This is a genomic window from Amycolatopsis coloradensis (assembly GCF_001953865.1).
Classification (GTDB): Bacteria; Actinomycetota; Actinomycetes; order Mycobacteriales; family Pseudonocardiaceae; genus Amycolatopsis; species Amycolatopsis coloradensis.
In genome coordinates this window covers 1-55232 of record NZ_MQUQ01000037.1, presented here as the reverse complement: position 1 = coordinate 55232, position 55232 = coordinate 1, and the positions used below count along the sequence as shown (strand labels likewise).

Genomic DNA, 55232 nt, shown 5'->3' with positions numbered 1-55232 from the left:
GCGGACCGCGAAGCAGACGAAGGTCGTCATCGAGCCCTTCGCCGCGCTTACGCGGACCGCCATCACCGGTCTTGAGTCCGAAGTGGACGATTACGGCCGATTCCTCGGTGAACCGGCCGTCCTCGTCAGTTGAGGGACCGGAAGAATTCCCGCACGTCCGCGACCAGGATCTCGGGCTCCTCCAACGCCGCGAAGTGGCCGCCGCGATCCACGTCGGTCCACCGCACGATCGTGTGCGCGTCCTCCGAGTACCGCCGGATCCCGACATCGTGCGCGAAGATCAGCGCCGCCGTCGGCACCCCGGAGTTCTTCTCCACCTCACCCCAGGTTTCCGCCTGCGCGTAGCCGACGTATGCCGACGATGCCGCCGTCCCGGTGAGCCAGGTGAACATGACGTTGGTGAGCAGCGTGTCGCGGTCGATGATCTCGTCCGGGAGCGTCGGGCGCGGATGCGTCCACTCACGGAACTTGTCCATGATCCACGCCAGCTGGGCGACCGGCGAGTCCACCAGCCCGTAGCCGAGCGTCTGCGGCCGGGTCGACTGGATCGAGATGTATCCGAACTCCTCCCGCATGAAGGCGCCGATCCGCTCGATGCGATCGCGCTCGATGTCGGTGAGCGAAGCCAGTTCCTCCTCCGACACCTCCATCGGGGGCATCGGCGTCAGCCCGCCGTTGACGTGCACTCCGATCACCTTGTCCGGCGCGACCCGGCCGATCTCCGGCGACACCGAAGCACCGAGGTCACCGCCCTGCACGCCGTAGCGTTCGTAGCCGAGACGGCGCATCAACTCCGCCCACGCACGGCCGATCCTCGGCATGGTCCAGCCGGAATCCGAAACCGGGCCCGAGAAACCGAAGCCGGGCAGCGACGGGATCACGACGTGGAACGCGTCCGCCGGGTCGCCACCGTGCGCTCGCGGATCGGTGAGCGGACCGATGACGTCCAGGAACTCCACCACCGATCCCGGCCAGCCGTGCGTGAGGACCAGCGGGGTCGCGTCGGCCTCGGCCGAGCGGACGTGCAGGAAGTGAATCCGCTGTCCATCGATGACCGTGGTGAATTGCGGGAAGCAGTTGATCCTGGCTTCGACGGCACGCCAGTTGTAGCCCTGACGCCAGTAGTCGGCGAGCCCGCGCAGCCACGTCACCGGCACTCCGGTGTCCCAACCGTCGCCAGGAAGCGGAGCAGGCCAGCGGGCGCTGTCGAGCTTCGCGTGCAGTTCGTCGAGCTGCTCCTGGGGGACGTCGAGGCGGAAGGGGCGGATCTCGGTGTTTTCCATAATGCGTACGCTACGAGCAATCGAGGACAGGATCGGTCCTCGATCGGAAAGCTTCGCCGGATACGGGAAGATGCGCTGGTGACGGACAAGTACTTGGCCTACGGCAGGCTCATCCGCGACGGGAAGATCCTGTTCATCCGGCGGCGGCCGGGCTCTTTCCTCGGCGGTCACTGGGAACTTCCTGGCGGGACAGTCGAGCCGGGCGAGGCGACCGCGGAAACCGTGGTCCGCGAGTTCGCCGAGGAGACCGGGCTGACCGTGCGGGTCACCGGCGAACGCGGAGCGCACAGCTGGGACGACGTCGAGGGCAGGCCGATGCGGATCCACGCCACGGTGTACGCGCTCGCCGAAGACGAACCGGGTGAAGTCGTGCTCGATCCCGAGGAACACGACGCCTTCACCTGGTGCACCCGGGAAGAAGCCGCCGGACTCGACGTCGCCGAGCATTTCCGCCAGGCACTCGACGGCTGATCGCGGGTGACCGGTCACTCCACATGCGACGGTCACTGTGGACGACGATGAAAGGGGCTTTCAAGACACTTTTCGTCTTGAAAGACCCTTTCACGACAAAAACCTGCTCTGACCTGCGCGAAGCCACCTCAGGCGCCCTTCGCGGTACGCGCTGGGTACGAGCGGGCGCGTCCAGCGAACGCGCGGTCGAGGACTCCGGTGGCCTGTTCGTGTGCCCGCTCGAACAGGCCTCCGTACACGTCCATGGTGGTGCTCATGTGCTTGTGGCCGACGTACTGCTGAATGGCCTTCGGGTTGGTGTGGGCGTCGATCAGGAGAGACACGTAGTAGTGCCGTAGCAGGTGCTGACCGGTCTCGTCGTCGGCGGCCGGGTCCAGCCCGGCCGCCTTGATCGCGGGGTGCCAGAGCGTCCGGTTGAACTTGGTGAAGTTGAGCAGTTCGCCGGACTCGGTGACGAACAGCAGGTGGTTGACCCGGTTGCAGCACTCGCACCGGACAGCCGTGGTGCCGTAGCGCTCGATGTGCGCGGCCAGGGCGTCCCCTGTGGGCGTCGGGAGCGGCACCGTGCGCACAGATCCCCGCTTCGGGGCGACTAGCTTCAACTCCCCGTCGATCACCTGCACCTGATGCCGGATCTCGATCTTGCGCCGGAGGAAGTCCAGGTCCTCGACGGCGACGGCGAACGATTCGCCCTGTCGGTGCCCGCAGGTGGCCGACACGAGCGGAATCCCGTGGTAGCGGTCCGGGAACGCCTCCAGGATGCCGTCCACGGTGTCGTCCTCCAGCAACCGCATATGACCCCGGCGCGGTTCGTCCACCCGCTCCACCCCCTCGAACGGGTGGACCGCGATCACGCCGTCGATCTTCGCGGACCGGAAGATCCCGCCGAGATGGATCCAGCACGCGAGGATCGTCGCGTCCGAGAGTTTCCCGCCGCCGCGCTTGGCGGTCTTGGTGCGCATGGTCGTCTTCCAGCCGTTCACCGTGGACGGGCGGCAGTCGTACATGCGCTTGTCGCCGAAGTGCGGGTAGATGTGGTTCTCCAGCCTCGACTTGATCGTCCGGAGCGAATTGGGAGTACCGGGGTGGTTGGGGAGCCAGTGCTCTTCGCAGTACTCCCGGAACGGGATGCGCCCCTTGGTGACGTCGAACGGCATCATGCCCTTCAGCAGGTCCGACTTGACGGACGTGTCGTAGTCCTCCGCGTCCGATTTCTTCTCGAACGAACGCACCGGGGTTCCGGGGTTCCGGACGCGCCAGCGTTTACCGCGTCCGTAGTCCTTGGTGCGCTTGCGCGTTCCCTTGTGATGCCAACGGTCTTCAACAGTCATCGTTACGCCTTTCGTTTGCCGGGGGTGGTTGCGGGGAGATAGCCCTTGGCGCGTGCCCGTTCCACCCACCGGGCAGCGGTTCGGTACTCGACGCCGTACTTCTCCTCGACGGCCTTGGTGGGACTGCCGTCGACATTGGCGCGGTAGGTCTCGGCCACCTCCCGCAGGAAGTCATCCGTGATGCGCGCCCGCGTGCCCTTCCGGGCCGCGCGGATCGTCGCGAGGGCGGCGTCAAAGTTCTCCGTCGTCGCGCCCTGGTTGTCGCCAAGGACCAGGCCCTCCGGCCCCGCCGAAATGATCTTGCTGGAGACGGCGGTCACGATCAGCTCTAGGAGGTCCTGGAGCTGAACCGCGCGAAGATCCGTCGTGCGCACCTCGCGCCCGTCCTCTTTCGCCCGGATCGTGATCTCGGTGCACACCGGCACCTCTTTGCGCATCTCGATCTTCATCGTGAGCGAGGGAAGGTCGGGCGCGCTGGGCATCTCGACCATGACTTCCGGGGGGATGAGCTGATCGCGCACGCGCACCCACCTGGGGTTCACGTCATCGAACTCGGCCCACCCCTGGGGGAACGTGATTCGTCGTCGTGCTGGTTTCTCCACCTTGTCACCAATCTGCCGGGTTCGACCAAAGACACCATGACACAACCATGTACATAGTGGCAACCGTCAGCAGTTGATCACCAGGAAGGGCAAGGACTGATGACGGTCAGCAAGCACTTGACGATCAAGGAATTCGCCGAACGGGTGGGGGTGCCCCCGGCGACCGTCTACCAGTGGAACTCACGCGGCGACGGCCCGCGCTACCTCAAGATCGGAAAGCATGTCCGGTACCGGCTGGTCGACGTCGAGAAGTGGGAGAAGGCTCACGAGGCCACAGGGGGACGCCTCTCGTGATCGGCCAGCCCCCGGCGGAAGACCTCCGCACTGTGACGTTGAGCCGCGCCGAGTTTCAGGCGCTTGCCCACGATGCCGAATCGTGGCGGACGCTGAACAGTTCGCCGCACGTCGCCGAACTGCTCGCCGAATGGGGCGAGTGGTCCAGGCGCACCGCGATGCGGCAGGCGTCCGGCGCGGTCTGTGCTGCACTGGATTGGCGTGCGTTCGCCCGCGTCCCCACCTACGCCGAGCTGGAACGGCGCCGTGCCGAGCCGGTCACCCCTCGGCGGTGCGGCGCGCGTGATTGCCGGATGGTGCTGTCCGTGCCCTGGCCCGCTCCGCGACACGACGTGTTCTGTTCGCGTCACGAGGACGATCGGTCGGCGGCGGCCTGATGATCCCCGAACTCAGCTCGCAAGGACGCGCGTTACTCCAGAGTGGACAGACGACGTCCACCGAGGACCCGCATCCGGACGCCCTCCACATCGATGAACCACCGTCCGACGATCGCGAGTCCGCAGTAGACGCACGATGCGCGCAACTACGGGCGGAACTGCTTACCGCCCGGCAACTCCGCAGTATTCAACCGTCCGAACCGCTGGTCGAGGGTTACCTGTACAGGAACACTCTCGCCTGGTTGCACGGGAAGCCGGGCACGTTGAAGTCCTTCACAGCGGTTGATATCGCCTGCTGCGTCGACACCGGCACCGGATGGCACGGTCACCCCGTCAAGCGGGGCACTGTGCTGTACCTGATCGCGGAAGGCGCGGCCGGACTGTCCACACGGGTCGACGCGTGGGAACTCGCGCACGGCACCGCCGTGGAGAACGCGGTGTTCCTGCCCGTTCCCGTGCAAATGCTGCACAGCCTGGATGTGGAGGCATTTATTCGGCTGCTGGCCGAGTTGCGGCCCGTGCTGGTCATCATCGACACCCAATCGAAAGTCACACTCGGCGGTGACGAGAACAGCACGAAGGACATGGCGCGGTTCGTCGACGCGCTCGATCGGCTACGACGTGCCAGCGGAGCCAGCATTCTCGTGGTGCACCACGAACCCCGTGCGGGCGAGAACATGCGCGGGTCGACGGCGCTGGAAGGTGGAGCGGACACCATCCTGCGTATCACGCGGGACGGGAACGTGGTGGAGATCAGCAACACCAAGCAGAAGGACGCGCCCGAACAGCCGCCGCTCGTGCTCGCCGCCGAGCCTGTCGGAGGCAGTCTGATTCTGTCCCAAAGTGCCGTGGGAATCGCCGCCCTCACAAGATCATCCGAACACGCGCTGTTGACAGTGCTTCGGGACTCGTTTGGGACTCGCGGCGCGACCAAGACCGAACTCCGCGACGCCAGCGACCTGCCCAAGACCACCTACTACCGGGCGGTAAACGAGCTGGTCGGGAAGGGTTTGGTGGTCGAACGCAAGGAGGGTCGGAGCACGATCTACACCCTGTCTGTCCACAATAGGCAAACGGAGATTCCCACGAGTCCCACGGATTCCCACGAGTAGCGGGAGTCCATTCCCAATTCCCACACCCCTTTAGGGGTGGGAATGGACGGGACTGGGACTGCCTGAGGGGGTAGGGCGTCGGCAGGATGAGCCGGGACGAGCCTCAAGACCGTGCTGGTGGTGCCGTGCGTGGCGTCCCGGAAAACCAGACTGTGAAAGGTGGAGAAATGAGCAAGTGCCGCAAGTGCGGCCGGACGCTCCCCGAGCGTGCAGGGCCGGGCCGTAAGCCCGCGTACTGCTCGCCGGGGTGCCGACGAGCCGCAGAGTACGAGTTACGGCGCATTCAGCGAGCCTTGGAGGCGCTGGAGGACGAGCACCGTGATATCCGGTTGAACTGGTCGCAGGTGTTCGCGGATCGCCTGCCGCTGCTCGAAGCCGAGCGTGACCGGCTGGAGACCCGGTTGCGGGAGCTGCTGGACGATGACACGGAGACACACGCGTGAAGACCCTGAATTGCAGCCCTGAGACGGCCGAAGACGGCCTTGTGGCCTTGTCCCGACATCTTCCCCTGACTGTCGAGATTGGACGGCCCACGGTGGCTTGCCTGGACAACGACGGCGTCATTCAAGTGCTGACCACCGACGGCGCGACCTGGTGGGCATATCCGGACAGGGCGGTTCGGCTGGTGCCGCTCCGCGACGGTCTGGCCGAGGCGACCGAGTGGTGCGCGGGGTTCGAGATCTCGCGCTACATCGGGCGCGTCGGGTAAGGTGATCTTGTCGGGGGTGACGGTCCGCCGTGGTGCGCCACGGCCAGCCCGGACACCCGCCGAATCGGCCAGCCCGCCACTGCGACCGTGCCCGCGCGATCTCCGCGCCCCGCACGCGTTCCGCGAAGTCCGCCGTTCACTGATCACACCTGATCTCAAGGACCGATTTCGATGATGACAAAAGCTGATCGTCTCCGCGCGCAGATGCGCGAAAACTTGCTGGCAGCGAAGGATATCGCGGCGAAGGCAGAGAACGCGCGCCGTGACTTTACAGGTGAGGAACGGGACGCCGTCGAGCACTTCATGGCTGAGGCGAAGCGAATTCAGCCGCTGCTCGCCGAAGTCAAGGCCGAGGAGCAGAAGGCGAACGATCGCAAAGTGTCGAGCTGGATCAAGGAGTTTGCCGACGCGACGGGCGGACCAGCGGACACCGGCGGAGCCACCCCGGAGAACCCCCGATTGAAGTCTCTGGGTGGAAGTACCTGGGGCACCGAGATCACCCGGCAGAACAGCGACCATTTTGGACGGTTCAAGTCGCTGACGCCGTCCGGCACCGTGATGGTGTCCGTGCCGCTCGCCACGCAGCCCGTGCGCGAGTCCGAACCCGTGCTCGCTCTGCGACAGCTCATTCCGACCGAAAAGGACACTGTCGGAGTCTGGGCGTACATGCGTCAAACACTCCGGGAGAACAAGGCGAAGGTCGTTCCGCGGGGAGCCAAGAAGCCGACCAGCCGGTACACAATGGAGCGTCGGGAAGGTCGGTCCGCAACGATCGCGCACTTGACTGAACCCGTTGCACGGCAGGACCTCGCGGACGCACCGATGCTAGCGGCCTTTGTGGACACAGAGCTTCGGCTCGGCCTTGAAGAGGCGCTGGAGAACGAGATCGTCAACGGGGACGGCGCCGGCGACCGCCCGACCGGATTGAACTTCACCTCCGGCACGCAGAGCCAGGCATGGGCGACCGACTTGCTGACCACTACCCGGCAGGCTGTGACCAAACTGGAAGTGCTGTCCCTCAACGGTTCCGGGTGGCTGCTACACCCGGTTGACTGGCAGAACATCGAGCTTGCCGCCAACGCCAACGGCTACCTGCTCACCCAGGCAGGGCAAGCGCTTCCGGTGGACCGCGCGGCCCGTCGCTTGTGGTCGGCACCGGTTGTCCTGTCCACTTCGGTTACAGCGGGCACGGGATGGTTGGCGGACTTCGCCGGTTCCACCGTGCTCAAGGCACGCGAGGACGCGTCGATCACGTGGTCGGAGAACACCTACGAGAAGGACCTCTTCGGCGAAGGCGAGGACGGAAACCTGTTCGAGGCCAACATGATCCGCTTCCGCTGCGAAGGGCGGTTCGGCTTCGCGGTCACGCGCCCCGCTGGAGTCGTCAAGCTGGACTTGACCGCCTAGCCCGTAGTTACAAGGGCTTCGCCGGAACCCACGTCAGGCCCCGGACATCTCCGCAGTCCTTGCACGTCGTCTTGTCCCAATGCCCGCCAGCTCGGGCAAGCCACTCAGTTTCCGTATTGCTGTGCGCGCACCGCTTCGGAAGCGGCTTCGCACCATCGCGCGCCGCATCCTGTTGCGCACGCCGTGAGTTCCAGGCCACGTCGATCTACTATCCCTATCCCTATCGCTAAACGGCAAACATCTACAGTGGACACGGCCCCCGCGCCCACCCGGCTGGCAACCGGGCGGGCGCGAGAACCGCGCCTTCCACCATCCGGCCATCCCTCGGGAGACACGAGGGACGTCAAGCCCGGCAGGGGCAGTCGAGGGGCACATATTGCGTCGAGACGACCCCTGCCGGACACCTTTAGTCGACGGCTCTGCGGTTGGCCGCTTCCGACTCCAGCTGGGCCGCCACCCCCGTAGCGCACGCTCCGAATATCAGGCAGTACGCCAGCTCGGCCGTCGCCGTCGCGGTCGCCCGCTCCTCGATCGTCTCCACAAGCCTGGCGACTGAGGAGACCTTGCGCATCTCGACTCTGAACGAGGCACTGTCATGTTTCCGGCAACCGCCGGGTGCGCCGGAAGTGATGATCCTGATCCGGAGCCCGCGACGGGTCCGCGTGAAGTGACATTCCGCCGCCTGCAACAGAATCGCCGCCAGAGTCAACGTCCCTGCATGATCCAGCGCACCGTGCAGACTCTCCGGGAACACGTACCTCACGGTGTTGTCGTGCGAGGCTTCGCACAGCCTCCAGCCCCGATGCTTCACCATGTAGAAGTTGTTGACCTGTAGGAATTCATCCCATGGCATGAATTCGACACCCTGTGTCATGCCATGTCCTTCACTGCACCCATGGTGTGCACCAGGTTCTTGTATTCCAGCTCCAAGCTGGACATGAGCCGTTCCCGTCCACTCGGGGTGGAGAAATGCAGCACAACAGCAATCCCATGCCTCTTCATGAACGTGTGTTTTGCCGTGAACCGCTTGCGATGCAGGGAAGAAAGAATCCCGTACACGTCGCGATCCTCCAGTTGGACAAGACTTGCGATCTCTCGGAAGGTCATCCCGAAGGTCGTCTTGCGGGCGAGGACTTGCAGTACGACCCGTTCGCCACCTGAGATCGTCGGGCGACGGTTCGTGCTCGATGCGATTCCGTTCATAATCCTTGTGCTACTCGGATCCATGGGGCCATCCGCCCGTGTCCACGTTGCGCTTCTCCATATCGTCCACAAGGGACATACGTTCCGAGACGCGCGCCAAGTGTTCGATCATCCGTCCATAGAGCGCGGACAGGTGGGGCGGCGGAATACTCTCCGGCCCCCACAGGTCAAGCCATCCGGTAAGCCACACGTCCGCGTCTCGCAACAGAAGGCCAGCGGCAGATGAACGCCGCACGTGGCCGCGCGCAGTCTTGACAGTCGCCCGTATGTCCAAGATGCCCCGATGTGCGTCTTCGGTGTACTCACGCGGGAACCACGTGACAACAGGAAGACTGATCAGCGCAGTCCGTGCATTGTGGACAGATGCAGCACGACGCGCCCGGCGACGGCTGAAATAGCTCATCGCGGAGTCCAGAGCTTCGGCGCCGTACCTCGCACCAAACGAGGCGCCAGCGGATCACTCGGCGCGGGCAACGCGAGAAGCGCGCCCACCACGTCGGCCACAGTCCCATCACGCTGCCAGAGCAAACCGCCCGTGTGATCCATCCGAAGCGCGCCTGCGTCCGTCTGCGACCCGACGTGCAGCGCGTCCGCGACACCTTCCGGCCACGGGCGCAACCCAGTCACCTTGATCACGTCACCGTTGGCGTCACACGTCGGCATGAACAGCCAGCCCGCGTCACGCAGATCCGCCAGACGCCGCAACTCCGGGTACTGGTTGAACGCGTCCACGCCACTCGTCGTCACACGTCGGACACTAAAAGCAATCGCGCGTTACGCGTTCACAATCTGTTAACTAACCTGAAGGCGTGACTTGAGACTGTCCAGCTCCCATGCCCGCCGATGCGCCCGCGCGTCCAACTCAGCAACCACTTCGCGGGCGATCGGGTCATGCCGGATTCGCAGCGGTGCCACTCGATCGGCGATATCGAGGTGACGGATTGCCTCACCGTCGCGCGCACCTTCGGCCTGCACGAAGGCCCGAGCAAGGTCAAAGTGCAGCGCGGCGCGGCGTTCAGCCGAGGTCAGACCGGCGTCGTAGTCGGTGTGCCGCGTGATCTGCTCGGCGCGTTCGGGACCAGTGCCTAGCTCAACCGCAAGGGACAGGCTCCACGCCTGGACGTTCGCCGGGCCGAAGTCGTAGTGCAGCGTGCTGCATTCCCCAGTACGCGCGGCTAGCTCGGCGGCAGCACCTAGGTGGGTCTCGGCGGTGTCCGCGTCGCGGTCTTTCGCGGCGAGTTGAGCCGACGCCAAATGCAGCATTCCGGCGGCTTCGGCTGGCGCGGTGTCGGTTGCTTGGGGGTCTGCGGCCTTCACTGCGTCGAGAGCCATGCTCGTGACCTGTTGAGCACGATGGCGGGCACCCATGCGGCCGAGAACCACAGAGGCGGACATCGCTGCGAAGCCACCTAGGGCGGCGTCCTCAAGGCGTGCAGCGGCGTCCTGGGCGCGGCGCGCTGCCATAGCGGCTAGGTCGTTGTTCCCGAGGGTTCGCGCGGCGCCGATGGCGACGATGCACGCTTCGGTCAGTGCGCGCAGTGCGGTCCGTCGAGTGTCTGTGTCCCCCGTGACGGCGTGAACATGCAACTCTGTGAGCAACGCGCCAAGGTCGTTTCCGGCGAGTGCGTACCGGGAGTCTGCGGACGCTGCGTTCGCCCGAGTGGCCAGGCGCGCAAGTTCGCCGACGGGCCGCACTCGAATGTCGCTGGGCACGTCGTCAAGCGTCGAGTCGAACAGGGCTAGAGATATCGGCGGCAGGGACGCGAGAGCTTCGGCGCTTACGCGGTCACCCGGCAAGTACGGCTGTCCAGTCAGATCCGACACGGCGCAGCCGACCGCCGCAGCAAGATCTTCGAGCAGGCCACGCCGCTCAAACCGGCGCTTGCCATTCTCCAGCATCGACCAGTACGCCTTGCTGATGCCAGCGAGGCCAGCGGCCGTATCGATGCTCATACCCCGGCGACGGCGAATCCTCGCAAGCCGTTCACCGATCTCGGCATGATCCATCTAGACCCACCCTCTCGCGGAGTCAACCCCTCCGCGTGCTCCGGGCCCGTCGACCAGGGGCGTTCCTCCGCGAAGAGGCACCTTCCAGGGTAGCCGCTGCCCGATGGGGTGACCTAGTACGAGCCCCGGCGAGGCCGGACAGGCAGCGACCCCGTACCCGGCGAACGGGTACGGGGTCGCTGGTCTTCTCTGGGCGGTTACCGGTACGCGCCGGGTACGCGCGAGGACAACTAGGGACGGAAACCGACCACAACCGATGACAGCTATTTCGCCTGGTCCACCGGGGTACGCCACGATCTTGTGCAGGTCAGAGAGCTATCTGTTGCGAAGGCCCCCTTCACGACATCCGAGCGCCACGGACCGGCCGAAACTGTCGTACCCCGGTGGTCTCCTCTTCCCAGGCGACAGCGGGCCCGATCGGGGCCCGCGCGCTGAAACGAGAGGAAAGTCCCATGGCCGGAGAAACGGTGCTCACGGTGATCGGCAATCTGACGACCGATCCGGAACTGCGGTTCACCCCGTCGGGTGCGGCGGTCGCGAACTTCACGGTCGCGTCGACGCCGCGCGTGCTGGACCGCGCGAGCGGGGAATGGCGCGACGGAGACCCGTTGTTCCTGCGTTGCGCACTTTGGAAGCAGGCGGCGGAGAACCTGACCGAATCACTCACCCGCGGCACCAGGGTGATCGTGCAGGGCAGGTTGAAACAGCGCTCGTTCGAAACGAAGGAAGGCGAGAAACGGACGGTGGTGGAACTCGACGTCGACGAGATCGGCCCGTCTCTGCGGTATGCCACGGCGAAGGTGAACAAGGCGGGCCGCAGTTCGGGCGGCACCCCGTCCGACGGCGCCTGGGAGCGAACGCCGGTGGCCGCCGGCAGCCCGGAGCCGCCCTTCTGACCCGGCGGTTCCCTCCTGGGAGGGACCGATCTCCCCCGCCCGCGCCATGCGGTCCCGGACCTCCGGCTCGGATGCTGGAGGGCGTGAACACGACCACGATCGTCACGGAACTCGGACTGGACCCGGCCGACGAACGGCATGCGGAGTTCGCCGCCGAACTCCGCACCGGGCTGGCCCTGGTCGAAAACAGACTTCAGGAGGTGTTGCGCAACCCCGGATATCCGGATCTCACCGAGGCCGCCACCCATCTCGTCCGCGCGGGCGGGAAACGGCTCCGGCCGTTGATGGCGTTGACCGGAGCGGCATTCGGCGGTGGACAGGACGAGGCGATCTCGGCGGCCGTGCTCGTCGAACTCGTCCACGTCGCGACGCTCTACCACGACGACGTCATGGACGAGGCGCCGATGCGGCATGGGGTGACGAGTGCGAATTCCTTGTGGGGTAACAAGAAAGCCGTCTTGATCGGCGACTACGTGCTCGCCTGCGCGGCGCGGGTCGGCGCCGGACTCGGCGACTACGCGTTACGGCTGCAAGCGAAGACGTTCGGCAGGCTAGTCCGCGGCCAGTTCCTCGAAGCGACCGGGCCGTTCGAAGACTGTGGGCGTCACGCGCCCTACGAGCACCACATCCAGGTGATGGCCGACAAGTCCGCGTCGCTGATCGCGATGGCGGGGCGGCTCGGTGCCCAGGTCTCGGGGGTGGATGAGCGGACCATCGAAACGTTGGGCCAGTACGGCGAATTGATCGGGGTCGCGTTCCAGATCTCCGACGACGTCCTCGACATCTCCGCGTCCACCACCGAGCTGGGCAAATCCGCGGGCACCGATCTCCGCGAAGGCGTCGTCACCCTGCCGATGCTCCACGCGCTCGACGACGAAGGGCCCGGTGCCGCGCGCCTGCGCGAGATCATCGGCCACGGACCGGTGACCGACCCGGCGCTGCGCGATGAAGCGCTCGGGCTCCTGCGTGACTCCGCCGGGGTGGATCGAGCCCTTGCCGAAGCCCACGGATACGCCGCCAAGGCCCGGGATCTCGCGCTCGGCCTCCCCGACAATCCGGCCAGAGCGCTGCTGACCGGCCTTTCGGCGTTCGTGGTGGACCGCGGCGAATAGGCCCACGGCGGGTGTGATGCGGCCTAAAGTGGCGAAATGACCACCGAAGCCTTGGAAAACGTCGAAGGCCGCGACATCGGGTCCGGGATCTCGATCATCCGTGAACGGACCGGTATCGACGGTTCCGGACCTAGGCTGCATCAGCACCCGTACCGCGAAACGTTCGTCATCGTCAGCGGCAGGGCCCGGTTCACCATCGGGGCGGCCGAACGCGAAGGCGGGACGGGAGACGTCCTGGTCGTACCCGCGGACACACCGCACAAGTTCGCCGTGATCGGCCCGGAAACCTACGAAGCCGTCCACATCCACGAAAGCGATCACTTCATCACCGAGTGGCTCGAATAGATTCTGTCGGAGGCAAGAAATTCCTTTCCCGGGCTAGAATCCGACGACGTGCTCGTGGTCGGCGGGCACCCGAAGCGACGGGAACCGGGAACTGTGACCGACGTAGCGGACCGCAGCGGTGACGAAACCCGCCAGGTGGACAAATTCGATCAACGACGTGCGCAGCTGGCGAGATCGGCGCTGCTCACCTTGTCCGAACTGGGCTATGCCCGTACGAGCCTGCGGGAGATCGCGCAGAACTCCGAGTTCTCCCACGGGGTCCTGCACTATTACTTCCGGAACAAGGCCGAGCTGATCACCTACTGCGTCAAGCAGTACAAGACCGAATGCGTCACCCGGTACGACAAGCTGGTCGAGATCGCGGAAACGGCCGACGAACTGAAGCAGGCCTTCGGTGTCGCGATGGCGACCACCCTGCGCGAGGACGCCCGGCTGCACCGGCTCTGGTACGACCTGCGCAACCAGAGCCTGTTCGAGAAGGTGTTCCGGGCCGACGTCCTCGCCATCGACGAGACACTGGAACTGATGATCTGGAGGATCGTCGCCCGCTACGCGGAACTACTGGGCAAGCCGCCGGATCTGGCGCCGTCGACGGCCTATGCGCTCTTCGACGGCCTGTTCCAGCAAGGTCTGCTGAGGTACCTCGCCGGCCGGGAGGACGCGGCGAGGTGCCTTCAGCATTCGGTCGAACAGGTGCTGGCGCGGATCTTCACCACTTGATGGTGGGGTACCAGATGACGCCGGTCCGGCCGAGCACCCGCAGATCCCAGTACAGCAGCGTGAACGTGCCGGCGACCAGCAGCGCGGCACCGGTCACCACGGCGATCCTGGTGGGCTTCGCGAGCATCCAGTGCTGGAGCCTGCCACCCGTGCCGTGCGTCAGCAAAAGGAACAACAGCGCCATCACCAGGATGTTGCCCACCGATTGCAGGGCGAACGCCGCGGCGCCGTAGAAGACGTTGTGGCTTTCGGCCGCGCTGCGGAACATGATCCGGAACAGCGGGAACGGCCGGCCGATCAGGAACCCGCCGATGAGCGCGCCCATCAGGACGAGCGGGGCAGGCGGGAACCGGCGGGTCAGGCCGGCGATCGGGTTGCGGACGATACCGACGGAAGCCAGGCCCAAGACGATGAACACGATCCCGATCACGCCGTAGACGATCATCGACTGGATGTTCCGCGGTGTGAGCCCGCCCGGCGACGAAGCCGTCGAGAACTGCGGCATCCGCGTCCCGACGAGCGCGACGATGACGCCGTACACGACGGAAACGGTCAGCATGCCCGCCGCGATCCAGGCCAGCGGCTTCAAGGTGTTGACGAATTTCGGCCGCCCGGCGGTCTCTCCGCCGACAAGCGGGGCGACGGCACCGAAGGCGGCGATGTTGCACGCGGTGAACGTCCCGGCGAGCCCCGAAACGAACGCGAAGAACGTCCCGGCGAGCACACCGCCGATCGGGGTCTCTTTGGCGTCGTGTCCCAGCAGGGTGTTCGCCACACTGTCACCGATCACACTGTCCACAAAAGGCGCCGACCAGATCACCGTCAGCGCGAAACCGGCGAGGACGGACCAGAGGACCACTCGCCACCGGTGTTCCGGATACGGTCCGGAACCGAGGAAGTTCGGTTGTGGAGAAACGGGAGCGCGTTCGGTGACGGACATTCGTGCCTCCAGCGGCAGACGGCGAGATCCCCGGTGCTCATCGTTGTTCCGGCACAGGGAGCACGCCACCTCCAAAGTGCCGAGCCGCCCTTGGTCCGACCGGCTACCGGCAATTCCGGATTCACCGGTCCGGCGGGTGCCACCGAACGAGCGAATACGCTACGGCGGCCGCGTGGATGACCCCGAAAAGATGAAAACCACGGAGTCTCGTGGCATCGTGGTCCGGATGAGAAGCCCGAGCGAGGCCTGACCACCGACCTGCGGAGGACGATGGACTTCGACAAGGTCGCGGACGAGCTCTACGCCGGCGATCCGGCCGAGTTCGTCTCGGTGCGCAATCAGCGGGCGAAAGAGGCCAAGGCGGCGGGTGACGCCGCACTGGCCGAACGTATCCGCGCGCTCCGGAAACCCACGCGCGCGGCCACCATCCTCAACCGCCGGGCGGGTTCCCGCGAGCTGGAAGAACTGGCCAGGTTGGGCGAGGACCTGCGGAAGGCGCATTCGGCGCTGGCGGGCGCGGACCTGCGCAAGCTCACCCGGCAGCGTCAAGAACTGGTGAACCGGATCTTGCAGGACGAACGTTCGATGAGCGAGCCGGTCGCGCGCGAGGTCGAAGCGACCCTCGAAGCCATCGTGGCCGATCCCGAGGTGGCGGCGCTCGCGCTGGCCGGACGCCTGAGCACTGGCGCGGACAGTGCGGCCGATCAGTGGCTGACCAGCGGCTTCGCCCCGCGGCCGACCCGGAAACCCGCCCCGGAGCGGGAAAAGCCCGCCACCGTGTCGCATTTGGACGACCGGCGGAAGGCGAAACGGAAGGCTGCCGAGAAGGCCGAGCAGGAGCGGACGGCCAGGGCCCGCGAAGAGGCCGAGCGCGAACAGAAGCGGGTGGCGGAGTTCAACCGGCTCCGGCGCGAGGCCGCCGATCTCGCGAAGGCCCGCAAGCAGGCCGAAATCGAACTGTCCCGCGCCGAGCGCCGGGCGGAGAAGGCCACGGAGAAGGCGAACGATCTCCGGCGGCGGCTCGCCGACGCCGAACTCGAAGAGGAGGCGGCGAACGATGAGACCGCCGCCGCCCAGACCACCTTGGCCGATCTGACCACCGAAGCCGAGCGGATCGACGAGGCCCTCGAGCAGTTCTAGCTAGGCAGGCTGGCTTTCACGGACCCTGATCGCCGTCACCCGGCGTCCGTAAGGCGTCTTCCCACCCGGCTTGTACACCGACAGCACGGTCATGGTCATGTACATCATCGTGGACACGATGATCGGGTAGAACCCGTCCACGCGACGGCCCCTTTCGACGAACGCGTCGTCCATGGTGGACTCGGCCGCGGCTGCCAGCTCCCCGATCCCCGGCAGCAGGGAGAACAACGTCAACCCGGCCGCGATCAGCGTCAGCACCAGTTTGATCGCGACCCACCTGTACCGGACGAGCCCCCATTTCGTGCCTGTGCTGAGCACGATTCCGCTGACCAGCGCGGTCAGGCTGATCGGCAGCAGCAGGTAGCCGCCGACCTGGTCCATCATCAGGATGGCCGCTTGCTGGCGCCGGGGATCGTCGGTGAACACGGAGGTGAAGGTCAAGACCGCGTTCACCATGGTGATCCCGAGCCAGCCGAGTGACGAGACGACATGGACGACGAGGGCGAGCTTCCGCCACCGCGGAGGAAGCGTCTTCGGCGATCGCCGCACTGTGGAAGTACTCATGCGCCCAGTGTTTCCGCGGGCCGCGACCCTGTCGTCCGGTGTGGAGCGGCACCTCGGCTACGTATCGCGGAGTACGAGCCCCCGCAGGTAGGCGGCCTGCCCGGCGTGCTGGAGATCGTCGGACAGCACGCTGACCAGGCGTACCCCGAGGGTCACGGGCGGGTCCCACGCGTCGTCGACGATACGGTCGAGGGCGGCCTCGTCGAGATCGGCGGCCCAAGCCGTCGTCACCTCGTGCACCGCGTCGTAGTACCCGGTCAGCAGGTCGGCGGAGTCGACCCGGACCGCCTCGACGTCTTCGGGGCGATGCCCGTACCCGATGTCGGCCGCCGGGAACGGCAGCCCGAACCGGTCCAGCCAGCCCTGCGCGGTCCAGATCTGCTCGGTGCCCATGAGGTCGGCGATGTGGTCGTCCTGCACCCGGGCCAGATGCCAGATCAGCCAGGCGATCGTGTTAGCGCCCGGCGCCGGGCTCACGACCAGCTGTTCGGCGCCGAGCCCCTCGACGACCTCGTGCACGACCTCCTGGACGCGGCCGAACTCGTCGGCCACCACCTCGGCCAGTTTCATCGCATCCCCTTCCGAAGGTTCGTCTCCCGAACGATGCCACCACGAGGTGATCTCCAACCTTGCGTCCTTGACTTATATAAGCCCAGGCCGTGATAGTTGCCGGATGCACGCGTTCGACGTCCTGGGGGATCCGGTGCGCCGCCGGATCCTGGAGCTGCTGGCGGACGGGGAACTGAGTTCCGGCGACGTGACCACGGTGGTCCGCGGCGAATTCGGGATCTCGCAACCCGCCGTCTCCCAGCATCTGCGGGTTCTGCGCGAAAACGGCTTCACCACCGTCCGCGCCGAGGGCGCGCGCCGCCTGTACTCGGTGGATCCGGGGCCGCTCAAGGAGATCGACGGCTGGCTGGAGCAGTACCGGCGGTTCTGGACGGGGCCGCTCGACGCGCTCGCCACCGAGATCGCGCGCGGCCGCCGCGAACGCCGGAAGGCCGCGGAGGAGAACGGCTAGGCTGCGCCCATGCGCAAGGGCTGGGGGCGCGCGATGGTGATCGCCGTCGCGAGCATCGTCATCGTGCTGGGCCTCGTCTTCGCGGTCACGGTGCGCAGCGGGAAACCCGGCGGCGGGCACTGGCTCGCCGCCGAGCAGTCCCGGTGGACGACGCCGAGGACGCCGTCCTATCCGACCGTCGCACCCACGCCAACGACACGGCCGACGTTGACCGTCGACAGCGGCTGCCGTCCCGGACAGGGCCCGGCCGCGTTGGACCCGGTCCCCGAGGCCACCAGCCGCCGCGTCGGCGCCGCCTGGGACCGCATCGAACGGTGGCTCAAGGCCAACGCCCCGACGACGGCGGCGTCCCTCCGCCCACCCGCGACGACCGCGCGAATCGCCGAGACGCAACGAGTGGCGGGTGTCGTCCTCCCGGCCGAACTCGTCGCCTCCCTTTCGCGGCACGACGGCGTATCGGGAATCGGTGACAGTTTCGCTCTTCCGCCGTTCCACCACCCGGCTTCCGCGGAAACCGTCGCGAGCGAGGCGAAAGTCCTGTGCGAAGTGCTGATTTCGAGCGGGTCCGACGACAGCGTCGGCTCCTGGTGGCATGGACGGTTCGTGCCCATCGCCGTCAACGGCGGCGGCGACGGACTGTTCCTCGACCAGCGTGACGGCACCGGACGGCTCGGCGAATGGGATCACGAGGGATCGGTGGACTTCGACCAGTGGCCCGCCACCCTGACCGAACTGCTGGAGCAGACCGCCACAGCGCTCGAAACCGGCGGGACGCTCCTCGGTGGTTACCGGCCGGTCGTCACCGGGAACCGGGCGCTGGACTGGGATTTCCCGCGCTGAGGTGCGCGGGCGCGGTCGCTGTCGGACCCCGCCCCTAGAATCGTCCGGGTGGCAGCCCCCGACATCGGTACCTCGGAAGCCCTCGAAACGCTGAACCGCGTTTTCGGCTACGACAACTTCCGCGGCGACCAGCAAGCCATCGTCGAACACGTCATCTCAGGCGGTGACGCGCTCGTCCTCATGCCCACCGGCGGCGGGAAGTCGCTGTGTTACCAGATCCCGGCGCTCGTCCGGCCCGGTGTCGGCGTGGTGATCTCGCCGCTGATCGCGTTGATGCAGGACCAGGTCGACGCGCTGCGCAACCTCGGCGTACGCGCGGGTTTCCTCAACTCGACGCAGGACTACGCCGAGCGCAACCGGGTCGAGGCCGCGTTTCTCTCCGGCGACCTGGACCTGCTGTACCTGGCGCCGGAACGGCTTTCGGTCGAAGCGACCGTGCGGCTGCTCGACCGCGGCAAGATCTCGCTGTTCGCCATCGACGAGGCGCACTGTGTCTCCCAGTGGGGGCACGACTTCCGGCCCGACTACCTGATGCTGTCCGCGGTGCACGAGCGCTGGCCGGACGTGCCGAGGATCGCGCTCACCGCCACGGCCACGAAGACGACGCACGCCGAGATCGCGTCCCGGCTCAACCTCGAGGACGCGCGGCACTTCGTCGCGAGCTTCGACCGGCCGAACATCCAGTACCGGATCATCGGCAAGAACTCGCCTCAGCGCCAATTGCTGGAACTGCTGCGCACCGAGCACAAGGGCGACGCGGGGATCGTCTACTGCCTGTCGAGGAACTCGGTCGAGAAGACCGCGGACTTCCTGGTGGAGAACGGGATTCCGGCGGTGCCCTATCACGCCGGGCTGGACGCGCGGACCCGCGCGAAACACCAGTCCCGGTTCCTGCGCGAGGACGGGCTCACCGTCGTCGCGACCATCGCGTTCGGCATGGGCATCGACAAACCGGACGTGCGGTTCGTCGCGCATCTGGATCTGCCGAAGTCCGTCGAGGGCTACTACCAGGAGACCGGCCGCGCGGGCCGGGACGGGCTGCCCTCGACGGCGTGGCTGGCGTACGGCCTCCAAGACGTCGTGCAGCAGCGCAAGATGATCGACATGTCGGAGGGATCCGAGGCGCACAAGCGGTCGCAAAGCGCCCATCTCAACGCGATGCTGGCGCTGTGCGAGACGGTCGAATGCCGTCGTGTGCAGGTGCTGAGCTACTTCGGGCAGAAGAGTGAGCCGTGCGGCAACTGCGACACCTGCCTGGCACCGCCGGAGACCTGGGACGGCACGATTCCGGCGCAGAAACTCCTTTCCGCCATCGTCCGGCTCCAGAACGAGCGGCGGCAGAAGTTCGGCGCCGGTCAGATCATCGACATCCTGCTCGGCAAGTCGACGCCGAAGGTGACCCAGCACCGGCACGATTCACTGAAGGTCTTCGGGATCGGCACGGAATTGAAGGAGCCCGAGTGGCGGGCGGTGGTCCGGCAACTGCTGGCGCAGGGGCTCGCCGCGGTCGAGGGCGATTACGGCTCGCTCGTGCTGACCGAGGGCAGCGCCGAGGTGCTCGGCGGGCAGCGGAAAGTCCAGCTGCGGCGTGAGCCGGAGCGGGCGGCTAAGGCGGCGGCGCGATCCAGCGCGAAGAAGGCGGCGGCCGCCGACATGCCGGCCGAAGCGGCGCCGGTGTTCGAACTGCTGCGTTCGTGGCGAGCCGCGGCGGCGAAGGAGCAGGGAGTGCCCGCGTACGTGATCTTCCACGACGCGACCCTGCGACAGATCGCCACCAAACGGCCCGCCACGCTGCAGGAGCTGGGTACGGTCAGCGGCGTCGGTGAGAACAAGCTCGCGAAGTACGGCGAGCAGATCCTCGAGACGCTCTCAACCGGGAGCTAGCCTCAGTGCTCGTAGGGTCGACGCGGGGGCCGTCCGGCCATCCCGTCGACCTTGCGCACCGCTCCGTCGATCTGGTTGTGATATTTACCCTTGGTCTTGTGATCGACGAAGGTCGCGGCCTTGTTCACAACCTTGGAGACCTTCTCGGGATTTTTCCGCACGTAGGCGCGCACGGCCCCGGCGGTGCCGGCCAGGGCGGTCAACTTCCGCAGTAGAGCCACGATGGATCCCTTTCCTAGGGGTCGTCTGGTGCCTGCTCAACGACCGGTGGTGCCCATGGGGTTCCCCGTAGCACGCCAAATCACTCATTTCGGATGTCGATGCTGCTCAGGCCCCGGAAAACCAGGCGCGCGGCCGGGCGGAGGCCGCTACGTTCGGACTCATGCGGGATCTGACGCAGCTGCCCAAGGCCCATTTGCACGTCCATCTCGAAAGCACCATCCGGCCGGACACGCTCCGTGACCTCGGCGAGGCGAACGGTATCGCCGTACCCGCCGAGCAACCCGTGTTCGACGGGTTTCGCGCGTTCGGTGACTACAACGGGCTGCTGCGGTCCTGCCTGCGGCGGCCGGAAGACTTCGAACGGGTGGCGCGGGAGTTCTGCGAGGACCAGGTCGCGGACGGCGTCCGCTACGCCGAAGTCACCTTCACCGCGGCGGCGCACGGCGAACGGCTCGGCGAGCCGGACATGCCGCTGGTGTCCGTCCTCAAAGGACTCTCGGCCGGCGCCGCCGAACACGGGCTCCACTGGCGGGTACTCCTGGACCACTCGCGCCGCCGGTCGGTCGAACGCGCCCGGCTCACCCTCGACCTCGCCCGCCGCTACGCCCGGGACGGCGTGTTCGCGATCGGCCTCGCCGGGGAGGAGAAGTACCCGCTCGCGCCGTTCGCGGGAATCTGTGACGAGGCCGAAGAGGCCGGGCTGCGCCTGATCCACCACGCCGGGGAGGACGCGGGCCCGGCCAGCATCCGTGAGGCGCTCGACCTCGGGCGCAGCGAACGGATCGGCCACGGCATCCGGATCCTGGAGGACGTCGCGCTGGTAGCCGAGGTGCGGGAACGCGGCATCGCGCTGGAGGTCTGCCCGTCGTCGAACGTGACGCTCGGGCTCGTGCCGTCGTTCGAGGAGCACCCGCTGCCCCGGCTGGTCGACGCCGGGCTCGTGGTCACCCTCAGCACCGACGTCCCCTCGGTCACCGGCACCACGCTGACCGACGAGTTCCTGCGCGCCCGGGAGGCGTTCGCTTACGACGACCTCACGCTCGCCGGTCTCGCCCGGGCGTCCGTCGACGCCTCCTTCGCACCCGCCGAACTCAAGCGCGCGATCCACGCGGAGATCGACGCCTGGCTCCGCTGACGCGTTTCGTCCTCTAGTTGCGGTACTTGCACGTGCAAGTACCGCAACTAGAGGACGAAACGCGGGATGGATGGCCCGGCTCACCCGGGAGGCGGGCTCCACAAGATCTCCACATCCGTCACGTACCGTGGAACCGGTGACCGCTTCGTCCCCTTCGACCCTGGATCTCATGGACCAGTGGCAGCCCCCGCCTAAGAGGCGCGGCCCGCGCGGCTGCGTGATGCTGGCGCTCCTGGTCGTGGGCGCCTTGGTGGCCGGCGCCGTCTGGGTCGTGGTCAGCCTCAACGACCGAGAGCCGGTACCGGTGAAGCCGGAGTTCGTGGTCCCCGCGCTCAAGCCCGCCCCGCGGTCGGCGATCCCCGGCGACGCCGGACCGCTGCCGGCGGAGCCCGCGAAGGGCGCCTGGATCGCGAAGGTGTCGGAGAACACGGACATCCCCTTACGCCCGCTTCGGGCGTACGTGAACGCGGCCGAAAAAGCGCCCGCACGCTGCGGCATCACCTGGGCGACCATCGCCGGGATCGGGCGGACCGAGTCCCAGCACGCCCGGCACGACGGTTCCCGTGCCGGTGAGGACGGCGTCGTGACGCCGCCGATCATCGGCATCCCCCTCGACGGCTCGCCCGGTGTGCTGGCGGTCGTCGACACCGACAAGGGCGCTCTCGACGGCGACGCGAAGTGGGATCGCGCGGTCGGGCCGATGCAGTTCCTGCCCGCCACCTGGAAGCGGTACGGCGTCCGAGCGAGCGGTGACGGCGCCGCACCGGACCCGCAGAACATCGACGACGCCGCGATGACGACGGCGCGGTACCTGTGCGCGCGGGGCGGCGACCTCGGCAAGCCCGCCGGCTGGTGGGCCGCGGTGCTGACCTACAACAACTCCGCCGCGTACGGGCAGGAAGTGTTCAGCAACGCCGACGCTTACGGCAAGGCGGCGCTGAAGCCCTAAGCGGGCAAAAGGCGGGTGACGAGCTTGGTCAGCTGGTGCACGTTCCGGCATTCGTACATCTCGACGACCTCCGCGTAGGCGTGCGCCTCGGAGTCGCCGGTGGACCACAGCGCGGTCCGCTCGGGATTGAGCCAGTACGTATGCCTCGCCTTGGCGGCGATTCCGCGCACCGCGGCCAGATTCGGATCGCCGCCGTTCGTCCTGGCGTCGCCGAGGATCAGCATGGACGTCCTGGGCCCCACGGCGTCCGCGTAACGCTCGGCGAATTCGCCGAGCGCGTTGCCGTAATCGCTGTGGCCGTCCCACCGGGTGAGTTCGGCGTCGGCGAGGATGCGCGCGCCGAGGTCTTCGGGGTCGGCCGCGCCCGTGTCGACGAGGTGGGTGATCTCGTCGCAGGCGTCGATGAAGGCGAACACCCGCACCTTGCTGAACTGGTCGCGCAAGGCCTGCACGAGCAGCATGGTGAAGTTCGCGAATCCGGCCACCGAGCCCGACATGTCGCACAGCAGGACGATTTCCGGCCGCCCCGGCCGGTGCCGCCGGTACGAGGGCCGCATCGGGACACCGCCGGTGGACAGCGAACGTCGCGACGTCCGGCGCAGGTCGATCTGCCCGCGCGCGTGCCGTCGGCGGCGGGCGGCCAGCCGGGTGGCGAGTTTGCGCGACAACGGCTGCACCACCCGGCGGAGTTCGGCGAGTTGTGCACGACTGGCGAGCAGGAAGTCGACGCGATCGGCGGCCGGTGGCACGGCGTGCCGCGAAACCCGTTCCCTGCCACGGACTTCCGCCACCCGGCGGCGGGCTTCGGTCCGCACCAGCCCGCGGAATCCTTCGACCCGGCGGCGGACGTCGTCGCGCTCCAGTCTGTCAGTGAAGTCGTTCAAAGCTCCCGCGCGGATCGCTTCGAGCACCCGCACCACGAGCGTCTGCGGTTGCAGCCGTTCCAGCGTCTGGTGGGCCGACCAGCCACCGGCGCCCGCGGTGCCGCCGTACTCCCCCAGCATGTCGACGGCGAGACCGGCGAGTTGCGTCAGGTCCGTCTGGTCGTTGGCCGCGAGCGCCGAGGCGAGCCGATCGCGCAGTGCCGCCAGATCTTCGACCGGGTCCTGAGACGGCGCGCCGATCCCGAGCGGGAAGTAAATGTCGAACGTCGCGTCGAACACCGCGCGCTGGCCGCCGCGCCGGACCAGAGCGGCTGCGAGCCCCTCCCGCATCTGTGCACGTGAGGCGAGCCCGAGCACTTCCAAGGCCGCGGCGGCGTCGACCGTCTCACTGGGACCACACGGAATCCCGTGTTCCCGCAACGCTTCCACGAACTCGACGAGCCTGCCCGGCACGCCGCTCACGAGTCGAGGACCTTGCCGAGTTCCAGTCGCGCGTCCGCCTTCACGATGTCGTCCTGGTGTTTGAGGATGACGCCGAGGCTCGCGCGGACGACGTCCTCGCCGAGGCTGTCGGCACCGAGTGCCAGCAGGGTGCGGGCCCAGTCGATGGTTTCGGCGACCGACGGCGCCTTTCGCAGTTCCATCGCCCGCAGCGCGGTGATCACCTTGATCACGGACGCGGCCAGCGCGTCGTCCACGCCCGGCACCTTGAGCCGCACGATGCGCTGTTCCAGTGCGGCGTCGGGGAAATCGATGTGCAGGAACAGACACCGCCGCCGTAGCGCTTCGGACAGCTCCCGCGTCGCGTTCGAGGTCAGCACCACGAACGGTGTGCGCCCGGCGGTGATCGTGCCGAGTTCCGGGACGGTGATCTGGAAGTCGCCGAGCACCTCCAGCAGCAGACCCTCGATCTCGACGTCGGCCTTGTCGGTCTCATCGATGAGCAGCACGGTCGGCTCGTCGCCTTTGATGGCCGTCAGCAGTGGCCGGGCGAGCAGGAAATCTTCGCCGAAGATGTCGTTGCGGGCTTCGTCCCATGTCTCGTCTTTTCCGGCGGTGATCCGCAGAAGCTGCTTCGCGTGGTTCCACTCGTACAGCGCGCGAGACTCATCGACGCCTTCGTAGCACTGAAGCCGCACGAGCCGGGACCCGCTGGCCTCCGCGACAGCCTTCGCCAGCTCGGTCTTGCCGACCCCGGCGGGGCCCTCGATCAGCAACGGCTTGCCGAGGGCGTCCGCGAGGAACACCGTTGTGGCGACGGCCGCGGAGGCCAGGTAGCCGGTGTCGGCGAGTTTCGCCGTCACGTCTTCGACGGAGGTGAAGTACTCGGTCCCAGCCACGCGGCCTCCCAGCTTCGATCGCCTACCCGGCCGACTCTACGTCGCGGATCCGCTGGGGCAGCAGGAACCCGACCGCGAAGGTGAGCAGCACCATCACCGCGACCACCCAGAACGTCCGCTGGGCGGCGTCGGTCGGATCGGTGGTGCCCGCGTCGAAGAACACCGTGCCCAGCAACGCCATCCCCAGCGCGCCGCCGACCTGCTGAAGCGAGGTCAGCGCGCCCGAAGCCGATCCGGCCTCCGACGGTTCCACTCCGGACAGCGCGATCTCGAAGTACGGCCCCATGATCAGGCCCGATCCGATCCCGACCACCAGCAGCGCGGGCGCGATCAGCCACGGGCCGGTCTCCGGGCCGAGGAGCAGCAGCAAGGCGACCACGCCCGCGGCCATGATCAGCGCGCCGGTGTGCAGCACCTTGCGGCCGTGCTTGCGCACCACCTGCACCAGGCCCATCCCGACGATCATCCCGAGCGACATCGGCACCCCGGTCAGACCGGCCTTGAGCGGCGAGAAGCCGAGCCCGAGCTGCAGGTACAGCGTGAACACGAGGCCGAAGCCGGAGAACGCCGCGAAGTAGATCGTCCCGGTCGCCATCCCGGCGAGGAAGCTGCGCTTGCGGAACAGGCTGGGCTCCACCAGCGGGGCGCCGCCGCGGAGGCTCTTGCGCTTCTCGTACCAAGCGAAGACGCCGAACACCACGACAGCGGCCGCCATCATCGCGAACGTCCACAGCGGCCAGCCGTACTCGCGGCCCTGCACCAGCGGGAAGACGATCAGCAGCGCACCGGTCGTGGCGAGCAGCGCGCCGGGGATGTCGAGTTTGAGCGAGGCGCCGGGCCGGTTGGCAGGCAGGAACTTCACCGCGGCCAGCACGGCCAGCGCACCGATCGGGAGGTTGATCAGGAAGATCATCCGCCAGCCGGTGCCGAAGAGGTCGGCGTCGACGAGCCAGCCCGCCAGGATCGGCCCACCGACCGCGGCGAGGCCCATGACCGGGCCGAACATGCCGAACGCGGACTGGAGTTCCTTGCCGGAGAACATCTCCTTCATCATCCCGAGGCCCTGCGGGACCATCGCGGCGCCGAACAGGCCCTGCACCACCCGTGCGGTGATGATCATCTCGGGGCTCACCGCGATCGCGCAGAACAGCGAGCCGACGACGAAGCCGATCGCGCCGATCAGGAACATGCGCTTGCGGCCGAAGATGTCGCCGAGCCGCCCGCCGGTGAGCAGGCCGGACACCATCGCGAGGGTGTACGCGACGCCGAGCCACTGGATCATCGCCGTGCCGCCGCCGAGCGAGGCCCGCATGACCGGACCGGCGATGCTCGTGACCGTCATGTCGAGCAGTTCCATCACCGAACCGGTCAGGATCACGGACAGCGCGGGCCAGCGCCAGCGGTACGGCTTCTCCACGTTTTCCGTGGTCAGACCGCTCGGAGTATCCAGTGTCATCGTCATGGAACCCACGCTAAAGTCAATTCCGGCCACTTTCTGACCGGAATCGGGGCGAATCTGGATTCATGGCGAATACGAGTGCGCGGATGCTGCGGCTGCTGTCCCTGCTGCAGACACACCGCTTCTGGTCGGGAATCGAACTGAGCGACAAACTCGAAGTGAGCGAGCGGACGCTGAGACGCGACGTCGAACGACTGCGCGAGCTGGGCTATCCGGTCAACGCGAGCCGCGGCGTCGCGGGCGGCTACCAGCTGCGGTCGGGCACGGTCATGCCACCGCTGTTGCTGGATGACGAGGAGGCCGTCGCGATCGCGGTCGGCCTGCGGACGGCGGCGAGCGGGTCGGTCGAAGGCATCGAGGAGACGTCTGTCCGGGCGCTGACGAAGGTCGTCCAGGTGATGCCGCCCCGGTTGCGCAGGCGCGTCGACGCGCTCCAGGCGTACACGACGCCGGCGGCGGTCACCGGCCCCCGGGTCAACGCGGCCAGCCTGACGGTGATCGCGCAGGCCTGCCGAGACGACGAAAGACTGAAGTTCGACTACGCGGCCCGCGGCGGTGAGGAGTCCGCGCGGCTGGTCGAGCCGCATCGGCTCGTCTCACTCGGCCGCCGGTGGTACCTGGTGGCGTGGGATCTCGACCGGGTGGACTGGCGCACTTTCCGCGTCGACAGGCTCACCGAGCCGCGGACCACGGGCGCCCGCTACCGGCCGCGGGAGATCCCGGGCGGCGACGCCGTCAAGTTCGTCGAAGCCCACCTCAAGGCCAGGCCGACCACGCATACGCTGGTCGTCCGGGTCGAGGCGCCGAAAGCCCAGGTCGAGGCGGCGGTGCGGTATGTCGGCGGCGCGCTCGAAGCGATCGACGAGGAGTCCTGCCGCCTGACGATGAACGTCGACACCTTCGACTGGCCCGTGCTGATCCTCGCCGCGATCGGCGCGCCCTTCGAGGTCGAGAGCCCTTCAGCGTTCAAAGACCACCTCGGCACCGTCGCCGCCCTCTTCTCCCGCGCCTCCGGCGGCTAGCATCGGGCCCGTGAGCACCTATGTCGCGGCCGAGGGCCGATACGAGAGCATCCCTTACCGCCGCACCGGGCGCAGCGGTTTGAAGCTGCCCGCGATCTCGCTGGGCCTGTGGCACAACTTCGGGCACGACAAGCCGCTGGGCACGCAGCGGGACATCGCGCGACGGGCGTTCGACCTGGGCATCACCCATTTCGACCTCGCCAACAACTACGGCCCGCCCTACGGCTCGGCGGAGGAGAACTTCGGCAGGCTGCTGGCCTCGGACTTCAAGCCGTACCGCGACGAACTGGTCATCTCGACCAAGGCGGGCTACGACATGTGGCCCGGCCCGTACGGCGAGTGGGGCTCACGCAAGTACCTGTTGTCCTCTTTGGACCAGTCGCTCGGCCGGATGGGCCTGGACTACGTCGACATCTTCTACTCGCACCGGTTCGACCCCGAGACACCGCTCGAAGAGACCGTCGGCGCGCTCGACACCGCCGTCCGCTCCGGGCGCGCGCTGTACGTCGGCATTTCGTCGTACTCATCGGAGAAGACCGCCGAGGCCGCGCGGCTCCTGCGAGAACTGGGCACGCCGCTGCTGATCCACCAGCCGTCGTACTCGATGTTCAACCGCTGGCTCGAAGGCGACAAGCTGCTCGACACCCTCGAAACCGAAGGCGCGGGCTGCATCGCGTTCTCGCCGCTGGCGCAGGGCATGCTGACGAGCCGCTACCTCGACGGTATCCCGGAGAACTCCCGTGCCGCGCAAGGAAAGTCACTGAACCCGGACACGATCACCGAGAACACGCTCGGCAAGATCCGGGCGCTGAACGAGATCGCGCGGCGGCGGGGCCAGACGCTGGCGCAGCTCGCGCTCGCGTGGGGCCTGCGCGACCCGCGGATGACGTCGGTGTTGATCGGCGCGAGCAGCGTCGCCCAGCTGGAGGACAACGTCGGCGCGCTGAAGAACCTGCACTTCACCAAAGAAGAGCTGGCCGAGATCGACCGCTACGCCACCGAGGCCGACATCAACCTGTGGAAGCGGTCTACCGACGGAGCTTGATTGCTCGCGCGACGAGAACGCCGGCGTAGAGCGCGGAAAGGATGAACCCGAACACGTAGGAGAGTGCCAGGTTGTCGAGGAACATCCCGAGGATGACCCCGACGATCAAGGTGCCGACGATCAGGATGAGGGCCGCGCCGACCACCCAGCCGAGCACACTCGCCGGTGTCCACACGGGTTTCGGTTCGGTGTCTCGGTTCATCCGCCCAGTGTGGCCGCCACGTTCGGGGACAGGTCCCGAAAACGCGTTGCCCCGGCGGGCGGAGGGACCGAGACTGCGAAGATGACGTTCGAAGATCTGCTCGCCGAGGGAGAGGCCGTCCCGGTCGAAGGCTGGGACTTCTCGTGGTTCGAAGGCCGGGCCACCGAGGAACGGCCGCCGTGGGGTTACTCGCGGCTGCTCGGCAAGCGGATGGCGGCGGCTTCCGCCGGGCTGGACCTGCAGACCGGCGGCGGCGAGGTGCTCGCGGGCATTCCGAAACCGCCGCCGGTCCTCGCCGCGACGGAGGGCTGGCCGCCGAACGTCGAGGTCGCCAGGAAAACCCTCGCGCCGCTGGGCGGCCAGGTGGCCGAGGCGGAAATCGACGCGCCGTTGCCCTTCCCCGACGAATCCTTCGACGTGGTGAGCAGCCGCCATCCGATCGAGAACCCGTGGCGAGAGATCGCGCGGGTACTGCGGCCGGGCGGAACCTTCCTGTCGCAACAGATCGGCGCCGGGACCGTTCGGGAGCTGAAGGAGTTCTTCCTCGGCCCGCAGGACTACGGCGGCTGGACGCCGGACGTGCTGCGGGCCGAGGCGGAAACCGTCGGGCTCCGGGTCGAGCGGCTCGAACCGGCCGAATTGCGGATGGAGTTCTTCGACCTCGCCGCGGTCGTCCACTTCCTGCGGAAGGTGATCTGGATCGTGCCGAGCTTCGAGGTGGCGAAGTACCGCGACAAGCTCGCGGAACTCCATCGGGTGATCGAGACCGACGGGAAGTTCGTCGCGCACTCCCGGCGGGTACTCGTGGAGGCCGTCAAACCCATCACTTGACCAAATTTCAAAACCAGTCATAAACTAGCGTCGTGACCGAGGACCGGCAGGAACGCGCCGAACGCATTCTCGACGCCGCCGCGGACCTGCTCCTGCGGCACGGCTACCGGCGGGTGACCGTGGAGGACGTCGCCGAGCACGCCGACGTCGGCAAGGGAACCCTTTACCTGCACTGGAAAACCCGCGACCGGCTGTTCCTCGCGGTGATGTTGCGCGAGGCGGCGCGGTCCATCGAGAACCTGGCACAGGCGATCGAGGACGATCCCGGCCTCACCCTGCTGCACCGGATGACCCGCACCCAGTTCCTCAACGTCGTGCGCAGGCCCCTGCTCCACGCGCCCTACCTCGCCGACTCCGGTGTGCTGGGCAAGCTCGCGGCGAAGCTCCACGAAAACCAGGACCCCCGGCACCACGAGGCTTTCCTGGACTACCTGAAACTGCAAGCCGGGCACGGCCTGATCCGCACCGACATCGAGGTCGAAGACCTGGCGAAGGCCTATCAAGCCGTCCTGCACGGTTTCCTGCTCGCCCCGGCGGCGGATCCCGAAGCCGCCGCCGACCTGCTGGCCGACACCGTCGCCCATGCCTTCCAGCCGACAGCCACTCCGCCCGCCGCGAAGGTGCGCGCGGCGGCGCCGGGCGCCATCGCCCTCTTCCGCGCGACCGCGGAAATCGACCGCGCCAACCTCCGGCGCGCCTACTGACGGGAGCCGCGCATGCGGACCGGAATCCTCCTCGATGAAATCGGTGTCCCCTTCGGCGACGTCGTCGCGCAAGCGAAAGAAGCCGCCCGGCTGGGCTACGACGCGATCTGGCTCGCGCAGCGCGGTGGCTGGGACGCCCTCACCGCGTTGGTGGCGCTGAGCGCGGCCGCCCCTGGTCTCGCGCTGGGCACTTCGGTGATCCCCACCTACCCGAGGCACCCGATTTCCTTGGCGGCACAGGCTTTGACGCTACAAGCCGCCACGGGCGCGCCGGTCTCGCTCGGCGTCGGGCTGAGCCACCGGCCGATCATCGAAGACCAGTACGGTTACTCCTTCGCCCGCCCGGTCCGTCATCTGCGCGAGTACCTTCAGGCGCTCTACCCGTTGCTGCACCACGGAAAAGCCGACGTGCACGGCGAGACGCTGACCGCTGCCGGCACCGTCGAGGCACCCGGCGCCGAGCCGCCTTCGGTCATCGTCGGCGCGATGAGCCCGCTGTCACTGAAGGTCAGCGGCGCCTACTCCGACGGCGTGGTGTCCACCTGGGCCGGGCCACGCTCACTGGCGGAGTACATCGTCCCGACGCTGACGAAAGCGGCCACGGAGGCCGGGCGTGCCGCACCGCGAGTCGTCACCGGGCAGCTGATCTCCGTCACCGGCAACCCTGACGGGCCGCGGACCTGGGTCGCCGAGCACTACGGCATGGCGGCGAACATCCCGGCATACCAAGCGATTTTCACCCGTGACCGGGTCGACGGCCCTGGCGGGACGGTGATCGCCGGCGACGAGGAGGTCGTCCGGGCACGGATCCGCGAGCTCGAAGAGGCCGGTGCGACCGAGCTGATCCTGATGCCGGTGGGGACGCCCGAGGAGCAAGCGCGAACCCGGGAACTGTTCGCCTCCTGAGTCGCGAAAGCCACTTTCGGGACGTCTGATGTCCCGAAAGTGGCTTTCGCGACATGCGCCTTACCCTCACGAGCCCAACCGCTCCAGGTGCTCGCCCGTCAACGTGATCTCCGCGGCGGCGAAGTTCTCCTCCAGGTGCGCGATCTTCGCCGTCCCCGGGATCGGCAGGATCACCGGCGACCGCGCGAGCAGCCACGCGAGCCCGACCTGCGCCGTCGTCGCCCCGAGTTCCTTCGCGACGGCAGCAATCCCGGCAGTGGCGTTCGACGCGGCGCCGAGTACCGGACGCCAAGGCAGGAAAGCGATCCCGGCCGCCTCGCAGGCTTCCAGTACCGCTTCGTACTCCCGGTCCAAGAGGCTGTAGCGGTTCTGCACGCTCGCGATGTCCACGATCTCCCGTGCTCGCGCGAGTTCGTCCACGGTGACCTCGGACAGCCCGATCCGGCCGATCTTGCCCTCGTCACGCAGGTCCCGAAGCGCGCCGAGCTGGTCGGCCAGCGGGGTTTCCGGGTCGATGCGGTGCAGTTGCAGCAGCTCGATCCGCTCCACGCGCAGCCGTCGCAGCCCCTCCTCCACCTGCGCGCGCAAGGAGTCCGGCCGCGCGTCGTACTTCCAGTCGTCCCCGGTCCGCACCACGCCGACCTTGGTGGTGACCACCAAGTCGTCCGGGTACGGATACAGCGCCTCGGCGAGCAATTCCTCGTTGGCCCCCCAGCCGTACAGATGCGCGGTGTCGATCAGCGTGATGCCCAGTTCGACCGCACGCCGGGCGACCGCGATCGAGTCCTCGCGCCCGGGACCGGATTCGGTCGGCAGGCGCATGGCACCGAAGCCGAGGCGGTGTACGGACAGGTCTCCGCCGATGGCGAACTCGTTCATGGGGGAAACCTAGCGCAGCGGATCCCGCGGCGAAGGCAGATGCGAAGTATCCGGGAACATGTGGAGCGCGCGCAAAGCGGCGCCGAGTTCGGCGATGTCGGCCGGGTCGGTCAGCGAGCGGCCGAGTTCCTCGCTGATCCGCTTCAGGCGGTGCCGGATCGTGTTGGGGTGGCAGAACATCCGCTCCGACGTCAGTTTCGTGGAGCCCTGGCATTCGAACCACGCCCGCAACGTCAGCAGCAGCACGTTCCGGTCGTCGCCGGGCAGGTCGAGGATCGGCCGCAGTACGTGATGGGCGAGCTGGACCGACGCCTCCGGCGCGCTGGCGACGAGACCGGCGAGCGGGGATTCGTTGAACTGAACCATCCCCGTCGTCCCCGGCAGCATGCTGGAGAGCGCGACCCGCGCCAGGTGCAGTGCGCGGGAGGTGTTCCCGAGGCCGGTGAACACCGGGCTGACCCCGATCCGGCCGATCTGGTTCTCCCCCAGCAGCTCGATGATCACCTGCGACGCCGACTGATCCCGCATCGACACGACGCCGACCTGAAGGTCCGGAGTGAGCCGCCACGCGGACGCGTGACACCGGTCGCGGAGCCGGTTTTCTATCTGTGGCAGAGGTTCGTGCCCGACACGCGGGGTCTCCGCGGCGACGACCACGTAGGTCCCGTCGAGCGAAAGTTCCAGCACGCGCGCGATGTCCCACAGCGTGCCCTCGGTCGCGGCGCCACCGGCGAACAGTGCCTCGACCAACGCGGAGCGCCGGCTTTGGTGCGCCAGCATGACTTCGGCGGTGGTGTCGCGGTAGGTCGTCGTCAAGGCCTCGGCATAGTCGTCGACCAGCGCCCAGATCGCCGACGTCGCGGCGACGAGGCCGCGGAGATCCTGGTGCTCGCCCGAAGCGGTCAGTTCGACGAACCGGTTCCACACCTCGGTGAGCCCGATCCGGTACGCCCGCAGGAGTTCCGGCAGCGGCGCGCCCTGCAACGCCCGCGCGCGCCCGGTCGCCCGTGCCTGCGCGAGGTCGGGTTCCTCCGTGCCGCGCAGGGTCCGCATGACGTACTCGAGGTTGTTCCGCACCGAGGTCCGCAGTTCGGCGAGGGACACGAACCGCGCGTCGTGGTACACCGGCATCTCGGCACGGATTTGCTCGACCGTGGCCTCGATCAGCCCGGACAGCTGCCGTTCGACCTCGACGGCGAGTTCGGCGACCACGGCCGCCGAACCTCCGCGGAGCACAGTTCGATAGTGCATGGACGTCCTCCGGGGCAGGGACTCCTCGTCGAGTCCCTGGGGACGTCATCTAACACGACATCTCCGGAAGTGGCCCGCCGAAGCCACAAAAGCCCGCTGGGGCGGCGAAAAATCGGGATTTCCACCGCACCAGCGGAATCTTCACAGTTTCGCGGCGGCGCTCTTGATGGCCTCGCGGATCCGGAAGTAGGTACCGCACCGGCAGACGTTCTGGATCGCGTCGATCTCGGCGTCCGTCGGATTCTTCGTCTTCTTCAGCAGCGCCACCGCGGCCATGATCTGCCCCGGCTGACAATAGCCGCACTGCGCCACGTCCTGCTCCAGCCAGGCCTCCTGCACCGGGTGCAGGTCGTCACCGTCGGCGAGGCCCTCGATCGTGGTGACGTCCTTGCCCGAGCAATCGGACACCGGCGTCACGCACGGGTTGAACGCCTCGCCGTCGAGGTGGCTGGTGCAGGCCTTGCAGACGTTGATCCCGCAGCCGTACTTCGGACCGCGGACACCGAGCTTGTCCCGCAGCGCCCACAGCATGGGCAGATCCGCGGGCGCGTCGACGGTGACGGTCTTCCCGTTCACCGTGAAGGTGTAGTTGGGCATCGGAACTCCTTGGCGGGGAAGGAAAGTCAGCGGTGGAAGGGCTCGAAGTCGACCGGGAAGTCGATCGGGAAGCCGCGGGGTTTGATCCCGGTGGCCCGCGCGTAGGCGTTCGCGATGGCGCCGACCGGCGCGGGTACGCCGAGTTCGCCCGCGCCGCCGATCTCACCTTTTTCCGGCATGACGAACACCTTGACGTCCGTCGGCGAGTTCTTCTGCCGCGCGTAGTGGAATTGCGAGTAGCTGCCCTCCAGTGGCAGGCCCTTGTCGATGTGCAGCCCGGCGGTCAGCGTCGTGGAGATGCCGTCGGTCAGGCCGCCGAGCATCTGTGCCTCGATTCCGCGCGGGTTGATCGGCTTACCGACGTCGACGGCGATGGTCGCCTTGGTGACCCGCGGCTTCTTCGGGTCGCGGCCGTCGAGTTCGACCAGGCAAGCGGTGTACGACTTGTACTCACCGTGCACGGCGACACCCTGTGCGAAGCCCTTGGGCATCTTCTTGCCCCACTCGCCGAGTTCGGCGACCTTGTCCAGCACGGCGCGCTGCCGCTCGTTCTTGATGAACTCCCGCCGGAACGCGACGGGGTCCTTGCCGAGTTTCGCGGCGATCTCGTCGACCATGATTTCTTCCGCGCCACGCGTGCTCGATGAGTACACCGACCGCCAGGCGCCGGTGTGGAATTCCACCGGGACCTCGTTGAGCAACTGCGTGGTGACGCCGAAGTTGTACGGCGACTTCACCGTCAGCAGGAACACCGTCTGCGCGAAGCTCAGGTTCCCGCCGACCGGGAGCTGCGCGGCGAAGGCGGTGAGAACCTCGCCGAGCCCGTGACCCCAGTCGGTCTCCACACTGGCGACGCGGTGTTCGAAGGTGAGCACCTGGCCGAGCGCGAAGGTGGCGCGGATCTTGTGATGGCTCGCGGCGCGGGCTCGGCCGTGGCGCATGTCGTCGATGCGGCTCCACATCAGCCGCACCGGCCGCTTCATCGCCTTCGAGATCCGGGCGGCTTCGATCGCGCCGTCGGAGAACAGCCTGCGGCCGAACGAACCACCCGCCTGCTGGACGTGCACGGTGACCTTGTTCGACGGCAACCCGAGTTCCGCCGCGATGTCCTGCTTGGCGAGGATCGGGACCTTCAGGCCGGACCAGATGGTCGCGCTGTCTTCGCGGACGTCGGCGACCGCCGAGTTGGTCTCCAGCGGCGCGTGACTGGCGAAGGCGAAGTCGAATTCACCGTCGACGTACTGGGTCAGCAGCGGCGGCACGACGAACGGCAGCGCCGCGGCCTGAAGCTTCTTCTTGATCGTCGCGTTGTTCTCACCGTCGACGGTGCCGCCGTTCCAGGTGACCTCGAGCGCGTTCTTGCCGTCGAGGGCCTGGCCGAAGGTCTCCGCCATCACCGCGACACCGGTCTTGATGACGGCGATGTCGATGACGCCGGGCATCGCGCGGACGGCGGCCTCGTTGATGACCTTCTCGACCGTGCCGTTGATCGTCGGCGGGCGGCGGACCATGACCGGCTTCGCGCCGGGGATGTCCAGGTCGAGCGTGTACTTCAGCTGCCCGGTGACCATCGCGCGGGCGTCCTTGCGCGACTGCGGCGTACCTACCAGCTTGTGCGCGGACTCGGCCTTCGGGGTCGCCGCGAGTTTCCCCAGGTCGGCGCGGGCGGCGGGCTTGGACAGCGCGCCGTAGCCGAGGCGACGGCCGTCCGGCGCGATCACCGCACCGTCCCTTGTGGACAGCCGGTCGGCCTGGGCACCCCACTGCCGCGCGGCGGTCGCGACCAGCCTGGCGCGGGCGGCGGCGGCCGCGGTCCGCACCGGGGTGTACAGCGAGCGCATCGTGTTGGAGCCGCCGGTCAGCTGGTTGAACAGCAGTTCCGGGCGGGCGTCGGAAAGCACGACGTCGACGCGGTCGAGCGGCAGGTCCAGCTCCTCGGCGACCAGCATCGCGTTGGCCGTGGTGATGCCCTGGCCGACCTCGGTCCGCGGCAACTCCAGCCGCACGCGGCCGTCCTCGCGGACCTCGAGCACGAGCAGACCGGCGGTGGGGGCGTTCGAAAGGATCAGGACGTCGCCGAGGTCGAGGATCTCGGCCGGGCCGGGCAGGGTCGGGATGACGGCTTCGGCCTTCTCGGGCGCGACGGCGTCGATACCGATCTTCGTGGCGATCGTGAGGGTGGGCGCCGCGACGAGGAAGGTCAGGAACCGGCGGCGGCCGAGGCCGCCGGGGTCCTGTTCTTGGGTTCCAGTGGTGGGACTGGCCATTGGGGAGATCCCTTCGAGAGCGCGCGCGGAGAAGGCGGGGACCCTCGCGCGGCCTGGGGTCGGATGGCGACACGCTAGGCAGCGGCATTCGGCCCAGTCAACGCGGAGTAGTCGTGTCAGCGCATCTGTGTGACGAGGTGACAGCGAACGCCCGCCAATGTGTGCCGCGCCACAGCTCACCCCCGCAATTCGTCCTCTAGTTGCGGTAGTTGCAGGCGCTAAGGACCGCAACTAGAGGACGAATTGCGGCAGCCCTTAGATGGAGTCGCGCTCCCGGCCCGCTTCGAGCAGGTCTTCGCGGGCACGCGCGATGCGTGAGCGGACGGTGCCGACCGGGCAGCCGCAGACCTCGGCGGCCTCGGCGTACGAAAGTCCCAGCACCTGGGTGAGGACGAGGACCTCGCGCCGTTCCGGGTCGAGTCCGTCGAGCAGCATCCGCAGCTCGACCAGGTCCTCGAACCCCGCGACACCCTCCGCCTGACGAGCGCCGCGACGCTCGGCGGTGGCTTCCCAATCGACGTCGGCCAGCTTCGGGCGCGCCGAAGCCGCCCGGATGCGGTCGACGACCACGCGCCGGGCGATCGACAGGAGCCAGGTCCGCGAGGAGGACCGACCGGCGAACCGGCGCAGGCTGCCGAACGCGCGGAGGTACGTCTCCTGGGTGAGATCGTCGGCTGCGCTCACGTCGGAGAGATGTGCGACGAAGCGCCAGACGTCGGCCTGGGTGGCCCGCACCCAGTCCTCCAGTGCCCGCCGGTCACCACGCGCCGCGTCGAGTGCGAGCGCGGTCACCCGCTCGTCGTCGTGGTTGCGCGGCCCGGCCATACGAGAAACGTAGCAGCGTCCCGGGAACCGGGGCAGGCCCGCGCCCGACAAGTGAGACGTGAAGTGCGAGACCTGCCGCGAGGCCCTGTCGGCCCGGCTCGACGGCGAAACCGAACCCACCCCGCCCGAGGCCCTCGACCGGCACGTGACCGGTTGCGCCGCCTGCCGGTCGTGGCTCGCCCGCGCCGAGCGGCTGCACCGGACGATGCTGCTCCGGCCCGCTCCCGGCGTCCCGGACCTCACCGCCGTCATTCTGGAACGCACGCCCGCCCCGCCGGGCGAGGGCTGGGCGGCCAGGATCGCGCTCGCCCTGGTCGCGGTCGCGCAGCTCGGTCTCGCCTTCGCCCAGCTGCTGGGTGTTGAAGACCACGCCGCCGGACACGGGACGGAATCCCTGGTCGGACACCTTTCGCACGAGAGCAGCGCGTGGAACCTCGCCGTCGGTGTCGGACTCGGCTGGGCGGCCGTCCGCACGAAGGCGGCGTCCGGGCAGCTGCCGGCGTTGACCGGGTTCGTCGCGCTGCTGCTGGCGTTGTCGGCGGGCGACCTCGTCACGGGTCAGGTCACCGCCGGGCGGGTGCTCACCCACGGACTGGTCGTCCTCGGCCTGGTACTGCTGTTCGTGGTGCATCGCCAACACCGCCGCCGCAACCGTCCCAGCCCGGCGACGACGGCCGACACGTCGGGTTCCTTCTCCACGGAATCGGGCCATGAAACCGGCGAAGCCCCCGAACGACCCCGCCAGCACAGGGGATTCCGGCGCCCGGCGAGCCGCCACGTCGCCTGATTCGCTTGGTCTAGACCATTACCGGTCACTGGGAGCACGCGTCCGGACACCGGGTGAATCACCGGATTTCGCGCGCGGCGTGCGCGGTTTGCGGCCCGGACACGTTTATCGTCGCCGAGAACCACCGAATGTAAACCTTCTTGCCCTTTTCGGGCCGGACCCGGATAACTTCGGTGGGAACACCTTGGTTCGACAGGAGGCGAAGCTCGTGGTTGGCGCAGAAAGTCCGCCCGTCGGCACCCCCGCCGGGATGCGGAAGATCAATCAGCGCGCCGTGCTGGACCTCTTGCGCCGCAGCGGCCCCGCCACGCGGCCGCAAGTCGCCAAGGACACCGGTCTTTCGAAACCGACGGTGAGCCAAGCATTACTGGCGCTCGAAGCGGCCGGGCTCGCCAGGGCGACCGGGCACACCTCGACCGGCACCGGCCGGTCCGCGGTCCTCTACGAAGCGGATCCCACGGCCGGTTACGTCCTCGGTGTCGACATCGGACGCGAACATCTCCGTGTCGCCGTCTCGGATCTCGGCCACACCGTGGTCGCCCGCCGTGACGAGCGGAACACCTCGCGTTCGGGCACCGCGCTCGTCAGCGCCGTGGGCGCCCTCGCGGCGGCGACGGTGCGCGAAGCGGGGCTGAGCCAGGCCGACATCGTCGTGCGCGTCCTCGGCTCGCCGGGCGTCGCGGACCCGGCCAAGCGCTGCTTCCGGCACGCGCCGAACCTCCCCGGCTGGGGCAAGGCCGGGCTGCTCGACGACCTCGAAGGCGTCCTCGGCCCGGATCTCATGGTCGAGAACGACGCGAACCTCACCGCCGTAGGCGAATGGGAACGCGGTGCCGCGCGGGGTGCGTCCGTGTTCGGCTGCATCACCATCGGCACCGGCGTCGGCATGGGCGTGATGGTCAACGGCGAGGTCTTCCGCGGCGCGACGGGCGCGGCGGGCGAAATCGGCTACCTGCCCTACGGCCAATCGCACGCGGCGAACGACGGCGAAGACGCCCCGCCGGTTCGCGGCCATCTCGAAGAGGCGACAGCGGCGCAGTCCGTGGTCCGCGGCGCCCACGAACTCGGCCTGGGCACGGCGAAATCGGCTCGCGAGGTCTTCCGCCTCGCCCGCGACGGCGACGAACTCGCCATGCGCGCCGTCGAGGCCGAGGCGGACAGGCTCGCCTACACCGTGGCGTCGGTGGCCGCGGTGATCGACCCCGAACTGATCGTGCTCGGCGGTGGCATCGGCACCGCGGCCGATCTCCTGCTTGACCCGATCGACCGCGCCCTGCGTTCCTTCACCCCCCTCGTCCCGGCGGTCGTGCAGGGCGAGCTGGGCGACGACGGCGTACTGACCGGCGCGATCAGCGTCGGCCTGCGGGCCGCCGAGGGCCTGGTCTTCGAACGGAAGGTCGGCGCCGCCTAACCCGCGCGCCAGGCCATCCCGCCACTGCTCAGCCGCCACGGCGTCAGCTTCAGCACGGTGATGTCCGGACTCAGTGGGTCTTGGCCACCCATGATCTTCGGATCGAAACCGAGTGGTTCCGGCGTTTCCGACGCCAGACGCCACAGGTGCCGTCGCGTTTCCTCGTCGTCGGCGTAGACGGCGCCGCATTCGGCGACGGCGACCTCGTGCGCCGGATCCCAGTACGAGCACGAGACGAACGGCGTTTGCGCCAGATGCGCCTTCTTCAACGGCGTCGGCCGGGTGAACAGGTGCCCGACGAGTCCGCCGTCCCGCCACTCCCAGATCGGGTGCACCACCCGCGACCTCGGCCGCCCTCGCGTGTCGACCGTCGCGAGCGAACACCAGACGACGCGATGCGCGACACGGACGAACTCCTCCGCGACCGCCGGCGGTACCGTGCTAGATTCCACAACCATGGTTGTGCACCCTACGCCGTCCACCCTCGACCTGTCACTCGTCACACTGTTCGCGGGCTGGGCGATGGCGGACGAGATCCAGCGGCGGCTGACCGCCGACGGACTCGGCGAACCGCGGTTCAACGACGGCCTGGTGTTCCAGCACGTGCTCGCCGGGCCACTGTCGATCTCCGCGCTGGCCGAACGCATGGGCGTGACCCAGCAAGCGGCTTCGAAAGCCGTCGCCGATCTGGAGCGCCGGGGCTTGTTACGGCGCGAGCCGGATCCGGCCGACGCGCGGACCCGGCTGCTGCATCTGACCGAAACCGCCGAACGAGCCGTCGAAGGGGCGCGGAAACACCGGGCCGCGCTGGAAAAGGAACTCACCGCGGAATTCGGCGAAGAACGGATCGCGGACGCGAAGACCCTGCTCGCCGGGGTCCTGGGCCGCTACGGGGAAGTGGAAGCGATCCGCGGCCGCCGGGTATTACCTCCGCGGTAATCGACGGCGGAGCGCGCACACGAAACGATGTCCGCATGACAACGACCAAGAAGATCGCCCTCGACTGCTTCGAGAACCTGTTCGTGCACAAGGACTTCGCCGCCGCCGCCGCGAACGTGCACCCGGATTTCGTCACCCACAGCCCGGGTCTCCCGTCGGGCCGTGACGCTTTCGTGGCAGCGGTGAAGAATTCGCCGCTGGCGAGCGCGGACGTCTCCGTTAAACGTGTGATCGCCGACGACGATCACGCCGTCGTGCACCTGCACGTGGTCCCGGCGGGCGACGACCGCGGCACCGCCGTCGTCGACATCATCCGCGTCGAGAACGGGCTCATCGTGGAACATTGGGACGTCAAGCAGCCGGTGCCGCCCGCCGCCGAAACCCCGAACGGGATGTTCTAGGGCTTGACCTGCGCGTCGCGGATGTCGTCCTCGGCGAACGCGACGCGCGAACCGGCCTTCACGACCCCGGCGGGCAGGGTCGAGTGCAGCGCGCACGCCACCGCCGAGTCCAGCAGGGTCGCCGCGACGCCGACGCGACCGTCCACGAACTGATCCACCCGGTGCGGCCGCATCCCGCAAGCTGAGCGAGCACCGGCCGGCACGGGTAGCGTGCGAAGACATGATCGGTCTGCCCGACACCATCACGGCCTGCCTCTTCGACCTCGACGGCGTACTGACCGGAACCGCGGTCCAGCACCGCGAAGCGTGGAAACGCACGTTCGACGACTTCCTGCGCACCCGCGACGGTGACGCGTTCACTCCCTTCACCGACGCCGACTACGCGGCCTACGTCGACGGAAGGCCGAGGGCGGACGGCGTCCGCACCTTCCTCACCTCGCGCGGGATCGAACTGCCCGAGGGCGAGCCGGACGACGCCGTCGACGCCGCCACCGTCAACGGCGTCGGGAACCGCAAGAACGAACTCGTCCTGAAGATCATCGACGAAGAGGGCGTGACCCCGTACCCGGGTTCCGTGCGGTATCTGGAGGCGGCGAAGGCGGCCGGATTGCGCATCGGCGTCGTCACCTCGTCGGCCAACGGCGCGAAGGTGCTCGACGCCGCCGACCTGACCAAATTCGTCGAAGCGCGGATCGACGGGATCGTGCTCGCCGAAAAGAACCTGCGTGGCAAACCCGCCCCCGATTCGTTCCTCGCCGGTGCCGAGGCGTTCGGTGTCGCACCGGAACACGCCGCCGTCTTCGAGGACGCGCTCGCGGGCGTGCAAGCCGGGAAGGACGGCGCTTTCGGTTACGTGGTCGGGGTGAACCGCGCGCATCAGGCGGGCGAACTGCTCGAACACGGCGCCGACGTCGTGGTGGACGACCTCGCCGAACTCCTGGAGGACAGCAAGTGACCGACTCGTATTTCCGCGGCTACGAGGTCGCGCCCTGGGAACTGCGCTGGCACGGCATGGACGTCGACGCCCTGCAGCGCACCGAATCGGCGTTCGCGGTGTCCAACGGGCACATCGGCCTGCGCGGCACGCTGGAGGAGGCCGAGCCCCGCGGCCTGCCGGGCACGTACTTGAACGGTTTCTACGAGCAGCACGATCTTCCGTACGCGGAAACCGGCTACGGTTACCCGGAAGAGGGCCAGACCGTCGTCAACGTGACCGACGGCAAGATCATCCGGCTGCTGGTCGAGGACGAACCGCTCGACATGCGGTACGGCCAGGCGACCGAGCACGACCGCGTCCTCGACTTCCGGAAGGGCACGCTCGCGCGGAACACCGTGTGGTCCTCGCCGACCGGGCGCCGGGTCCGGGTGAAGACCGAACGCCTGGTCTCCTTCACCCAGCGGGCCGTCGCCGCGATCCGGTACGAGGTCGAACCGCTCGACGACGAACTCCAGCTGGTGGTGCAGTCGGATCTGCTGGCCAACGAGCCGATCGAGTCCGACACCCGTGATCCGCGGGTCGCGGCGGCGCTGGAATCGCCGCTGGTCGCGGAGTTCCACCAGTCCGAGGCCTACCACGCCGTGCTGGTGCACCAGACCCGCAAGTCCGGGCTGCGGATGGCCGCGGCGATGGACCACAAGATCGACGTCACCGACGGCGTCCGCACGCACATCCAGGCCGAAGAGGACCTGGCGCGGCTCACCATCGCCGTCGACGTGCCCAAGGGCGGGCGGCTGCGGATCACCAAGTTCCTCGCCTACGGCTGGTCCGCGCAACGCTCGGTACCCGCCGTGCGCGCCCAGGTCGACGCCGCGCTGGCCGGCGCGCGGCAGACCGGCTGGAAGGGGCTTCTCGCCGAGCAGAAGGAGTTCCTCGACGACTTCTGGGAGACCTCGGACATCGAGATCGACGGTGATCCGGAACTCCAGCAGGCGGTGCGGTTCGCGCTCTTCCATCTCCTGCAAGCCGGCGCCCGCGGTGAGACAAGGGCGTTGGCGGGCAAGGGTTTGACCGGCCCCGGATACGACGGGCACGCGTTCTGGGACACCGAGACCTTCGTCCTGCCCGTGCTCACCTACAGCATGCCGGACGCCGCCCGCGACGCCCTGCGCTGGCGTCACTCCACTTTGGACAAGGCAAGGGAAAGGGCAGCACAACTGGGTTTACGCGGCGCGGCGTTCCCCTGGCGATCCATCAACGGCGCGGAATGCTCGGCGTACTGGCCGGCGGGCACGGCGGCGTTCCACGTCAGCGCGGACATCTCCGACGCCGTCGTGCGCTACCTCAACGCCACCGGCGACAGCGAGTTCCTGCGGACCTGCGGCGCGGAACTGCTCCTCGAAACCGCGCGGATGTGGTTGTCGCTCGGCCATTTCGACCGCCAGGGCCGGTTCCGGATCGACGGTGTCACCGGGCCGGACGAGTACTCCGCGGTGGCGGACAACAACGTCTACACGAACCTGATGGCACGCCGGAACCTGTTCTACGCGGCCGAAATCTGCGGACAGCACGAGGACATCGCGACCGCTTTCGACGTCCGCGCGGACGAGGCCGAGCTGTGGCGCAAGGCGGCCGACGCGATGCTGCTGCCGTATGACGAGGACCTCGGTGTCCACCCGCAGTCCGAAGGATTCCTGGAGCACGACGAGTGGAATTTCGAGGCCACCGGCCAGGAATTCTACCCGCTGCTGCTGCACTTCCCGTACTTCGACCTGTACCGGAAGCAAGTGGTCAAGCAGGCGGACCTGGTGCTCGCGCTGCACCTGTGCGGGGATTCCTTCACTCCGGAGGAAAAGGCGCGCGACTTCGCCTACTACGAAGCGCGGACGGTGCGGGATTCCTCGCTGTCGGCGGGAACACAGGCCGTTGTGGCGGCCGAGGTCGGACATCTCGAACTGGCCTACGACTATCTCGCCGAGGCCGCGCTCACCGACCTGCACGACGTGCACAACAACGTCCGCAACGGCCTGCACCTGGCTTCGCTGGCGGGCGCTTGGCAGGGCACTGTCGCGGGATTCGGCGGGCTACGCGACCACGGCGGCCGGCTCACCTTCGCACCGCGACTGCCTCCGCAGTTGCGGCGCATCGCGTTCCGGCTGACCTTCCGCGGCACCCGGTTCCAGGTGGAGATCGACGGCGAAGGCGCGACGTATCACGTGATCGCCGGGGAGCCGCTCGAGCTGGCGCACCACGGCGAGACGTTCACCGTGACCGCGGAGTCGGTGCGGCTGCCGATCCCGGCGATCGACCCGGGCCCGGCGCCGGCCCAGCCTCCGGGGCGGGCTCCGGCGCGGCGGCGACCGAAGGGCGCTTGACCGGCGAGGAGTCGGCAGGCGGCCTTCGCGGCCGAGCGCTCAGTCCGGGGGTTCGATCGGCACTTCGCCGCTGCCTGGCACACCGTCGACCTCCTCGGTGCCGTGCGGGCCGATGTCGCGGTTGGGCGCGCTCGGCACGTCGGTCTTCGGCTGGGTCTTGCGGAGGTCTTCGAGGTCTTCGTCGTCGTCCTGTCCGAAGCTCTTCTTGCTTTCCCTCATGTGTCCGGGGTACCCGTTCCCGGCCGGATGCGCCAGTTTTCAGGCGGCTTTCGCCGGTTTTCCCTCGAGGGCGACCAGGCCGTCGAGCAGGCCGAGCAGCAGCCCGTCCCTGGTGGACCACGGGCAGATGGCGACCTGGCCGCCGGAAAGCGTCAGCAGTGCCTCGGCGACGATCGCGCCCGCGAGCGCCTGATGGGAACGTTGCCGCGAGATGCCCGGGAGTTCGGCGCGGCGTTTCGCCGGCAGTTTCGCGAGCCGCGGGATCCACGCGCGGAGGTCTTCGAGGTGCAGTTCCCGTGCGCGGGAGGGTCTGTCGCCGGCGAGCCGGGCGAGTTGCCGCAGCACCTTGGAGCAGCCGACGGCGCGGTGATCGCGGATCTCCGGCAGCACGTCCTGCATCGCTTCGCGGACCTCGTCGAGGACGTGGTCACGCATGGCCCGCACGACCTTGGGCGACGGGCATTCGGTGGCGAACCAGTCCCGCGTGAGCGACCGGGCGCCCAGCGGCAGCGAGTGCGCGAACTCGGCTTCCTCGGCGTGGCCCGCGGCGAGTTCGACGGTCCCGCCGCCGATGTCGAGCACCAGCAGCGCGCCCGCGGAGGCGCCGTACCACCGGCGCGCGCCGACGTAGGCCAGTTCCGCCTCACGGCGGCCGGTGAGGAATCGCAGGGTGACACCGGTGGTCTTGGCGACGTCGCAGACGACCTGCTTCACGTTGGCCGCGTCGCGGATCGAGGAGGTCGCGAGCGGATACACATTCTCGACGCCGTGCTTGGCCGCTGTCGTCATTCCGGCTTCGACGGCGCAGGAGACCGCGTCGACGCCGCGGCGGCTGAGGTTCCCTTTTTCGTCGAGTTCACGGTCCAGCCGCAGGCGCGTCTGGTGGCTCAGCACGGGGTCGAGCGGTGAGCCGCCCTTGGCAAGAACCACCAGCCGTGCGCTGAACGACCCGACGTCCAGGACTGCGGCGGACGGTCCCTCGATCTGCTTGCGCACGCGAGGCACCTCACCTTCATCGCGAACGTATGCCCCCGAGATCTCCGTTTCACTCCTGATAATGGCCGATTTTCTTGCCGTTCAGGCGTGCTTTACGTTCTCTTTCCACCGAAATGCCGCTTTTTGACCACATCGGTGCAGGTCGAGGGTACCGTAACGATACAGGTGAGAGGTTCGACTCCTCCGAGCGTCGTGTCCTCCGAACGAACTAGTCGACCAGTTCGCGCAACTTCGACACCTGCGCGACCCTGGCTTCGCGCCCCGGGAGCAGCGGATTGACCACCAGTGTGGTGGCCCCTGCCTCGCGGAAAGCGGCCAGCCGTTCCTTGACGTAGCCCTCGGGGCCGATCAGCGAGATCGCCCTGATCAGCTCCCTCGGCACGGCCGCGGCGGCCTCGTCCTTCTTGCCGTCCAGGTACAGGTCCTGGATGAGCTTGGCTTCGGCCTCATAACCGTAGCGCTGCGCGAGACTGTTGTAGAAGTTCTTGCCGCGGGCACCCATGCCGCCGATGTACAGCGCCAGCATGCCGCGCAGGTGGTCCAGCAGCCCGTCGACGTCGTCGCCGATCGCCAGCGCGGTTCCGACGAAGGTGTCCAGCTCGCCCAGCGACGGGTCGCGTTTCGCCTTGCCCTCGGCCAGCGACGCGCCCCAGACGTCGGCGGCCTTTTCGGGGTGGAAGAAGATCGGCTCCCAGCCCTCGGCGAGTTCGGCGGTGAGCGCGACGTTCTTCGGGCCGATCGAGGCCAGCAGGATCGGGATCCGCTCGCGCACCGGGTGATTGATCAGCTTCAGCGGCTTGCCGAGGCCAGTGCCCTGCTCCGGCGGCAACGGGATGGTGTAGTGCGCGCCGGAGTGCACGACCTTCTCCCGCCGCCACACCTGACGGCAGATGTCGATGATCTCGCGGGTCCTGCCGAGCGGCGCGTCGTACTTCACGCCGTGGAAACCCTCGATGACCTGCGGACCGGACGCGCCGATGCCGAGGGTGAACCGGCCGTCGGAGACGAAGTCGAGCCCGGCGGCGGTCATCGCGGTCAGCGTCGGCGTCCGCGTGTAGATCTGGAAGATGCCGGAGGCGATCTGCACCCGCTCGGTCTTCGCGGCGACGTAGCCGAGCTGGCTGACCGCGTCGAACGAGTAGGCCTCGGGGACGAAGACGATGTCCAGCCCGGCCTTCTCCAGCTCGACGATGTCCGCCACGCTCTCGGCGAAACCACCGGCGTAGTTGATCGCGGTCCCGACCCTCATCCGCATCTCCTCTCAAGTTACTGAGCGTTCGCTTAGCGATAGTATGCCCGGTGCAGGGTCGCCGCGAACTCGAGGACGATGCCGCCGTCGTCGTGCATCCGCCGCGCACCCTCGAGGAACCGGCGGCGGAACTCCGCACCGCGCTCGGGCGGCAGCGCCGCGATCATCTCGGCAAGGCCCCGCGGCATCATCCAGGCCAGCAGGTCGTCCGGGCCGTCCAGCGGCTTGGGCAGCTCGACGGTTTCCCTCGTCAGGTCCACGAACCCGGCCTCGACGAGCAGCGCGTCGAGCTGGTCGAACGTCATCGGGCCGGGTTGCGCGGCCTTCGGCTCGGCGGCCCCGCCGGGAGCGAAGAACTCCACGCTCAGGTCCTGGAACCACGCCAGGCGGCCGACGGACTGCCGTTCGAGGGACAACGCGACCGTGCCGCCCGGCGCCAGTACCCGCCGGAATTCGGTCAGCGCGGCCAGGGGGTCGTCGAGCACCTGCAGCACGAAACCGGCGGTGACCAGATCGAACGACCCGTCCGCGAACTCCATCCGATAGAGGTCTCCCTCGCTCGCGGAGATCTCGGGATGTTCCTCGGCCAGTCGCCGCATCATCAACGGTGACGCGTCGATGGCGGTGACGGCACAGCCCTTGGCCAGTGCCGCCCGCGCCACCGCCCCGCGCCCGGCCCCGACGTCCAGCACCCGGACGCCGGGGGCCGGGTCCGCCAAGGCGACCAGGTCCTTCCCCACGTCGGCGACGTAGAAGAAGATGTCCTCGTAGCGGTCCACGAGCTGGTCGTACTTCGCCTTCGCCTGCGCGGTAGTCACCATCGGGCGAGGGTATTTACGGCCGCCGCCGCCGAGATACCGCTATTTGTGTGCGGACACCCACGCCTTGACGACGTCGTCGAGCACCCGCAGCGGCAGGATCCCGTTGCTCAGCACGACCTCGTGGAAGCCCTTGATGTCGAACCGGTCGCCGAGCGCGGCCTCGGCCTCGGCACGGATCCGCTCGATCTCCAGCCTGCCCACCATGTACGACAGTGCCTGGCCGGGAACCGCGGCGTAGCGGTCGATCTCGGCCTCGATCTCCACCCTGGCCATCGGCGTGTTCTCGGCCAGGAAGTCGACGGCCTGCTGTCGGCTCCAGCCGAGCGCGTGCATCCCGGTGTCGACGACCAGCCGCCCCGCACGCATCGAATCCTGGGTGAGCATGCCGAAGCGGGTCAGGTCGCTGGAGTACAGGCCCATCTCGTCGGCGAGGCGCTCCGAGTAGAGCCCCCAGCCTTCGACGTAGGCGTTGACGTCGGCGTGCCCGCGCAGCATCGGCAGGCCCTTGAGCTTGTGCGCGATGCAGATCTGGAAGTGGTGCCCCGGAACGGCCTCGTGAAAGGCGATCGCCTCGCTCGTGTGCTTCGGGCGCTGCTCGGCCTCGTAGGTGTTCGCGTAGTAGGTGCCCGGCCGCGAGCCGTCGAGTGCCGCCTCGATGTAGTACGCCAGCGTGCCGCCGGGCGCCTCCGCGGGCGGGACCGGTTCGACCTCGCACCGCTCTTCGGGGATGGTCGAGAACCATTGTGGCGCCACGGCTTCCGCACGGGTGATGGCGGCACGCGCGGCGTCGAGCAGCTCGTCGCCGTCACGCCAGCGCAGGGCCGGGTCGGTGCGGAGCCGTTCGAAGATCTCGCCGAGATCCTCGGTACCGAAGATCTTCTCGCCCAGCTCGCGGTACTGGTCGGCCAGTTTCGCGATCATGTCGAGACCGGTGTCGTGCAGGTCCTGTGCGGTGCGCTCGGTGGACGTGTGCGCCCGGATCAGCGCGGCGTACTTCTCCTGCCCGCCGGGAAGCGCGCACAAGCCCGGTTCCTTCTCGGTCTTCGCCACGGGACGCAACTCGGTGGCGAGGAAGTCGCGGTACCGGGTGTAGGCGGGCCGGACGACCTCGGCCAGCAGCCGGTCCCGTTCGGCTTCGTAGCCCTCCACGGAAACGGACGCGGTGAGCGCCAGCGGGTCACCCGCCTCGTCACCGAGATAGCGCTCCACGTAAGCGATTCCGCCTTCGACGAGGAAGCCGGGCGGGATCAGTCCGTCGGCCGCCGCCGCGCGCTGGCGCACGATCAGGGCGTCCAGATAAGCTCCCATCCCGTCCAGCCGCTTCAAGTAGCCGCGGACCTTTTCCTCGTCGTTCAGCGTCAGCACCGCGAGTTCGTTGAGCATGAACAACGCGGGCGACGCCAGCCCGTCGCTGACCGAGAACTCGGCGGCGCGGGCGTCGACGACGTCGATCATCGCCTTCGCCTGCTGGATCACGACCTCGCGGGTGACCGCCTCGGCCGGGGAAAGTCCTTCTGTGACAAGGGCTTCGGCTCGCTCGGCGATGGCGGCCGTCGCCGCGCGCTGTGCGGCCGCGGCTTCCGCGCTCGGGTCGGGCAGCGAGCCGTGGTCACCGGGCAGCCCGAGCAGGGACCGCCACAGCGGGAACTCCTCGAACTTGAGCTCCATCAGCTCGCCGGCGAGGCTGTTCGGGGTGTCGCCGTGACCGGCGACCCAGTCGCGGACCACGCCGTCCAGCACCGAAAGCGGCAGCGATCCCCCGCCGAGCACGACGTCGTGGAAGGCCTTGATGTCGAACCGGCCGCCCAGCGTCAGCTCCGCTTCCTCGCGGATGCGCTGGATCTCCAGGCGTCCCACCATGTACGACAGCGCCTGGCCGGGGAAGGCGATGTAACGGTCCACTTCGGACTCGATCTCGACCAGTGCCATCGGCGTGTTCTCGGTGAGGAAGTCGATGGCCTGCCGGCGGCTCCAGCCCAGCGCGTGAAGCCCGGTGTCGACGACCAGCCGTCCGGCACGCATCGAGTCCATGGTCAGCATGCCGAGTTTCGCGACGTCGTCGGAGTAAAGCCCCATCTCGTCGGCGAGGCGCTCGGTGTAAAGGCCCCAGCCCTCGGCGTACGCGGTGAAGTCGCCGATGCGGCGCAGCACCGGAAGCTCGGTGAGGCCCTGCGCGAGGCTCAGCTGGAAGTGGTGGCCGGGGATGGCCTCGTGGAACGCCGTCGCCTCCGCCGCGTGCCGGAACCGTTCCTCCGCCTTGTGGGTGTTGGCGAAGTAGATCCCCGGCCGGGAACCGTCGATCGCGGGCCACATGTAGTACGCGGCGGGAGCGCCCGGCGCGGATTCGACGGGGACCGCCTCGACCTTCCACGGCTGCGGCGGGATCCGGCCGAACCACTTCGGCGCCTCGGCTTCGGCCCTGGTGATGGCCGCGCGGGCGGAGTCGAGCATCTCCTCGGCGCTCGACCAGCGCAGGTCCGGGTCGGTGCGGAGTTTGGTGAAGATCTCGGCGAGGTCGGTGGTGCCGAAGACGCGGGAGCCGTGCTCGCGGTATTCGGCGGCGAGGTTCGCGATCACGTCGAGCCCGGTCTGGTGCAGCTCACGCGGAGTGCGGACGGTCGTGGTGTGCATCTCGGCGAGCAAGGCGTAGATGCGCTCGCCGTCGGGCAGCCAGCAGACGCCGGGCTTGTCCTCGGGACGGCCGTGCGGCGCGACCTCCTTCGCCAGCACCTCGCGGTACTCGGCGATCGCCGGCCGGACGACGTCGGTCAGCAGGGCGGAACGGCGGGTCTCGAAGTCGTCGTCGGGCGCGGGCTGGCGCAGCAGCGGGTCTGCCGACGGCTCGGCGAGGTGCCGGTCGAGGTACGCGACGGTGGCGTCGACCAGGTAGGCGACCGGGACCAGGCCGCGGGCGACACCGTCACGATGGCGCTGGGCGGCCTGCCGCAGGTACTCGGGGATGGCGGCGATCCGCCCGAGATGCGCCTCCGCCTGCGCGCCCGTGCCGACCGACATCATCGGCAGCACGGTGAGCACCTCGGCGGCGGGCGAGATGAACAGGTCGCTGACGGTGAACTCGACGAACCGCGAGTCCAGCAGCGCGATCCTCGCCCGCGCTATCGCGATCAGGACGTCGCGAGTGGTCTTCTCCTCCGCGCTCAACCCGTCGGTCCCGATGGCCTCGGCCCGCTCGGCGAAACCGGACAGCTTCGCGCGGAAGGCGTCTCCCGCGGCCTCGCTGAGATCGGTGAGCCCGGTCGATTCCGGACGAAAGCCCTGCAAAGCGGGCGTGACCGGCTCGGCGTCGAAGAGGGCTTCGACGAACTCGTCGGCGAGGGCGGAGACTTCGCTCATGTTTCTTCCCCAGTGATCGGCGGAGGCGGTATCCCCGACCCTAATGGAGAGCACGACCTACCGAAGCCGGGTTTTGCGGCACCCGGACGGCCTCTCCCGCGGCTCCGGGGCCGAGACGGTAGCGTTCCCGGACGTGGCCGTGACCGATCCCGTGGATACCCGCCTGCTCGCCGCCCTCGCGGACCTGGGCAAGGCGGCCGTGCACGAACTCGCGGCGAAGGTCGGGATGGACCCGCGTGAGGTCGCCTACCGGCTGGTCGCCCTCTCGGGGAGCGGGTTGCCGCTGCTCGTGGGCGTGGAAAGCGACCCGAACGGGCTACGCGCCGCCATCGCCGCCTCTCCCCCTTCCTGGGCACAGCAGCAGCCTCAGCAGCGTCCGCCTGGTCAGGGATCCGGGCCGTACACCGTCCAGGGCACCCCGTCCGGGCCGTACACCGTCCAGGGCACCCCGTCCGGGCCGTACACCGTCCAGGGAACGCCGTCGGGTCCGTACAACGTGCACGGAACGCCTTCGGGCCGTTACCCCGGTCCGCCGTCCGCCCCGGTGCGCCAGCCGATGGCACCGCCGCCCCAGCAGCGTCCGCCCGTCCCACCGCAGCAGCAGTTCGCGCCCCCGATGGCGCCCGCCGACCCGGTGATGAGCACCTGGGGCGTCCCGCAGACCGCGTCCTGGGCCCGCGGCGACGAACAGCAGGTCACGCCGCGGCAGGTCCCGGAGGGCAAGAAGGGCCGGACCGGCGACGTCATGGAGACCCAGGGCCTGGAAGGCGAGCAGCTCGCCGTCCAGTTGCTCGAGGTCCAGGACCCGGCGGACTACCTGTTCAGCGCGGCGGGCTACTCGCTGGAGGCCGGGGAGCGGTCGGTCGTGGTGCACACCGAGATCACCAACCGCGGGAACACCCCGTTCGTCTCGCTGCCGGACAACTACCTCGAACTGCTCACCGCGGACGGCACACCGGTCACGAAGGCGCCGGTCTCCCTGACCTCACGGCCGCCGCACAAGATCGGCGTCCGGCCGGGCGAGACCCTCGGCGGCCACACCGTCTACGTGCTTCCGGACGCCACCCGCGTGGTCGCCGTGCGCTGGTCGCCCCGGCCGGAACCGGACGAGCGCACGCTGACCTGGTCGATCGACGACTAGTTCTCGTCCTGCAAGATCCGCAGCGCGTTGGCGAGGTCGTCCGGGTACTCCGACTCGAACTCGACCCAGCGCCCGTCGGACGGGTGCGCGAAGCCGAGCGTCTTCGCGTGCAGCCACTGCCGGGAAAGGCCGAGCTTGCGCGCCAGTACCGGGTCGGCGCCGTAGGTCAGGTCGCCGGCGCACGGATGCTTGAGCGCCGAGAAGTGCACGCGGATCTGGTGCGTGCGGCCCGTCTCCAGCTTGATCTGGGCCAGCGACGCGGCACGGAAGGCCTCGACGACCTCGTAATGCGTGACGCTGGGCCGTCCGCCCTGTACGACGGCGAACTTGTAGTCGTGCCGGGGGTGCCGGTCGATCGGCGCGTCGATGGTGCCGCGGGTCGGATCCGGGTGGCCTTGGACGACGGCGTGGTAGCCCTTGTCGACGGTGCGTTCCTTGAACGCCCGCTTCAGCACGGTGTACGCGTGCTCGCTCTTGGCCACGACCATCACGCCGGTGGTGCCGGCGTCCAGCCGGTGCACGACACCCTGGCGTTCGGCCGCGCCCGAAGTCGCGATCCGCAGCCCGGCGGCGGCGAGCCCGGCGACGACGGTCGGGCCGGTCCAGCCGGGACTCGGGTGCACGGCGACGCCGACCGGCTTCGAGATCACCACGATGTCGTCGTCGTCGTGCAGAATCTTCATCCCGTCGACGGGTTCCGCGACGACCTCGATGGGTGAGGCCGGATCAGGAAGGGTCACTTCGAGCAGCCCGCCGGCGGCCAGCCGGTCCGACTTCCCGGCGGGCCTGCCGTCGAGCAGGATCTCGCCGGATTCGGCCAGTTCCGCCACGACCGTGCGGGAAAGTCCCAGTAGTTTCGCCAGTCCCGCGTCGACGCGCATTCCGTCGAGCCCGTCGGGAACGGGCAGCATACGCGCGCTCATTCGGTTGCCGCTTTCTTCTTGTCTTTTGTAGATGATCCGTCGTAGTCCTTGCCCAGCAAGGAAAGGATCACGATGAGCACCCCGCCGACGCAGATCGCGGAGTCGGCGACGTTGAAGATCGCCCAGCCCTGCCCGTTCGGCGCGAACGCGGAGATCATGTCGACGACGTGGCCCCGCAGCGGGCCCGGCGCGCGGAAGATCCGGTCGGTCAGGTTGCCGAGCGCGCCCGCCAGCACGAGGCCGAGGCCGATCGCCCAGCCGACCGAACGCAGCCGCCGCGCCAGCCAGACGATGGCGACCACGACCGCGGCCGCGACCAGCGCGAGCACCCAGGTCAGCCCGGTCGCCATCGAGAAGGCGGCGCCGGGGTTGCGCACGAGCTGGAAGTACACCAGCCCGCCGAGGAACTCGACCGGCTGCTTGCCCTCCAGCGTGGACACGGCGATCTGCTTGGTGAGGAGGTCGATCCCCCACAGCACCGCGGCGACGGCGAACACCACGGCGACGCGCTTTTTGGGCAGCGGCGGCGACGGTGGCGCGGTTTCGGGCTCTGTACTCACTCACCCATTGTCCACTGAGCGTGCTCAGGTCTCCTCGGCGGCCGCCTTCGGCCTGCTCAGCAGCGCCGTAAACGCCCCGGCGAGCGCGACCAGCGACGACAGCACCAGTGCGAGCTGTCCTTGGGCGAGCACGACCGCGCAGAGCACGAACACCGCGGCCACGACCAGCACCAGCACACTGCGGTCCAGCCAGGCGAGCAAGGCCAGGCCCAGTGTCAGCAGGACCGCGCTCCGCGTGTCGCCGTCCATGTCGAGTTCCCAGTAGCCGACCAGATCCGCCAGCACGATGGCGACCAGGCCGCCGAGGGCGATCGCGGCGACCTTCCACCACGGCAGGCGCTTCGACCGGAAGGCATAGAAGAGCACGGTGCCGAGGTAGACCGCGAGCACGGCGAACAGCCAGTTGTCCAGCCGGCTCATGCCGATGACCGAAACGGCGGACACGGCTTCACGGCTCATCTCCACGCCGTAAAGCCCTTGGTACTGCCCTTGCCCGGGAGGAGGCGCGTAGGCGAACCAGCCCTCGGAACGGCTCGTGCCGACGGACAAGGCCACCACCGTCAGCTGGGCGAATCCCAGCAACGCCAGCGGAAACCAGTAACGCGGTCGCTCGCTCCCCATGCGAGGGGAGAGTAGTGGGTCAGGCGCAGAACGGGGGCAGCTCCCGCGGATCCCCTTCGGGAACCCAGCGGCCTTCCGGCTTCTCGTACTGCCAGCGGGCGCCGCGGGCGACGATCTGGCGCAGGGCCAGGACGACCCGGTCCACGTGCTCGGTGGTGCTGCCGAGGCCGAGGCTGACCCGGACGGCCTGCTGGCCGGTCGAACCGGCGGCGGAGATCAGCCGTTTGGTGGCGACGTGCGCGCAGAACGCGCCGTCCCGCACGCCGATGCCGTACTCCGCGGACAGGACCGCGGCGAGCCAGCCGGGCTCGAAGCCGTCGACGACGAAGCTGAGCGTGCCGACCCGGTCGACCGGCGCGTCGAACAGCCGCAGTTCGGCGAAACCGGGGATGCCCGCGAGACCACGCCGCAGCCGCGCCAGCAGTTCGTCTTCGTGGGCGACGATGGCGTCCCAGTTCCCGGCCAGCGTCTCGCAGGCGACACCGAGCGCGTAGACGCCGACAGTGTTGGGGGAACCGGCTTCGTGCCGCTCGGCACCGGCGTTCCAGACCACGCCGAGGTCTTCGGAGTCGCGGGTGACGAGCTTCGTCGCGCCACCACCGGCGAGGTACGGCTGGGCGGCGCGCAGCCAGTCGGCGCGGCCGATCAGCGCGCCCGCACCGAAGGGTGCGTACAACTTGTGGCCAGACAGCGCGACGTAGTCGACGTCCAGTTTGCGCACGGAGATCTTGCGGTGCGGCGCGAGCTGCGCGGCGTCGAGTGCGATCCGGGCGCCGTGCCGTCGCGCGACGGCGGCGATCTCCTTGACCGGCAACAGTTCCCCGGTCACGTTGGACGCGCCGGTGAGGACGACCAGCCGCGGGCCCTGCGGGCAGTCGGCGAGCGCTTCGTCCACAGCGGACACCGCGGCGAGACGGGTGCGCGGCGTCTGGATCCGGCGGACGTTCGGGCCCTTCCACGGCAGCAGCGCGGCGTGGTGGTCGGTGTCGAACACGACGACCGACGTGTGCTTCGGCAGGCTGCGCGCGAGAAGGTTGAAGGAATCGGTGGTGTTGCGGGTGAACACGACGGTGTCGGTCGACCGCGCGTCGACGAAGTCCCGCAGGATTCCCCGCGTGCGCTCGTAAAGTTTGGTGGAGACCTGCGAGGCGAACCCGGCGCCGCGGTGGACGCTGGCGTACCAGGGCAGGAATTCGTCGACCGCGTCGCGCACCTTGTCCAGACAGGGGGCGCTCGCCGCGTGATCGAGGTTGGCGTACGCGATGTCGCCGCCGGTGACCAGCGGAACCCGCAGATCGGCGCACGCGACTGTCGGGATTTCGTGTGTGACAACGGCTTCCGCGACAGGGGCGGGAGTGCTGGTGCTGGTGCGTTCGAGAGCGAGAGTCATCGTCATCCTCCGGGCCAGGGGACCCGACGAGGATCCCGCGCTTGCCCGCCGCACCGCGCGACGAGCCAGGTCCTCACCCGGGGCACCCCGCCGCGGAAGGAGGGTTGCCGGTCAGCTAGCCGGGGCTTGACGCTGACACTCGTGACCTACAGACGAAGTTAGCCGATCCACCGGCGATCAAGCCACCCCTTGTCCGCATGTTGAGACGCCGGTCACGCATCCCGCAACCGAGGAGAACCCACGCAATTCGTCCTCTAGTTGCGGTACTTGCACACGCAAGTACCGCAACTAGATGAGTGATTCCGTGAAGTTGGTGTTAGTGATCGAACGCG

The 55232-nt window shown here is 68.3% G+C and carries 61 protein-coding genes and 1 riboswitch (1 of these 62 running past the window's edge); of the genes, 30 read left to right on the top strand and 31 right to left on the bottom strand.

Annotation, left to right across the window (positions count from 1 at the left end; genetic code table 11):
- Window positions 1–133, top strand: the 3' end of a protein-coding gene (locus BS329_RS39990; RefSeq protein WP_076168623.1) for a winged helix DNA-binding domain-containing protein. 914 nt of this gene lie to the left of the window's left edge; only the last 133 of its 1047 coding nucleotides appear in the window; its start codon lies beyond the left edge, outside the window; its stop codon occupies window positions 131–133.
- Here BS329_RS39990 and BS329_RS39985 read toward each other — a convergent pair.
- On the bottom strand, window positions 126–1283 hold the full coding sequence (locus BS329_RS39985; protein ID WP_076168622.1) for an epoxide hydrolase family protein: 1158 nt from the start codon (window positions 1281–1283) through the stop codon (window positions 126–128). The two genes, BS329_RS39990 and BS329_RS39985, sit on opposite strands and share 8 nt — an antisense overlap.
- 78 nt (window positions 1284–1361) lie before the next feature.
- Here BS329_RS39985 and BS329_RS39980 point away from each other — a divergent pair, with 78 nt between their 5' ends.
- Window positions 1362–1754 (top strand): NUDIX domain-containing protein, encoded by a 393-nt coding sequence (locus tag BS329_RS39980; protein WP_076168620.1) that lies wholly within the window; start codon window positions 1362–1364, stop codon window positions 1752–1754.
- A 128-nt stretch (window positions 1755–1882) separates the two neighbouring features.
- On the opposite strand, the gene BS329_RS39975 is transcribed toward BS329_RS39980, so the two are convergent.
- Window positions 1883–3085 (bottom strand): tyrosine-type recombinase/integrase, encoded by a 1203-nt coding sequence (locus BS329_RS39975; RefSeq protein WP_076168618.1) that lies wholly within the window; start codon window positions 3083–3085, stop codon window positions 1883–1885.
- 2 nt (window positions 3086–3087) lie between these two features.
- A complete protein-coding gene (locus tag BS329_RS39970) occupies window positions 3088–3612 on the bottom strand; it encodes a hypothetical protein (RefSeq protein ID WP_076168616.1) in 525 nt (174 codons plus the stop codon).
- A gap of 174 nt (window positions 3613–3786) precedes the next feature.
- On the opposite strand from BS329_RS39970, the gene BS329_RS39965 reads away from it, so the two are divergent.
- The 6 genes from BS329_RS39965 (at window position 3787) to BS329_RS39945 (ending at window position 7586) form a co-directional block, all read left to right on the top strand.
- Window positions 3787–3981 (top strand): helix-turn-helix transcriptional regulator, encoded by a 195-nt coding sequence (locus tag BS329_RS39965; RefSeq protein WP_076168614.1) that lies wholly within the window; start codon window positions 3787–3789, stop codon window positions 3979–3981.
- A complete protein-coding gene (locus BS329_RS39960; RefSeq protein WP_076168612.1) occupies window positions 3978–4358 on the top strand; it encodes a hypothetical protein in 381 nt (126 codons plus the stop codon). The genes BS329_RS39965 and BS329_RS39960 overlap by 4 nt, the downstream gene beginning before the upstream one ends.
- Window positions 4358–5470: an AAA family ATPase gene (locus BS329_RS39955; RefSeq protein WP_076168610.1), complete on the top strand. Its 1113-nt coding sequence runs from the start codon at window positions 4358–4360 to the stop codon at window positions 5468–5470. The genes BS329_RS39960 and BS329_RS39955 overlap by 1 nt, the downstream gene beginning before the upstream one ends.
- 293 nt (window positions 5471–5763) lie before the next feature.
- Window positions 5764–5913 carry a hypothetical protein gene (locus BS329_RS43690; RefSeq protein WP_158075887.1) on the top strand — a complete coding sequence of 50 codons (150 nt, stop codon included), beginning with the start codon at window positions 5764–5766 and terminating at the stop codon, window positions 5911–5913.
- Window positions 5910–6179, top strand: a complete 270-nt coding sequence (locus BS329_RS39950) for a hypothetical protein (protein WP_076168609.1) — start codon at window positions 5910–5912, stop codon at window positions 6177–6179. Before BS329_RS43690 ends, BS329_RS39950 begins: the two co-directional genes overlap by 4 nt.
- 171 nt (window positions 6180–6350) lie before the next feature.
- Complete coding sequence (locus BS329_RS39945; RefSeq protein WP_084750818.1) at window positions 6351–7586, top strand: phage major capsid protein; 1236 nt, start codon at window positions 6351–6353, stop codon at window positions 7584–7586.
- 406 nt (window positions 7587–7992) lie between these two features.
- Here the strand turns inward: BS329_RS39945 and BS329_RS39940 are convergent, their stop codons facing one another.
- From BS329_RS39940 to BS329_RS39925, 4 genes are all read right to left on the bottom strand, one after another.
- A complete protein-coding gene (locus BS329_RS39940) occupies window positions 7993–8460 on the bottom strand; it encodes a hypothetical protein (RefSeq protein WP_076168605.1) in 468 nt (155 codons plus the stop codon).
- Window positions 8457–8789 carry a hypothetical protein gene (locus BS329_RS39935; RefSeq protein ID WP_143253427.1) on the bottom strand — a complete coding sequence of 111 codons (333 nt, stop codon included), beginning with the start codon at window positions 8787–8789 and terminating at the stop codon, window positions 8457–8459. The genes BS329_RS39940 and BS329_RS39935 overlap by 4 nt, the downstream gene beginning before the upstream one ends.
- 399 nt (window positions 8790–9188) lie before the next feature.
- Window positions 9189–9536: a hypothetical protein gene (locus BS329_RS39930; protein ID WP_244197480.1), complete on the bottom strand. Its 348-nt coding sequence runs from the start codon at window positions 9534–9536 to the stop codon at window positions 9189–9191.
- A gap of 45 nt (window positions 9537–9581) precedes the next feature.
- Window positions 9582–10796, bottom strand: a complete 1215-nt coding sequence (locus BS329_RS39925) for a helix-turn-helix domain-containing protein (protein ID WP_076168599.1) — start codon at window positions 10794–10796, stop codon at window positions 9582–9584.
- A gap of 452 nt (window positions 10797–11248) precedes the next feature.
- Here BS329_RS39925 and BS329_RS39920 point away from each other — a divergent pair, with 452 nt between their 5' ends.
- From BS329_RS39920 to BS329_RS39905, 4 genes are all read left to right on the top strand, one after another.
- Entirely contained in the window at window positions 11249–11692 is a 444-nt protein-coding gene (locus BS329_RS39920) for a single-stranded DNA-binding protein (protein WP_076168597.1), read from the top strand.
- Window positions 11693–11775: 83 nt separating this feature from the next.
- Entirely contained in the window at window positions 11776–12804 is a 1029-nt protein-coding gene (locus tag BS329_RS39915; protein ID WP_244197479.1) for a polyprenyl synthetase family protein, read from the top strand.
- 36 nt (window positions 12805–12840) lie between these two features.
- Window positions 12841–13149 carry a cupin domain-containing protein gene (locus tag BS329_RS39910; protein ID WP_076168595.1) on the top strand — a complete coding sequence of 103 codons (309 nt, stop codon included), beginning with the start codon at window positions 12841–12843 and terminating at the stop codon, window positions 13147–13149.
- A 93-nt stretch (window positions 13150–13242) separates the two neighbouring features.
- Window positions 13243–13869, top strand: coding sequence for a TetR/AcrR family transcriptional regulator (locus tag BS329_RS39905; protein ID WP_076168667.1), 627 nt, complete (start codon window positions 13243–13245; stop codon window positions 13867–13869).
- Here the strand turns inward: BS329_RS39905 and BS329_RS39900 are convergent.
- The gene (locus BS329_RS39900) at window positions 13859–14809 is read right to left on the bottom strand and encodes a hypothetical protein (protein ID WP_076168593.1); all 951 of its coding nucleotides are present in this window, start codon (window positions 14807–14809) and stop codon (window positions 13859–13861) included. The genes BS329_RS39905 and BS329_RS39900 overlap by 11 nt on opposite strands.
- 270 nt (window positions 14810–15079) lie before the next feature.
- Here BS329_RS39900 and BS329_RS39895 point away from each other — a divergent pair, with 270 nt between their 5' ends.
- Complete coding sequence (locus BS329_RS39895) at window positions 15080–15949, top strand: hypothetical protein (RefSeq protein ID WP_076168591.1); 870 nt, start codon at window positions 15080–15082, stop codon at window positions 15947–15949.
- Here the strand turns inward: BS329_RS39895 and BS329_RS39890 are convergent, their stop codons facing one another.
- Both BS329_RS39890 and BS329_RS39885 read right to left on the bottom strand, forming a co-directional pair.
- Window positions 15950–16513, bottom strand: a complete 564-nt coding sequence (locus tag BS329_RS39890) for a hypothetical protein (RefSeq protein WP_076168589.1) — start codon at window positions 16511–16513, stop codon at window positions 15950–15952.
- Window positions 16514–16570: 57 nt separating this feature from the next.
- On the bottom strand, window positions 16571–17083 hold the full coding sequence (locus BS329_RS39885; RefSeq protein WP_076168587.1) for a mycothiol transferase: 513 nt from the start codon (window positions 17081–17083) through the stop codon (window positions 16571–16573).
- A gap of 103 nt (window positions 17084–17186) precedes the next feature.
- Between BS329_RS39885 and BS329_RS39880 the strand changes: the two genes are divergently transcribed.
- Genes BS329_RS39880 through recQ form a run of 3 tightly spaced genes read left to right on the top strand, consistent with a single transcriptional unit; the run spans window position 17187 to window position 20258 of the window.
- Window positions 17187–17534: an ArsR/SmtB family transcription factor gene (locus tag BS329_RS39880; protein ID WP_076168585.1), complete on the top strand. Its 348-nt coding sequence runs from the start codon at window positions 17187–17189 to the stop codon at window positions 17532–17534.
- A gap of 9 nt (window positions 17535–17543) precedes the next feature.
- Window positions 17544–18374 carry an SMI1/KNR4 family protein gene (locus BS329_RS39875; RefSeq protein ID WP_076168583.1) on the top strand — a complete coding sequence of 277 codons (831 nt, stop codon included), beginning with the start codon at window positions 17544–17546 and terminating at the stop codon, window positions 18372–18374.
- 48 nt (window positions 18375–18422) lie between these two features.
- Window positions 18423–20258 carry a DNA helicase RecQ gene (gene recQ, locus BS329_RS39870; protein WP_076168581.1) on the top strand — a complete coding sequence of 612 codons (1836 nt, stop codon included), beginning with the start codon at window positions 18423–18425 and terminating at the stop codon, window positions 20256–20258.
- Window positions 20259–20260: 2 nt separating this feature from the next.
- Here recQ and BS329_RS39865 read toward each other — a convergent pair whose 3' ends face one another.
- On the bottom strand, window positions 20261–20479 hold the full coding sequence (locus tag BS329_RS39865) for an antitoxin (RefSeq protein ID WP_076168579.1): 219 nt from the start codon (window positions 20477–20479) through the stop codon (window positions 20261–20263).
- 161 nt (window positions 20480–20640) lie between these two features.
- Here BS329_RS39865 and add point away from each other — a divergent pair, with 161 nt between their 5' ends.
- Both add and BS329_RS39855 read left to right on the top strand, forming a co-directional pair.
- Window positions 20641–21615 carry an adenosine deaminase gene (gene add, locus BS329_RS39860; RefSeq protein ID WP_076168577.1) on the top strand — a complete coding sequence of 325 codons (975 nt, stop codon included), beginning with the start codon at window positions 20641–20643 and terminating at the stop codon, window positions 21613–21615.
- Between the two features lie 136 nt (window positions 21616–21751).
- A complete protein-coding gene (locus tag BS329_RS39855; RefSeq protein WP_244197478.1) occupies window positions 21752–22564 on the top strand; it encodes a lytic murein transglycosylase in 813 nt (270 codons plus the stop codon).
- On the opposite strand, the gene BS329_RS39850 is transcribed toward BS329_RS39855, so the two are convergent.
- The 3 genes from BS329_RS39850 to BS329_RS39840 are packed head-to-tail and all read right to left on the bottom strand — an operon-like array spanning window position 22561 to window position 26250.
- Window positions 22561–23910 (bottom strand): vWA domain-containing protein, encoded by a 1350-nt coding sequence (locus tag BS329_RS39850; protein ID WP_076168575.1) that lies wholly within the window; start codon window positions 23908–23910, stop codon window positions 22561–22563. The two genes, BS329_RS39855 and BS329_RS39850, sit on opposite strands and share 4 nt — an antisense overlap.
- On the bottom strand, window positions 23907–24788 hold the full coding sequence (locus BS329_RS39845) for an AAA family ATPase (RefSeq protein WP_076168574.1): 882 nt from the start codon (window positions 24786–24788) through the stop codon (window positions 23907–23909). Before BS329_RS39845 ends, BS329_RS39850 begins: the two co-directional genes overlap by 4 nt.
- A 22-nt stretch (window positions 24789–24810) precedes the next feature.
- On the bottom strand, window positions 24811–26250 hold the full coding sequence (locus BS329_RS39840) for an MFS transporter (protein ID WP_076168572.1): 1440 nt from the start codon (window positions 26248–26250) through the stop codon (window positions 24811–24813).
- Between the two features lie 62 nt (window positions 26251–26312).
- Between BS329_RS39840 and BS329_RS39835 the strand changes: the two genes are divergently transcribed.
- Together BS329_RS39835 and mgrA are read left to right on the top strand one after the other, a co-directional pair.
- Entirely contained in the window at window positions 26313–27269 is a 957-nt protein-coding gene (locus BS329_RS39835; RefSeq protein WP_244197477.1) for a helix-turn-helix transcriptional regulator, read from the top strand.
- Between the two features lie 10 nt (window positions 27270–27279).
- Window positions 27280–28314, top strand: a complete 1035-nt coding sequence (gene mgrA, locus BS329_RS39830) for an L-glyceraldehyde 3-phosphate reductase (protein ID WP_076168568.1) — start codon at window positions 27280–27282, stop codon at window positions 28312–28314.
- On the opposite strand, the gene BS329_RS39825 is transcribed toward mgrA, so the two are convergent.
- Window positions 28298–28516: a hypothetical protein gene (locus BS329_RS39825; protein ID WP_076168567.1), complete on the bottom strand. Its 219-nt coding sequence runs from the start codon at window positions 28514–28516 to the stop codon at window positions 28298–28300. The genes mgrA and BS329_RS39825 overlap by 17 nt on opposite strands.
- A gap of 81 nt (window positions 28517–28597) precedes the next feature.
- On the opposite strand from BS329_RS39825, the gene BS329_RS39820 reads away from it, so the two are divergent.
- From BS329_RS39820 to BS329_RS39810, 3 genes are read left to right on the top strand one after another with little or no spacing between them, the layout of a single operon-like run.
- Window positions 28598–29347, top strand: coding sequence for a class I SAM-dependent methyltransferase (locus BS329_RS39820; protein ID WP_076168565.1), 750 nt, complete (start codon window positions 28598–28600; stop codon window positions 29345–29347).
- Window positions 29348–29379: 32 nt separating this feature from the next.
- Window positions 29380–30051: a TetR/AcrR family transcriptional regulator gene (locus BS329_RS39815; RefSeq protein ID WP_076168564.1), complete on the top strand. Its 672-nt coding sequence runs from the start codon at window positions 29380–29382 to the stop codon at window positions 30049–30051.
- A 12-nt stretch (window positions 30052–30063) separates the two neighbouring features.
- Entirely contained in the window at window positions 30064–30957 is an 894-nt protein-coding gene (locus BS329_RS39810; protein WP_076168562.1) for a TIGR03564 family F420-dependent LLM class oxidoreductase, read from the top strand.
- Window positions 30958–31023: 66 nt separating this feature from the next.
- On the opposite strand, the gene BS329_RS39805 is transcribed toward BS329_RS39810, so the two are convergent.
- The 5 genes from BS329_RS39805 to sigC form a co-directional block, all read right to left on the bottom strand.
- Window positions 31024–31836, bottom strand: a complete 813-nt coding sequence (locus tag BS329_RS39805) for an aldo/keto reductase (RefSeq protein WP_076168560.1) — start codon at window positions 31834–31836, stop codon at window positions 31024–31026.
- 9 nt (window positions 31837–31845) lie between these two features.
- A complete protein-coding gene (locus BS329_RS39800; protein ID WP_076168558.1) occupies window positions 31846–33087 on the bottom strand; it encodes a PucR family transcriptional regulator in 1242 nt (413 codons plus the stop codon).
- Window positions 33088–33228: 141 nt separating this feature from the next.
- Window positions 33229–33684 (bottom strand): (2Fe-2S)-binding protein, encoded by a 456-nt coding sequence (locus tag BS329_RS39795; protein ID WP_076168556.1) that lies wholly within the window; start codon window positions 33682–33684, stop codon window positions 33229–33231.
- Between the two features lie 26 nt (window positions 33685–33710).
- Window positions 33711–35951 carry a xanthine dehydrogenase family protein molybdopterin-binding subunit gene (locus BS329_RS39790; RefSeq protein WP_076168554.1) on the bottom strand — a complete coding sequence of 747 codons (2241 nt, stop codon included), beginning with the start codon at window positions 35949–35951 and terminating at the stop codon, window positions 33711–33713.
- Window positions 35952–36206: 255 nt separating this feature from the next.
- Window positions 36207–36776: an RNA polymerase sigma factor SigC gene (gene sigC, locus BS329_RS39785; RefSeq protein WP_076168552.1), complete on the bottom strand. Its 570-nt coding sequence runs from the start codon at window positions 36774–36776 to the stop codon at window positions 36207–36209.
- 58 nt (window positions 36777–36834) lie between these two features.
- On the opposite strand from sigC, the gene BS329_RS39780 reads away from it, so the two are divergent.
- Both BS329_RS39780 and BS329_RS39775 read left to right on the top strand, forming a co-directional pair.
- Window positions 36835–37563, top strand: coding sequence for a zf-HC2 domain-containing protein (locus BS329_RS39780; RefSeq protein ID WP_076168551.1), 729 nt, complete (start codon window positions 36835–36837; stop codon window positions 37561–37563).
- A 208-nt stretch (window positions 37564–37771) separates the two neighbouring features.
- A complete protein-coding gene (locus BS329_RS39775; RefSeq protein WP_076168664.1) occupies window positions 37772–38974 on the top strand; it encodes an ROK family transcriptional regulator in 1203 nt (400 codons plus the stop codon).
- Here the strand turns inward: BS329_RS39775 and BS329_RS39770 are convergent.
- Window positions 38971–39432 carry a pyridoxamine 5'-phosphate oxidase family protein gene (locus tag BS329_RS39770; protein ID WP_076168549.1) on the bottom strand — a complete coding sequence of 154 codons (462 nt, stop codon included), beginning with the start codon at window positions 39430–39432 and terminating at the stop codon, window positions 38971–38973. The two genes, BS329_RS39775 and BS329_RS39770, sit on opposite strands and share 4 nt — an antisense overlap.
- On the opposite strand from BS329_RS39770, the gene BS329_RS39765 reads away from it, so the two are divergent.
- Both BS329_RS39765 and BS329_RS39760 read left to right on the top strand, forming a co-directional pair.
- Window positions 39431–39913, top strand: coding sequence for a MarR family winged helix-turn-helix transcriptional regulator (locus BS329_RS39765; RefSeq protein WP_076168547.1), 483 nt, complete (start codon window positions 39431–39433; stop codon window positions 39911–39913). The two genes, BS329_RS39770 and BS329_RS39765, sit on opposite strands and share 2 nt — an antisense overlap.
- Before the next feature lie 35 nt (window positions 39914–39948).
- Window positions 39949–40314: a nuclear transport factor 2 family protein gene (locus BS329_RS39760; protein WP_076168546.1), complete on the top strand. Its 366-nt coding sequence runs from the start codon at window positions 39949–39951 to the stop codon at window positions 40312–40314.
- Here BS329_RS39760 and BS329_RS43190 read toward each other — a convergent pair.
- Complete coding sequence (locus BS329_RS43190; protein WP_244197476.1) at window positions 40311–40460, bottom strand: hypothetical protein; 150 nt, start codon at window positions 40458–40460, stop codon at window positions 40311–40313. The genes BS329_RS39760 and BS329_RS43190 overlap by 4 nt on opposite strands.
- Before the next feature lie 74 nt (window positions 40461–40534).
- On the opposite strand from BS329_RS43190, the gene BS329_RS39755 reads away from it, so the two are divergent.
- Entirely contained in the window at window positions 40535–41269 is a 735-nt protein-coding gene (locus BS329_RS39755) for an HAD family hydrolase (RefSeq protein WP_076168544.1), read from the top strand.
- Between the two features lie 56 nt (window positions 41270–41325).
- Complete coding sequence (locus BS329_RS39750; protein ID WP_425266399.1) at window positions 41326–43626, top strand: glycoside hydrolase family 65 protein; 2301 nt, start codon at window positions 41326–41328, stop codon at window positions 43624–43626.
- A gap of 39 nt (window positions 43627–43665) precedes the next feature.
- Here the strand turns inward: BS329_RS39750 and BS329_RS39745 are convergent, their stop codons facing one another.
- The 5 genes from BS329_RS39745 to BS329_RS39725 form a co-directional block, all read right to left on the bottom strand.
- Entirely contained in the window at window positions 43666–43845 is a 180-nt protein-coding gene (locus BS329_RS39745) for a hypothetical protein (RefSeq protein ID WP_076168540.1), read from the bottom strand.
- A 39-nt stretch (window positions 43846–43884) separates the two neighbouring features.
- Window positions 43885–44841, bottom strand: coding sequence for a Ppx/GppA phosphatase family protein (locus BS329_RS39740; RefSeq protein WP_076168539.1), 957 nt, complete (start codon window positions 44839–44841; stop codon window positions 43885–43887).
- Window positions 44842–45049: 208 nt separating this feature from the next.
- Window positions 45050–46090 (bottom strand): LLM class F420-dependent oxidoreductase, encoded by a 1041-nt coding sequence (locus BS329_RS39735; protein ID WP_076168537.1) that lies wholly within the window; start codon window positions 46088–46090, stop codon window positions 45050–45052.
- 32 nt (window positions 46091–46122) lie between these two features.
- The gene (locus tag BS329_RS39730; RefSeq protein WP_076168536.1) at window positions 46123–46911 is read right to left on the bottom strand and encodes a class I SAM-dependent methyltransferase; all 789 of its coding nucleotides are present in this window, start codon (window positions 46909–46911) and stop codon (window positions 46123–46125) included.
- Window positions 46912–46950: 39 nt separating this feature from the next.
- Window positions 46951–50265 (bottom strand): DUF885 domain-containing protein, encoded by a 3315-nt coding sequence (locus BS329_RS39725; RefSeq protein ID WP_076168534.1) that lies wholly within the window; start codon window positions 50263–50265, stop codon window positions 46951–46953.
- 133 nt (window positions 50266–50398) lie between these two features.
- Between BS329_RS39725 and BS329_RS39720 the strand changes: the two genes are divergently transcribed.
- Entirely contained in the window at window positions 50399–51406 is a 1008-nt protein-coding gene (locus BS329_RS39720) for an AsnC family protein (protein ID WP_076168662.1), read from the top strand.
- Here the strand turns inward: BS329_RS39720 and BS329_RS39715 are convergent.
- The 4 genes from BS329_RS39715 to BS329_RS39700 are packed head-to-tail and all read right to left on the bottom strand — an operon-like array spanning window position 51403 to window position 54900.
- Complete coding sequence (locus tag BS329_RS39715; RefSeq protein ID WP_076168533.1) at window positions 51403–52329, bottom strand: RluA family pseudouridine synthase; 927 nt, start codon at window positions 52327–52329, stop codon at window positions 51403–51405. The two genes, BS329_RS39720 and BS329_RS39715, sit on opposite strands and share 4 nt — an antisense overlap.
- The gene (gene lspA / locus BS329_RS39710; RefSeq protein ID WP_076168531.1) at window positions 52326–52889 is read right to left on the bottom strand and encodes a signal peptidase II; all 564 of its coding nucleotides are present in this window, start codon (window positions 52887–52889) and stop codon (window positions 52326–52328) included. Before lspA ends, BS329_RS39715 begins: the two co-directional genes overlap by 4 nt.
- A gap of 24 nt (window positions 52890–52913) precedes the next feature.
- Window positions 52914–53510 (bottom strand): hypothetical protein, encoded by a 597-nt coding sequence (locus tag BS329_RS39705; protein ID WP_076168529.1) that lies wholly within the window; start codon window positions 53508–53510, stop codon window positions 52914–52916.
- Window positions 53511–53529: 19 nt separating this feature from the next.
- Window positions 53530–54900 (bottom strand): aminotransferase class V-fold PLP-dependent enzyme, encoded by a 1371-nt coding sequence (locus BS329_RS39700; RefSeq protein ID WP_076168528.1) that lies wholly within the window; start codon window positions 54898–54900, stop codon window positions 53530–53532.
- Window positions 54901–54932: 32 nt separating this feature from the next.
- Window positions 54933–55047, bottom strand: a riboswitch (SAM riboswitch).
- Window positions 55048–55232 lie beyond the last annotated feature (185 nt).

Bases quoted from the DNA above. Each gene is read 5' to 3' on its own strand.
- sigC (WP_076168552.1), bottom strand. From the start codon at position 36,776: ATGGCCGGGCCGCGCAACCACGACGACGAGCGGGTGACCGCGCTCGCA.
- BS329_RS39940 (WP_076168605.1), bottom strand. From the start codon at position 8,460: ATGACACAGGGTGTCGAATTCATGCCATGGGATGAATTCCTACAGGTC.
- BS329_RS39840 (WP_076168572.1), bottom strand. From the start codon at position 26,250: ATGACGATGACACTGGATACTCCGAGCGGTCTGACCACGGAAAACGTG.
- BS329_RS39800 (WP_076168558.1), bottom strand. From the start codon at position 33,087: ATGCACTATCGAACTGTGCTCCGCGGAGGTTCGGCGGCCGTGGTCGCC.
- BS329_RS39895 (WP_076168591.1), top strand. From the start codon at position 15,080: ATGGACTTCGACAAGGTCGCGGACGAGCTCTACGCCGGCGATCCGGCC.
- BS329_RS39770 (WP_076168549.1), bottom strand. From the start codon at position 39,432: ATGGTTGTGGAATCTAGCACGGTACCGCCGGCGGTCGCGGAGGAGTTC.
- BS329_RS39700 (WP_076168528.1), bottom strand. From the start codon at position 54,900: ATGACTCTCGCTCTCGAACGCACCAGCACCAGCACTCCCGCCCCTGTC.
- BS329_RS39805 (WP_076168560.1), bottom strand. From the start codon at position 31,836: ATGAACGAGTTCGCCATCGGCGGAGACCTGTCCGTACACCGCCTCGGC.
- BS329_RS39795 (WP_076168556.1), bottom strand. From the start codon at position 33,684: ATGCCCAACTACACCTTCACGGTGAACGGGAAGACCGTCACCGTCGAC.
- BS329_RS39750 (WP_425266399.1), top strand. From the start codon at position 41,326: ATGGACGTCGACGCCCTGCAGCGCACCGAATCGGCGTTCGCGGTGTCC.
- BS329_RS39885 (WP_076168587.1), bottom strand. From the start codon at position 17,083: ATGAAACTGGCCGAGGTGGTGGCCGACGAGTTCGGCCGCGTCCAGGAG.
- BS329_RS39730 (WP_076168536.1), bottom strand. From the start codon at position 46,911: ATGGTGACTACCGCGCAGGCGAAGGCGAAGTACGACCAGCTCGTGGAC.
- BS329_RS39880 (WP_076168585.1), top strand. From the start codon at position 17,187: ATGCACGCGTTCGACGTCCTGGGGGATCCGGTGCGCCGCCGGATCCTG.
- BS329_RS39975 (WP_076168618.1), bottom strand. From the start codon at position 3,085: ATGACTGTTGAAGACCGTTGGCATCACAAGGGAACGCGCAAGCGCACC.
- BS329_RS39820 (WP_076168565.1), top strand. From the start codon at position 28,598: ATGACGTTCGAAGATCTGCTCGCCGAGGGAGAGGCCGTCCCGGTCGAA.
- BS329_RS39900 (WP_076168593.1), bottom strand. From the start codon at position 14,809: ATGTCCGTCACCGAACGCGCTCCCGTTTCTCCACAACCGAACTTCCTC.
- BS329_RS39910 (WP_076168595.1), top strand. From the start codon at position 12,841: ATGACCACCGAAGCCTTGGAAAACGTCGAAGGCCGCGACATCGGGTCC.
- BS329_RS39810 (WP_076168562.1), top strand. From the start codon at position 30,064: ATGCGGACCGGAATCCTCCTCGATGAAATCGGTGTCCCCTTCGGCGAC.
- BS329_RS39935 (WP_143253427.1), bottom strand. From the start codon at position 8,789: ATGAACGGAATCGCATCGAGCACGAACCGTCGCCCGACGATCTCAGGT.
- BS329_RS39790 (WP_076168554.1), bottom strand. From the start codon at position 35,951: ATGGCCAGTCCCACCACTGGAACCCAAGAACAGGACCCCGGCGGCCTC.
- BS329_RS39745 (WP_076168540.1), bottom strand. From the start codon at position 43,845: ATGAGGGAAAGCAAGAAGAGCTTCGGACAGGACGACGACGAAGACCTC.
- BS329_RS39920 (WP_076168597.1), top strand. From the start codon at position 11,249: ATGGCCGGAGAAACGGTGCTCACGGTGATCGGCAATCTGACGACCGAT.
- BS329_RS39755 (WP_076168544.1), top strand. From the start codon at position 40,535: ATGATCGGTCTGCCCGACACCATCACGGCCTGCCTCTTCGACCTCGAC.
- BS329_RS39835 (WP_244197477.1), top strand. From the start codon at position 26,313: ATGGCGAATACGAGTGCGCGGATGCTGCGGCTGCTGTCCCTGCTGCAG.
- BS329_RS39825 (WP_076168567.1), bottom strand. From the start codon at position 28,516: ATGAACCGAGACACCGAACCGAAACCCGTGTGGACACCGGCGAGTGTG.
- BS329_RS39735 (WP_076168537.1), bottom strand. From the start codon at position 46,090: ATGAGGGTCGGGACCGCGATCAACTACGCCGGTGGTTTCGCCGAGAGC.
- BS329_RS39725 (WP_076168534.1), bottom strand. From the start codon at position 50,265: ATGAGCGAAGTCTCCGCCCTCGCCGACGAGTTCGTCGAAGCCCTCTTC.
- BS329_RS39925 (WP_076168599.1), bottom strand. From the start codon at position 10,796: ATGGATCATGCCGAGATCGGTGAACGGCTTGCGAGGATTCGCCGTCGC.
- BS329_RS39875 (WP_076168583.1), top strand. From the start codon at position 17,544: ATGCGCAAGGGCTGGGGGCGCGCGATGGTGATCGCCGTCGCGAGCATC.
- BS329_RS39765 (WP_076168547.1), top strand. From the start codon at position 39,431: ATGGTTGTGCACCCTACGCCGTCCACCCTCGACCTGTCACTCGTCACA.
- BS329_RS39715 (WP_076168533.1), bottom strand. From the start codon at position 52,329: ATGAGCGCGCGTATGCTGCCCGTTCCCGACGGGCTCGACGGAATGCGC.
- BS329_RS39955 (WP_076168610.1), top strand. From the start codon at position 4,358: ATGATCCCCGAACTCAGCTCGCAAGGACGCGCGTTACTCCAGAGTGGA.
- BS329_RS39985 (WP_076168622.1), bottom strand. From the start codon at position 1,283: ATGGAAAACACCGAGATCCGCCCCTTCCGCCTCGACGTCCCCCAGGAG.
- BS329_RS39705 (WP_076168529.1), bottom strand. From the start codon at position 53,510: ATGGGGAGCGAGCGACCGCGTTACTGGTTTCCGCTGGCGTTGCTGGGA.
- BS329_RS39890 (WP_076168589.1), bottom strand. From the start codon at position 16,513: ATGAGTACTTCCACAGTGCGGCGATCGCCGAAGACGCTTCCTCCGCGG.
- add (WP_076168577.1), top strand. From the start codon at position 20,641: ATGCGGGATCTGACGCAGCTGCCCAAGGCCCATTTGCACGTCCATCTC.
- BS329_RS39945 (WP_084750818.1), top strand. From the start codon at position 6,351: ATGATGACAAAAGCTGATCGTCTCCGCGCGCAGATGCGCGAAAACTTG.
- BS329_RS39965 (WP_076168614.1), top strand. From the start codon at position 3,787: ATGACGGTCAGCAAGCACTTGACGATCAAGGAATTCGCCGAACGGGTG.
- BS329_RS39760 (WP_076168546.1), top strand. From the start codon at position 39,949: ATGACAACGACCAAGAAGATCGCCCTCGACTGCTTCGAGAACCTGTTC.